This is a genomic window from Algoriphagus yeomjeoni (assembly GCF_049821175.1).
GTDB classification, from domain to species: Bacteria; Bacteroidota; Bacteroidia; order Cytophagales; family Cyclobacteriaceae; genus Algoriphagus; species Algoriphagus yeomjeoni_A.
Genome location: NZ_CP187512.1, coordinates 4,278,208 through 4,335,878 on the forward strand (window position 1 = coordinate 4,278,208; position 57,671 = coordinate 4,335,878).

Sequence of the window (57,671 nt, forward strand, 5' to 3'; positions counted from 1 at the left end):
ATGAGCCGGGATTGGTTGTTGTTTCTATAGATGGAGATGACGGGAAGCTTCCACTTGAAGCTGAGAAAAATACTTGCGCAGTGGCTATTCAAGCCATGTTGGATGAATTGGATTCCAAAGTCGGGATGAATATATACCTGACCAAAGGATTGCCTTTAGGCTCGGGAATGGGTTCAAGTGCCGCAAGTGCTGTTGCTGCTTTAGCTGCTGCAAACAGACTTTTGGGCGATCCATTTGAGAAAAAAGATTTATTGCCTTTTGCGATCGCTGCAGAAAAAGTTGCCTGTGGAGCTGGACATGCAGATAATGTTGCGCCTAGTTTATTGGGCGGTTTTGTGCTTGTCAGAGACTACCATCCATTGGATGTGATTAAACTACCGGTGCCTCAAGGTTTGTATTGCACCCTATTGCACCCTCATTATGTGTTGAATACGGCAGATTCCAGATCTGTACTTAGAGATCAGATTCCCATGAAGCATGCGACTATTCAATCTGGAAATGTGGCTGGGTTAATAGCGGGATTATATGAAAGTGATTTTGAGTTGATCTCCAGATCCCTTCGAGATGTGATTGCTGAGCCATATCGCGCGGTTTTGCTTCCAGGGTTTTACGAAGTGAGAGAAGCTTTGAAATCAGCTGGAGCATTGGGGATGGGAATTTCCGGTTCGGGACCTACGCTATTCGCACTTTCCAAAGGAAAGGAAACCGCACAGGCAGTAGGGAAAGCAGGCAAAGAAATATTTTCAAAAATTGGACTTGACGTTGATGTGTATTTCTCTGAAATCAACACCCGAGGCGCATACGTCATCGAAGAAAAATAAGTTTATGAAGTTCTACAGCACAAATAATTCAGCTCATCAAGTCAATCTCGCTGAGGCAGTGATTAAAGGATTGGCGCCGGATCAAGGGCTTTACATACCAACTGAGATTCCTGTTTTACCGAAAGAACTTTTGGATAAACTTCCTGAAATGACCTTTCAGGAAATAGGATATGAGGTGATTGGCGCCTTGTTTTCTTCAGCACTCAGCCAAGAGCAGATCAAGGAATTGGTGGATCATACGCTGGTATTCGATGCGCCGCTGGTCAAGGTGGAGGAAGATGTTTATAGCTTGGAGCTTTTCCATGGGCCTACATTGGCATTCAAAGATTTTGGGGCACGTTTTTGTTCCAAATTGATGAGTATGCTAATGGAGAAATCCGACCGAAAAGTACGTGTGCTGGTAGCAACTTCAGGGGATACTGGAAGTGCGGTAGCCAATGGCTTTTTAGGCGTTGATGGAGTGGAAGTGATCATTCTTTTTCCGAAGGGAAAAGTAAGTGAGCTTCAGGAAAAGCAGTTTACTACACTGGGTCAAAATATCACAGCGCTGGAAGTTGATGGTGTATTTGATGATTGTCAGCGAATGGTAAAAGAAGCATTTTTGGATGCGGAGCTGAATGAAAAACTGTTGCTGACTTCAGCCAACTCTATCAATGTAGCCCGCTGGATTCCACAATGCCTGTATTATTTCTATGCCTTTTCCAGACTTCCGAAGAATAGTAAAAAAGTAGCTTTCGCTGTTCCTTCAGGGAATTTCGGGAATATTGCTGCCGGCATTTTGGCTCAAAGAATGGGATTGCCGATTGATCAATTTGTGGCTGCTACAAATGTGAATAAGGTTGTACCGGATTATTTGAATGGGGCTGAATTTGCTGCGATGGCCTCAATAGCAACCATCAGTAATAGTATGGATGTAGGGAATCCTAGCAATTTCCCTCGTCTTCTGGCTCTTTACGGAGAAGATGAACAACTACTGAAGGATAACGTGAAAGGTTATTTTTACTCTGATGCTGAAACTGTGGAAGTGATGCAACAAGTAAAAAAGTCCGGCTATACGCTTGATCCCCATGGAGCAGTTGGTTACAAAGGACTAAAGGATTTTATTGCTGAAAATGATAATTTCCAGGGCGTGTTTTTGGAAACTGCTCATCCCGGGAAATTTAGGGAAACGGTGGAAAAAGCATTGAACTTGAAACTTGAGCTTCCGGAGCGATTAGCAGCTTTTATGGATGGAGAGAAAAAAGTAGAGACTATGAGGAATGATTTCGAGGAGTTTAAGGGGTATTTGGAGTTGCTCTAGATTTGTCTCGTAAGTGCCTGAGATGCTTTTGACAACATCTTAATGAGGAAATGGATCTAATGTAAAACACATACGGCATGACTGATAAGCTTGATTATGACGAAAATCTTTGGATTGAGTTAGAAAATTGTGAAGGAAAACATTTTTTAATAGGAAACCCTCACACTTTCAAAGGGAGAATAGATGCTTATTGTCCTATTAAAAATTCTACATTTTGCATATCGTTCAGCGAGATAAAAAGCATGTCTATTGAATCTACATATTGGTTACAAGGATACTTGAGTGGAAATGAACCTGCCCCGCCCGATGAATATTATGGAGAAAGTGCGGTAGAATATTTTCAAAGCATACGATATAAAGAATGGGAGTTGAAAATTCAAAAATTTAGAGAAACAGGAGAATTTGATTATTGATGTTAGTACGTTTCTTTTAACAGATCTGGGCAGTCTGTATTCTCCAATTAAAATAGATGAAGTTTGGCTGACTACAAATGGTATTAATCATAACAGAAATAATAGTTTGATAAGTCTTCTTAGTTTTTAATTTTACTTACAAAATACCTCATCTGATTCCCTTTCCCTTTAGCAGAAATTAAATGCAATTCCAGGGCTTTTTTCAAATCCCGACTTGCGGTGGCAGAAGAGATTGTTTTGAACACGTCCATGTACTCTTTACGAGTAAATTCATTTTTCCCTAAGGTAATAAAGTGCGTGATCCGCTGCTCTGCAGTTAAAGTTTGGCCATTAGTGTTAAGCAGGTTGGCTAGAGAATCATCAATAATTCTTAACATGTACTCTATAAAAATCGTGGATTTTCCAGATTTATCACTTGCTGACAAGGCCTGATAATATTCATCCTGAGTTTTGCTAATTAGCGTTTCAAATGGTAAAAATTCAAATACTGGATATCTGTCTTTTAGAATCAAAGTTTGCCAAAGTCTTCCCATCCTTCCATTTCCATCTATGAAAGGATGAATGAATTCCATTTCGTAGTGGAAGACACAGCTTTTGATCAAAGCAAGCTCGTCATCATTGTTCAGGTACTGGAAAAGGTCCTTCATTAGCCCAGGGACATTAGCCGCTGGCGGGGCTAAATGCGCAACTTGTGAGCCTTTTACTACGCCAACTCCACGCGATCGATATTTGCCAGGTTGATCAATCAATCCTTTCATCAGAGTTTCATGAGCAGATAAGAATGATTTGGCAGAGGTGGGTTTGTAAGAGTTTAGATTTTCGTAAACGGCGATTGCATTGATCACTTCAGTAATATCTTTCTGTGGTCCTATAATCCGTTTATTTTCAATTAATGCAGTTATATGTTCTTCCGATAGTGTGTTTCCCTCGATCTGAAGAGAGGAGTGGATGGTCTTAATCTTATTTTGCTTTCGAAGCTGAGGTGATTGCTTGTCTAAAAACAGTGCATTTACCTCACCGATTTTTTCTGAGATCGAGCTGACAAATTGCAGAATGGTTGGTGTGATATCATATGGAGGTTTCATTGATAGTATCATTTGATACTATCAAAGATATCTCTATTGATTTGAATTTAGGTAATTTGTGGGTGAATGATACCGATAAAATTTGGTAGAATAAAGTCATCATTGCTCCGATAAAAGATAAAATGATTGTTTAAGAATGTGACCTACTGATTTTACTTGACACTTTTAACTTATTACAGTTAGATCGCTTTACACCTATGTCGTTCGCGATGCCGGCTATGACTACTTCGGTCTTCCGTCTCCCGTTTTCAAGCTAAATCAAACCCTACTTCTTCCTCTCAATCGTATAGCTCACCAATCCTTCCAGAGAAGTTTTATATTCCGATTCAGGGAAGGTTTTCAGAATATCTAAGGCTTCTGCATAGAATCTATCCATGATGGTTTTTGCATACTCCAATCCACCGCTTTTCTTTACAAATTCGATGACTTGATTGACTGCTTTCTTGTCCTCGCTTCGGTTTCGGATCAAGTTGATGATTTTCTTTTTTTCCAACCAATCGGCCTTCGATAAGGCAAAAATCAGCGGAAGGGTCATCTTCTTTTCTTTGATGTCTATTCCAACTGGCTTACCTATTTCATCTTCTCCGTAGTCAAAAAGATCGTCTTTGATCTGGAATGCCATCCCGACTTTCTCTCCGAATTCCCGCATTTTAGCGATAGTTTCATCGCTGCTGTCAGTGCTGGAAGCTCCTACTGCGCAGCAGGAAGCCAACAAGCTGGCAGTTTTTTGCCGGATAATGTCATAATAAACTTCCTCTGTGATGTCGAGCTTACGTGCTTTAGCGATTTGCAGCAATTCTCCTTCAGACATTTCTTTAACTGCGTTGGAAACGATCTTCAGAAGTTTGAAGTCATTGTTTTCCACACTCAAAAGCAATCCTCTGGAAAGCAGGTAATCGCCGACAAGCACTGAGATTTTGTTTTTCCAAAGTGCATTTACAGAGAAAAAGCCACGTCTATAGTTTGCATCATCGACCACATCATCGTGAACCAGCGTTGCGGTGTGAAGTAATTCTATCAATGCCGCACCTCTATGGGTAGAGTCGTTTATTCCACCACAAACTCCCGCAGTTAAAAAAACGAACATTGGGCGCATCTGCTTGCCTTTGCGCTTGACAATGTAGTTGGTAATATGGTCGAGGAGCTTGACCTTAGATTTCATAGAGGCCCGAAATTTCAGCTCAAACTGGGCCATTTCATTCTCTATTGGTATTTGTATTTGCTTAAGGTCTGGTTTCATCCGGTCTTTGATGTTGTAAAAATAATACCCTTTCGCTCTTGGACAAGGGATTGAGAGCTTAGCTGAAGCAATCAATTAAAAATGGCTGTGATTTTAATAAAATATGTATTTTGTAAGTACGTTTTTGCACCCTAAACCCTGAAGACTATGAAGAATATTAAAATTGAGATCAAGTGGGCGTTGATATTTGTAGTAATGATGCTCGCTTGGATGGCTTTGGAAAAGTCCTTAGGCTACCATGATGAGAAAATAGCTGATCATCCATTCTTCACTAATTTTGTAGCCATTCCTTCTATCCTTATCTATGTTTTTGCCTTATTGGATAAAAAGAAGAATCATTATTATGGATTGATGAGCTATAAGCAAGGTTTTATTGCAGGTTTTATCATCACAATAATTGTAGCGATTTTTAGTCCGCTAGCACAATACATAACTATTGAATTCATTACACCTGAATATTTTCCTAACGTCATTAATTATGCCGTGAGTTCTGGAGAAATGACCCAGGAAGCAGCTGAAGCTTATTTCAATCTAAAGAGCTACATGATACAGTCTATCATAGGCGCGCTGATAATGGGTACTGTTACCTCGGCAATTGTTGCTATTTTTGTTAAATCAAAGTGATGAACTTGATCCTTTCTGCAGCGGGGTATTTCAGCTAGGAAGGGGCTTTTTCACTATCTTTAAGTTGATTTTTAATAAAAGCCAGTTACTTGGAGGAGAAATATATCAAACATAAGTACGAGCCAATTCACCCTAGCAAGGACGAATGGCCAGTAGTAAAGCTTGCTAGAGAGCGGAAAGAATTTGTGAAGAAAGTGGCGGATTTGTCTGAGGATAGAATTCTCAACCTCACAAGCAACAATTCTGATATTCTCAAGGAAGAGTTAGAGACGACTTTATACCGCGAAAAACTGAGGATAAAACAAAATCCTTGGGTAGTTGATCCGGATGACGATCCGTCTTTTTGGAGTGGAGTGAAATCATCTTTGGTTCAGATAAGTACTGAAACTGCTAACAATAAAGCCAAGAAATTTCAAGCATACAAAGGGGTTTTGAATAGTATTACGGCCCGCTATGCGGAAGAGATTGCCAGTAATTTCAAGACTACTCATTATAAATTCACCCGCTCGGTTGTTACTTATGGCTTTTCTCGACTGCTCAATGCTGCTCGCGTCAAAGGGTTCAAATCCATTTTCAGTAATCAGTATACGCTTCAGGATAAGATCCAGATTACGGGTCAAACAGATCAATTGCGTGATCTAGCTACCAAAGGGACTGTTGTAATGGTTCCTACCCATTTCAGTAATTTGGATAGTATTCTAATTGGATGGGTGATTTCTGTTTTGGGGTTGCCACCTTTTATATATGGAGCAGGGTTGAATCTTTTCAACATCTCCATTTTTGCCTACTTCATGAATTCTCTCGGAGCCTACAAAGTGGATCGGAGGAAAAAGAATCTGATGTACTTGGAGACATTGAAAACCTATTCAAAAGAGGCCATTCAGTTTGGGTGTCATTCCTTGTTTTTTCCGGGAGGAACGCGATCTCGAAGTGGTATGATTGAGTCTAAGTTGAAGCTTGGTCTTTTGAGTACGGCGATTGAAGCACAGCGGGCAAATTTTGAAAATGGCCTAAATGATATTTCAGGCAAGATTTTCATCGTGCCTGTCACGATCAATTACCACTTTGTGTTGGAAGCACCGAGTTTGATTCGTGATCATTTGAGTATCACTGGGCAAGAACGATACTATAAAGAGAATGATGAGTTTTCGAATTCTTACAAGATTTCAAAATTCCTCATCAAGTTTTTCACCAAAGGATCTGACATCTCAGTTTCGGTTGGAAAAGCTATGGATGTACTTGGGAATTATGTTGATGAGGAAGGGAGAAGCTTAGACAAGAATAATAGAGTGATCAATACACGGGATTACTTTATCTCCGATGGAAAAGTATCTGTGGATAGTCAGCGCGAAGAAGAGTATACCAATATGCTCGGGAAGCGAATAGTGGAGGAGTTTCATAAGATCAATCGTGTGTTTAATTCTCATTTAGTTGCTTTTGTGGCATTTGAAATGATCAAACAACAAAATAAAAAGCTGGATTTATTCGATCTATTGAGACTTCCCGAGGAAGATATAGCTATTCCATATGAAGAATTTAAGGAGAGTTGTCAGGTCGTTTTGGATAAAATAAATGAGTTGAAGGGCCAGGGTCTAATTAATACAGCGCCGCACCTTGCTCTAGAGCTGGATGAAATTATCAAGCGAGGAATGGATAATGTGGGGATGTACCACGCCAAACGACCAATAATTCAAGATAAAAATGGCAATATAGGAACGGATGATATGAGTCTACTTTATTTTTATCACAATAGATTAACAGGATATGGACTCGAAAAACTCTTCTAAACCAAAGTACATTGGTGTGATCGGGGTTGGCAGCTTTGGAACAGTAGTAGCCAATATCCTTGCAGCCAAAAATCCTGTGATGGTTTACGCCAGAAAACAGGAAGTGGTAGATGAGATCAATGCTACTCATACGGCGCAGGGAAGGGCTATGAATGAGAATATCGTAGCATCAAATGATCCAGAACAACTTTGCCAAAGCTGTGATGTGCTCTTTTTCATGGTTCCCTCATCTGGCTTTCAGAATGTAGTAAGAATTTTCTCTCCATTTCTTTTCCCATATCATTTGATTATTCATGGGACAAAAGGCCTTTGCCTTAATCTAAAGGAAGGAGAAACACTGGAAACGGTTAAGAAAATCAAGAGAAGTCAAATCCTGACCATGAGTGAGGTAATTCTTCAGGAGACGGTAGCTGTAAGAGTTGGATGTCTGGCTGGCCCAAATCTATCTAAAGAACTTTCTCAAGGCCAGCCTGCTGCTACTGTGATAGCTAGCAAATATAATGAGGTGATCCTGGAAGGACAGAGTTTGTTAAGATCTGAGAAATTTCAGGTATATGGGAATTCGGATATTATCGGCGTTGAGATCAGCGGAGTTTTGAAGAATATCATCGCAATTGCCTCTGGCGCCTTGGCTGGTTTGGGATTAGGAGAAAATGCAAAGGGTTTGCTGATCAGCCGAGGAATGGTGGAAATGATTCACTTAGGCAATGCCCTTGGCGGCAGCATCAAATCTGTGATGGGGCTAGCAGGGATTGGCGATCTGGTCACGACATGCAACTCGGTACATTCCAGAAACTTTACTGTAGGCTTTAGATTGGCAAAGGGAGAAACGCTAGAGGAAATTCTAGCTGATATGGAAGAGGTCGCCGAAGGAATCAATACGGTAAGAATTATCAAGGCATTTTTGGAAACAGCGGATCTTCGGGCACCTATAACGGAGAATCTTTATCGGGTTCTTTTTGAAGATTTGGAGATTGAAGAAGCGCTTCAGTTTTTGATGAAATATCCATTTAATGTGGATGTGGATTTCGTGTAGTTTTTTTAATCGTGGGGTACAGGCCTCTTTGTTGCCCTGCTTCTAGCGAAAATTAACTTGCTTCGTTTTTCTTTTTAAAACCATAAAGTATTTTTCAGAGGAATGTTACAAAGGGATAAAAACTTAAAAGCCACTATTGATCGCTCAAAAGTGGCTTTTAGCTTAATAATTTAAGTTGGGCACTTATCGAATCGGGATTAATTTCACCATCAATCCTGTGCCCTCAGTGATCGCATAGATGTAGCCGTCTGGGCTCTGAGACACCTGACGAACTCTACCGATATCCTGCAGCATTACTTCTTGATTTCCAGCAACTGCTCCATTCATATCCACACGGTTGATGTGCATTTTCCTCAAAGCACCGATAAGAATATCACCTTTCCAAGCTGGATATTTATCGGAAGTGACCATAGTCATACCTGCAGTAGCAATAGATGGCACATAGTATGTCAAAGGTTGCTCCATTCCTTCTTTCTCTTGAATATCAGAAACAGGCTTGTCATCATATCCAATTCCCCAGGTAATTACTGGCCAGCCATAGTTTTTACCTTTTTCAAGCAAGTTCAGCTCATCACCACCTTGAGGACCATGCTCAGTTTCATAAAGCCTATTATTTTCCTTGTCGAAATAAAGACCTTGAGGGTTTCTATTACCGTAAGTCCAGATCGAAGCTACAGCCCCTTCCGTATCTACAAATGGATTGTCAGCTGGTATTGTCCCGTCGTCATTTATGCGGTGAACTTTGCCATGTCCATTTGTCAAATCCTGGGCATTTGTAGGAGTGTTTTGACGCTCTCCGCTTGAATAGTAAAGGTATCCTTCATTGTCAAATACGATTCGGCTACCGTAATGACCATTGCTTTTCCAAGCTGGAAGAGATTGGATTAACTCTTCTTGACTGACAGCATTATTTCCTTCAAGTTTGAATCTCATGATTGTCGTAGCCGAAGTGCTGTCTGGCATTTGCTTTCCGTAGGAAATGTAGATCCAACCGTTCTCATCAAATTTCGGATGAGCTGTAATATCCAATAGTCCGGACTGACCTTTCGTCCAAACCTCTGGAAGGCCTTGTACTTTTTCTCCAGTAAACTTATCGTCTTGAAAGATAAGTATCTCACCTTTTTTCTCAGTGACAAGCATTTTGCCATCAGAAAGCCAGGTCATGCCCCATGGATTTTCGAATCCTGTGTAAAGCGTATCGACATTGATCAACATGGTTTCAGTTTGAACAGCATATGTCTCGTCAATTGGTTCTTCTACAACTCCTTCAGTTTTTGGCGAGCAAGATGCCCAAAATGAAACTCCTGCAACCAAGAGCGCAATTGGAAGGTGGTTTTTTATATTTTTCATAGTCAGTTAATTAATAGTGCAAGATAAAGGACATCTTTCGATTCCTGACATTTTTTATATAAAGCGCTTATTTAATACGACTTTAGGCTGGTTTGGACAAAAATGATTCAGCTTCTTTCACCATTTCCTGAGACCCAATTAAAAGTGGTGTTCTTTGGTGAAGAGTAGTCGGTTGAATCTCCAAAATCCGTTGAGTTCCATCCGTTGCCATCGCCCCTGCCTGCTCTGCGATATAAGCCAGCGCATTCGCTTCATATAACAGACGGAGTTTGCCAGAAGGGTTCTTTTTAGTAGCAGGATATAAGTAGATTCCACCTTTTAGGAGATTTCTATGGAAGTCCGCCACTAGTGAGCCTATATATCTTGCGGAATACCTTCTTTCTTTGCATTGATTAATATAAGATTTGAAACCTTCATCCCAATCATGCTGAGTTCCTTCATTTACTGAGTAGATCTCCCCGTTTTTTGGTGCTTGAATATCAGGGTGAGAAAGAAAAAATTCTCCTAGTGACTGCTCATAAGTAAAGCCATTGACACCCCGACCTGTAGTGTAAACTAGCATCGTGGAAGATCCATAAAGCACATAGCCAGCAGCTACCTGTTCTGTTCCTGCTTGCATGATGTCTTTTTCTTGAATTGGGCTTCCTGCAGGAGTTCTTCTTCTATAGATAGAGAATATCGTTCCTATACTAATATTGACATCGATATTCGAGCTTCCATCCAATGGATCTATTGCCACGACGTATTTGCCAGAACTATTTTTTAAATCAATGACTGAATCCTCCTCTTCAGAAACTATGGCACAGACTTCGCCCCCTTTACTCAAAGCACGCATAAACCTGATGTTTGCAATGACATCTAGCTTTTGCTGTTCTTCGCCTTGGATATTTACTTGACCAAAAGCTCCTCCAATGTTGGAAAGACCAGCTCTTGTAGTTTCTCTATTTACTATCTTGGCGGCTAGAGCAATATCTCGCAAAAGTTGGGAAAGCTCTCCGGAAGCAAATGGGAAATCGCTTTGTTTGAGTTTGATAAATCGATCTAGGGTGGTGCCGACCGAATAGGCTAGACCGCTTTGGTCTGGTGCATAGGGTAAAATTTTCATTTCTTGGAATAGTTCAATTAGTGATTTAATTCATTTTGAAATTAAGCAAATATATTAATGACAAAAACTCAGATTTATAAATTTGGTGGTGCTTCTGTAAAAGACGCGGCCGCAGTTAAAAACATAGCTATAATTCTCCGTAATCGATTGCGAAATAATTTTGTGATTGTGGTTTCAGCTATGGGAAAAACGACTAACCATCTTGAAACTATTCTTTCGATAAAATTAAAGGATCAGGATTTTTCAGAAAATAGTACAATTTTAAAAGGCTTTCATTTAGATATTTGTAAGGAACTTTTTCCAGCCGAGCATGTAATTTTCCCTAAAATCGAGAACTATTTCATCCTGCTCCATCATGAGCTTAACAAACCTATTTCTAAAGACAACTATGACGAGTACTATGACCGGGTTATAGGTTTTGGAGAGTTACTTTCTTCCCGAATCGTCATGGAGTATTTATGCTTCCAGGATTTGCTGGTTCTCTGGCAGGATGCTCGAGAGCTAATATGTACCGATAGTGATTTTCGTTTTGCAAAAGTGGATTGGGAGAAAACCCGCAGAAATTGTCAATCTCAACTCAAACCAAATTTGGAGCAGTTTCCAGTTTTGACCCAAGGCTTTATCGGCTCAGACCCTAAGGGAAGACCAACAACTCTGGGGAGAGAGGGTTCGGATTTTACCGCCGCAATCTTAGCTGCAAGTTTGGATGCGGCTTCGGTGACTATTTGGAAAGATGTTCCAGGGGTATTAAATGCTGATCCGAAGATTTTCAGTGATACGGTCCTTTTTTCTGAGCTGGATTATCAACAAGCTGCAGAAATGACATTTTATGGAGCTTCCGTCATTCACCCCAAAACAATTAAACCCCTAGCAAACGCTGGAATTCCGCTTTTTGTAAAGTCATTTATCAACCCTGAGGAGGCTGGAACAAAGATTCATAATCTTTCAAAAGCTGGAGCTGCACAGACAATAGTAGTGAAGAAGGACCAGATACTCGTGAGTTTTAAAGTCACTGATTTTGCCTTTATTGAAGAGAAACATATACATCTGATTTATGAGCAATTGCAGCGTCTGAAGTTGCGCGTGAATATGCTGCAGACCTCTGCAATTACAATTTCTATTGTTATCGATTCACAGTTGTTTAAATTGGAGCAATTGCTCGCTGAGCTAAAAAATGATTTCGAGATTAGATATAACGAGGGGTTGGAACTTCTTACAGTTCTTCATGCTGATCCTGCCGCCCTTGCAAAATTATTATTGGATTATGAGGTTCTTTTAGAGCAAAGCACCAGGAACACAACTCAAATAGTTCGGCGCTTGAAATAGGTCAATCTCGAATTCCTTGAAAGAGTAGCAATGCTATTTGGCAGAAAATCAATATTTTCAGGGAAGTCAAACTCTCTAACCTAAACCGAACCTATGGAAACAAGAAGAATATTTTTACAAAAAGCCAGTCTTTCCGCTATGGCATTGACTGTACCAACTTTAACCCCTTTCACAGCAATGGCAGATTCTATTTCTGAATTCACCCGAGATGAAAAAACGTTACGAGTAGCTATCATGGGCTTGGGAAGCTACGGAACACGCGTGGCTGAAGCGATTCAGACTTGCAAAAGAGTAAAGCTAGTTGGAGTAATTAGTGGTACTCCATCCAAAGTTTTGACATGGAGAGAAAAGTATGGGATACCTGAGAAGAATTGCTACAACTACGAGAATTTCGATGCGATAAAAGATAATCCAGACATTGATGCAGTTTATGTAATTACCCCAAATGCCTTGCACAAAGATCAAGTGATTCGGGTAGCAAAAGCTGGGAAGCATGCTATCAGTGAAAAACCAATGGCTGTCAATGCTGCTGACGGGCAAGCTATGGTGGATGCCTGCAATGCTGCTGGAGTTCATTTATTGATTGGGTACAGAATGCACTTCGAGCCGAACACATTGGAAGCAATAAGAATGCGTAAATCGGGTGAGTTAGGGGATATTAGGTTTTTTCAGGGACTTAGTGGCTTTACAATTGGCGATCCGACTCAATGGCGATTAAACCCTGAACTTTCTGGGGGAGGGGCCATGATGGATATCGGTATTTATTCAATCAATGGTGCGCGATATATGGTTGGCGAAGAACCAATTTGGGTGACAGCACAGGAGGTCAAAACAAATCCTGAGAAATTTAAGGAAGGAATTGATGAGACGATCACTTTTCAACTTGGTTTCCCAAGTGGTGTAATCGCTTCTTGTCTGTCCACGTACAACATGAATAATTTGGATAGGTTTTATCTGAATGGCAGCAAGGGTTGGGTAGAAATGCAGCCTTCCACTGGCTATGGTCCTATCAAAGGGATGACACATAAAGGGCCACTTGATGAGCCAATTGTCACTCACCAGACCGTTCAGATGGATGAAATGGCTGCTATTATTTTTGATGGGAAAAAACCTGAAGTTCCAGTGGATGGGGAAGAAGGAGTGAAGGATATGAAGATTATTGACGCAATATTCAAAGCTGTAAAAACCGGAGAGAAAGTGACCTTGAGTCTAACTTGAGATCAAGGAATTGGCTAGCTTACTTAACAAATCGATTGATGATTCGCTCGATTCCTGGTAGGTAGGCTACGCCAAAAAGATTCAAATGAACCAATAGCGGATATAGATTAAACAATCCCATTCTGTCTTCAAAACCTGGTTCTAAGGGCAAAACAGATTCATAGGACTCGTAAAATTTCGAATCAAATCCTCCAAATAGGCGACTGAAGGCAATATCCATTTCTCTGTGTCCAAAATACACCGCAGGATCTATAAAGCATGGGTTCCCGTCAGGAGTAGCAATCACATTTCCAGACCATAAATCTCCATGAACTAATGAAGGTTTTTCTTTAGGGAAATTACTTTCCAATTTCGGATAGATTTCCTGGAATTTCTTTAAGAATTCCAACGGGATCAAGCGATCAAAATAGGCTTTTCCGATCAGGGGTTCCAATCGTTGCTCAATGTAGAAATCTACCCAATTAGCTGTCTGTAGATTTTTTTGATGTATCGAAGCAATGTAATTGTCGTTTTCTAAGCCAAATTCATTTTGGGAAGTCAGGTGAAGATGTGCTAAACCAAGGCCTAGGTTTTCCCAATAATCATGTTTAGTTTTTCCCTCTGGGATAAATTCAGACAGTAAAAAATTATATTCCTCAACTCTTCCGCAGCCATAAGTTTCAGGAACCTTCAGAAAAGTGGCTTTTCGAATGAGACTTAATCCTTCTTCTTCTTTGTAAAGAATATCTCGTTCATGGTCGAAGTTTAATTTTAGGAAAAATACTCCGGAATTGCTTTCTATTCGGATGCCTTGATTATGATTTCCAGCAGCTACGAGAGAGGCTGATTTTAATTCAGCCATAGTGCCTAGGCTTTCAAAAAGTATTTGTTCGTAGATCTCGTGCTGATCAAGCATAGAGATGATGGGTCGTTTTTACCTCTACAAGGAAACAATCAAGGGCCTCGTCCAATATCTGATATATTTCCTCAAATCCCTCCTCTCCGCCATAGTATGGATCTGGAACTGACAAGCCTTGTGTTTCAGGTACAAAGTCACGCATGAGGTGAATTTCTTTATCCTTAAAACCATACCTCGCTTTTAAGTTATTTAGATTTCGCAGGTTGTTTTCATCCATGGCAAGAATGTAGTCGAAATCTCTGAAATCTGTACGGTTTACTTGCCTGCCCCGATGATTAACGGGTAGATTATATTTCTTGGCGCACTTTATCGTTCGCTCATCAGGCAGTTCTCCTATATGAAAATCAGAGGTCCCAGCACTATCGGACTTAAATTGTGATTTCATACCTGCTTGCTCTACTTTATAATTAAAAATAGCTTCTGCAAGTGGAGATCTACATATATTACCTAAACAAACAAATAAAACTCTAATCATATTATTAGCTGAACTTAATTAGCTACTTGAAAAACAAAGGTTTTGAAAGTACCTAATTTTAGGGGGAAATGCACGGCGAGGGTAGTCTTTTTTTGAATGAATATTCAAAACCAACCTTCAAATAAACCTTTTTATCAGAATAAATCATGAATAAAACTATTTCAGGTCAAATAACTACTTTTGAGAAATGAAATGGATTTATCGAATCGGGATATTTTTTGCCAGAATACTTTTATTGCTAAGCGGACTCTTTATACCCAAAATTAGACATTTCTCTTCTAGTAGAAAAAATCTGTTTCAAAGACTGATAGCATTTAGGTCTAAAAACCAAGGAGAATTAGCTTGGTTTCATGTAGCATCTTTAGGAGAATATGAACAGGCTAGACCGGTCATCGCAGAGTTAAAGCGCGCGAAACCAGCCCACTTGGTCGTTGTTAGTTTTTTCAGCCCTTCGGGATATGACCACGTGATTAAAAAATCTCAGCCGAATGTGGATTTTATTACCTATCTGCCAGTGGATAGTAAGAGGCAGGCGGAAAGTTTTGTGAATACCCTTAATGCTAGTCTTGCTTTTTTTGTCAAATACGACCTTTGGTATCATCACATAAATGCCGTCAAAGTTAGACTGACTCCGTTATTTCTGTTTTCAGCATCTTTTCGCGCTGATCAGATTTATTTCAAAAGAGATGGTTTCTTCAGAAATATCCTGTTCCAGTTCGATTACATTTTCACTCAGAATAAAACCACTTTTGATTTACTCAAGTCAATAAATTATCAACAAACTAGCATAACAGGCGACACTAGATTTGATAGAGTTGCGGAAACAGTAAGGAATCATAAAAACTATCCGGCAATGGCTAAATGGGTTGGTGATAAACCCACTTTTGTAGCGGGTTCAGTCTGGCAGGAGGATATGGATTTGCTTATTCCGCTGATGAATTCAAATCCAGATTACAGATGGATAATCGCTCCACATGATTTGAGTCCTGAACCAATGAATCGATGGGCCGATCAGTTATCTTTGACTGCCGTAAGGTATTCACTTTGGGATTCGGACAATTCTCCGGAGGTGATTTTTATTGACAATATTGGAATGCTTAGTTCCTTGTATCAATTTGCCAGAATAGCATATGTCGGTGGAGCATTCGGTAAAGGGCTGCACAATATCTTGGAGCCGATAGGGTTCAAAGTTCCGGTGATTTTCGGCAAGCTGGTAAAGACTGAAAAATTTCCTGAGGCAGCAGAGAGTCAGGCTAAAGGATGCGGATTTGAGGTGAGTGATCCTGAAAGTTTAATCGTGATTTTTAAGAAACTGGAGCAGCCGGAATTTTACCAACAAAGTGTGAATTCAGCTCAGAAATGGCTTGAAATGAATATTGGAGCTGCAAAAAGAATTGTAAATAAAGTGGAGGAACTAGTTTCATAAAGCCATTTTAAGAAAGTAAAAGGATATGAAAGGAAGGGTAATAAAATCCACTGGAAGCTGGTATCTAGTTCAAACTGATGGAGAGGTTGTTTCTTCTAGATTAAAGGGGAAATTCAAACAGGACGATCTAAAATTGACTAATCCTATTGCTGTGGGAGATTGGGTGGAGTTGGAAAAGGAAGAAAATCAGGAGACAGCCGTGATTTCAGATATTTTACCTAGAGATAATTACGTGATTAGGAAGTCTACACGTAAACAACATTTTTCTCATATAATAGCCAGTAATCTCGATCAGGCAATTCTCGTCATCACGATGAAAAGCCCAAGAACATCTTTGGGTTTTATAGATAGATTTCTTGTCAGTACGGAGAGTTTTAGGATTCCAGCCATTTTGGTAGTGAATAAAATGGATCAAATGTCTGGAGAAAAAGCAGAGGATTGGCTCTTGGATATACATGAAATATATGGGCCGTTAGGGTATAAAGTTTTGGAGGTTTCCGCGCTTAAAGAAGAAAATCTCAAAGAAAAATTCGATACCGTACTCGCTGGGAAATCAACTTTGATTTCTGGACATTCAGGCGTAGGAAAATCGACTTTACTTAATGCTTTGGTCCCAGCTGCCGCTCAGCATACAAAAGAAGTCTCTGGATTTACATCCAAAGGAGTACATACGACTACCTTCGCCGAGCTTTTTGCATTGGAAAATGGTGGTGATTTGATTGATACTCCGGGTATTAAAGAGTTTGGAATTCTTGACATTGAGGACAATGAGCTTTCCCATTATTTTCCAGAAATGAGAAAATACTTGGGGCAATGCAAGTACAATAATTGTCAGCATGTGAATGAGCCTGGTTGCGTTGTGCTCGAAAAAGTGGAAGCTGGATATATCCATCCATACCGCTACGAAAGTTATTTGAATATCCTCAATGAAGAGGATGACTATAGATAAGCAGCCTGCGTGATTTTGAATCCAAGTAGAATTGGCCTAATTTTCATTTTTATAAAATAACATGAGCGAAGTACTCAATCACCAGCAGATAAAGAAGAAAATTACCAGAATGGCTTATGAGATTTACGAGCGAAATCTCAATTCAAAAGCTGTCGTCCTTGCAGGGATTTCTGGAATGGGGGAAACTTTAGCAGATCTCCTAGCTACCGAACTAAGGGCGATTTCTCCTCTGACCATCGAGCAAACGGATATTATTTTAGACAAAGCGCACATCGCTTCAGAAGAAGTGAAGCTTTCTCATGAAATAGATCTGCAGGGTAAAACCTTGATTTTGGTAGATGATGTTCTCAATACTGGAAAGACTTTGGTCTATGCGATGAAGCCATTTTTGGATGAGGAACTCTATAAAATGGAGATCGCTGTACTTGTGAATAGGAGTCATGGGCTTTTTCCTATCCGACCTGATTATACCGGGTTTGAATTATCTACTACTCTAAACGAACATATCAAAGTGGATTTCTCAGGAGATAATTACTTTGTTCATCTGCACTAATACTATGTCAGTACACTCTTCGGCAAACATAAAACGTATTACTACGCATATTCTTCAGGAGATGAAAGATCGTGGTGAGAAGATCTCAATGCTTACATCTTATGACTATTCCATGGCCAAAATAGTAGATGCGGCCGGGATCGACATCATCTTGGTAGGAGATTCTGCTTCTAATGTGATGGCAGGGCATGAGACTACTTTACCGATTACTTTGGATCAGATGATCTATCATGCCTCTTCCGTGGTAAGAGCAGTGAGCAGATCTTTTATTGTAGTTGATATTCCGTTTGGAAGCTATCAAGGGAATAGTTCTGAAGCATTACGTTCGGCTATTCGGATCATGAAAGAGTCCGGTGCTCATGCTGTGAAAGTAGAAGGTGGATCTGAAATCAAGGAATCTGTTGCTAGAATATTAAGTGCTGGAGTTCCTGTAATGGGGCATTTGGGCTTGACTCCGCAGTCTATTTATAAATTTGGAACATACACAGTAAGAGCAAAAGAAGAGGCTGAAGCGACTAAGCTTTTGGATGATGCAAAGCTTTTGGAAGAGCTAGGTTGCTTCGCAATTGTAGTGGAGAAAATCCCTGCTCATCTAGCTAAGAGAGTGGCTGAATCTGTTTCTATCCCTATTATTGGAATTGGAGCTGGAGGTGGAGTTGATGGACAAGTACTCGTGGTTCACGATATGCTCGGAATCACTCAGGAGTTTAAACCTCGTTTTTTAAGACAATATGCAGATCTTCAGGGAATAATGATGGAAGCTTTTGGTCAATACATCAAAGATGTGAAGAGCAAAGACTTTCCGAATGAGGGAGAAAGTTATTAAAGCGTTAAAGCAAAAAAAGGTATATCAAGCGATATACCTTTTTTCTTGACCAAAACCTCTGCTTTAATCCTTTACGAGCTCCTTAAAATTACTAATACCGCTCCCGATCAGTTCTGAAATCGACCCTTTAGCAGATTTTACATAATTATCTTTGTCACAGGCAACATAGTGAGATGCTAAGTTTAGTTCTCCACCTGATACCATTACCAATTGAGGGTAGGCAGTTTTACTGAAGGTAGCAACTTCAGCTGAGGTCACCTCAACGAGTTTCGTTTCGGCAAAAATATCTTCGAAATAAACATCTCTTTTCAATCCCGTAGAAGAGTCAAATGCTGGAGAGCTAATCAAATGACCGGCCACAAAGCGTACTTGGGATGCTAATCGAGCCGAAGTGGATGATTGGGTAAAACCCTTTGCAAACTTTCCAAGACTCATTTGCTCGTTATCCGTTGCACCTATAGCAGCAGCCATTCTTAAGTTAATATCAGCTTTCACCTTTGACGAGGCATAGTTGGCAAAACTGGTTGAACTCGCGTCCAAAGCCACAAATGGAAAAATAAATGTAGCCTCAGCGACATAAGCATCCCCTAGGTCTTGTGAAAGCTTGGAGCTGGTATCTGTAAAAGTCCCCTTCTCCCTTCCATCATTCGCAATTCCTTTGACCCAATAATCATATCCTTGGGGAGTAACCATCACGAACCCTGTCGCTTGATCAGTAGAAGATGCTCCACCTTTTACTAATTCATATCCGCTATAGTAATCAGTTTTACCTGCCTCTTCCGCTGATATGATTTCGTAGCCATCGGCTTCGAGTTGAGCCACAAAATCTGCATATGCTTCATCTACTATTTTTTGAAAATCCGGTATATCTACTCCGCTCAGCTGTACACCCATGCTAGTCTTGGTGCCGGACACTGTGGTTGCTCTATTTGCACGATTATTTGTAGTCCCCTTAGTACTTGCAGAGGCCTCTTCAAAAACTTCAAAGAGTACTCTGAATTTTTGGATATAAACTCGCTTAGGAGATTTTGAGGATTGCTTACCTCGATGAAAGGAGTTTACATCATAATCTTTCGAGGAAATGTAAGGATCGGCGGGCTGAAGTATTCCTGCCAAAAAGAGAAGAATTGTTAGAAGTGTAATTTTCATGATTAGAGTTATTAGTAAAGACGTTTGTTTTTATCTGACTCCTCTAAATTAGTTGATAGACATGGGATTATTAAAAATGAACTAATCGCTCTCTACACACAAGAATTGCTAAAAAACCATGTAAGTATTTGAAAATCAAATTACTATAAATTTTGATATCTTTGAGGAGTCTGTTTGTTTGGCTCCTAAATAGGGCATTTGTCGTATGAAAAAAATTGCTTGGCGAAACCTTTTTTCTGTCAAAATACCTGAAAACCATCTAACTAATTTTTACCTGCGACTGGTATTAGCCAAGTTTTGAAAGTTGAAAAGCTACAATCTGAGCGCTTTTGGAGTTGAAGCCCGGAGTAATAATATGGGCTAGAATTGATCCTAATGACATAAAAAAAGACCGATGAAAACCGGTCTTTCTATTATTATTTATCTTATTATATCAAGCGCTAACTTCCTTTTCAGATATTTTTTCTTTTACTCTTATCATAAAGTCGCTTAGCACATTCATGTAATTGATGAATGCTTCATATGGCGAATCATAAGGGCTGAAATAGGCATGTATATCTCCATCAGAAAAGAACTTTGTACACATGTAGTAGAAATGATCACTGGTTTGCAAGTAAGTCCAGTCGCGCTGAATATCATCGTCATCTATACCTTTGACCAATTTTTCCATTTCGAAAAGCCTATCAAATGCTTCGTCTTGCAGGTCATTTCCCAGCCATGCAGTCAAATCACGCTCTTCATCTGCCCAAGAAATCGGTATAGGGACATGTATCTTTCCGACTGGAGAGATCTTCGCAGCTACCTCAGAAGGGGTAGAAAAAGTAAAGTTAGTCTGGCTGAATACTGCGTCTGGAAGAGACTTCATGAATTCAAAAATTCCAGTTTCGGCCCATTGGTGTTCTCCGAAGGTCTCATAGTCCATAAATAGATTAATTGTCTCTTCTTCCTCTGGGACATTCTTTATCCATTTCACAAATTTCTCAGTAGTGAGCGGGTAGTCATCCCAGCCTTTGTTCCCAAATCTAAACGCAATGTCGTCAGATAGCTGGAAGTTCTTCAGCAATACTTTCAGTTTTGGATCAATGCTATTTACATATACATAATTTGGGCTTTTCCATCCAAGTACGTGCTTTGCTCCTTCCGTTAAAATGGCATCAAAACCCATTTCTGCGACCATAGCACCGATTTGATCCGAATAAATAAGCTCTGTATTTCTGAATACTTTAGGCTTATATCCATTAAACAGATCTTTAATCTTTTGCTGATGCTTTTTCACCATACTTTGAAATTCATCCTTGCTTTTCAAAGCTGCTAAGGTGTGCGCATAGGTTTCGTTGAGAAGCTCACAATGCCCAGTTGCTACAAGTTTTTGAAAGCTTTCGAGTACATCAGGCGCATACGCTTCCAATTGATCCAGAAATACGCCTGACATGGAGAAACTCACTTTAAATGCACCATTGTATTTATTGATCATCTCCAAAAGCAAAGCATTCATAGGTAAGTAGCACTTTTGTGCCACTTTTCTCATCACGCTTCGATTGAGAAAATCATCATAGTAGTGGTGATCTTCCCCGATGTCAAAAAAACGATAAGGTTTCAGACGATATGGCTGATGAACCTGGAAGTAAAAGCATATGGTTCTCATGGTTTCTGCGATAATGTTTTTTGGTATACAGTGACAAGTTTCTCAGCCACATGTTCCCATTTTAATTTTTTCAATTCTTCAGTTCCAAGCTCTTTAAACATCTTAGAAATACCATCATAATGTAGCAGTGCGAAAATGGCATCTGCCATAGAATCAATATCCCAAAAGTCAATTTTGATAGCATTATTTAGAACCTCGGCAACACCTGATTGCTTGGAGATAATTACAGGAGTATTGTGTCTTACCGCTTCCAGAGGTGATATTCCAAAGGGTTCGGAGACAGAAGGCATCACATATACATCAGAGATAGCATACATGTGATCTACATCGTCACCTTTTAGAAATCCAGTAAAATGGAATTTTGTACCCATTCGTAGTTCAGCTACCCGGTCGATCATTCTATTCAAAAGATCTCCATTTCCTGCCATTACAAAGCGTACGTTAGGATCGCGTTCTATAACTTTTTTTGCTGCCTCTACGAAGTACTCAGGTCCTTTTTGGAAGGTAATTCTACCTAGGAAGGTTACGATTTTCTCAGGGACTTTCTTTTTGTAGCTGGATTTGATAATACTGGCATCCAAAACAGCATTATGTAGTACCGTTACCTTATGGGCAGGAATGCCGTATTTTTTGATAATAATGTTTTTGGTCAATTGACTTACTGCAACAATATGGTCAGCTGCCTCCATTCCGGCTCTTTCTATGTCGTAAACAACTTGGTTTACAGATTCACCTGAGCGGTCAAATTCAGTAGCATGGACGTGTGCTACCATAGGCTTTCCACTTATTTCCTTTGCAGCAATGCCTGCGGGAAAAGAAAGCCAGTCGTGGGCGTGAATAATGTCGTGTTCTTTATTTTTGGAAATATGAGCTGCTACTAAAGCATAGCGTGACACTTCCATCATCAAGTCCTTTCCGTATTTACCACTAAACTCGAATTTGTTTGAAAATACACTTTCATCTACATCTGTCCGGTCATGGATAGTATAGTCTGTATATTTCTTGAATTCATCCGGGCCGAGATATGGTACCAAATAACTACTCACTTCTAAGTAGGTCAGGTTCTTCCAGAATTTCTTGAATCTTTTTTCACGGTAATCTATGGTAACATCACTTGCATTGACAAAATCTGCCAATGGCTCTTCGTCTCCCCAAAGTTTAGGTACTACAAATATGATGTCTTGGTTATGGTGGGCCATCCCTTTGACCAAGCCATAACACGCTGTTCCAAGACCTCCAGAAATATGTGGTGGAAATTCCCACCCAAACATTAGCACCTTCATAAAAAGTCTTTTATATCTTTTTGACCAAATCCATCATTCTAAGCAATTCTGATACGCTCCATGCCTGGGAGATCGCTCCTTTCGGGCGATGCGGCGGATCTCCATCGTATATTTCTGCTACTGCACCCACTCCATATTGTGTCATTACTCCATCAAAACCTTTTACGATTTTTTGGATAAAATTCGCTCCTGATTTACCATGGAGTCGAATATACCCTTCCACAAAATGACCTAAAGGCCAAACCCAAACAGTACCATTGTGATAAGCCTCATCTCTGCTGATCTGATCACCAAAGTAATAACCTTTGTAGGCTGGGTCGTCAGGCGAAAGTGACCGCATCCCTCTTGTGGTTAGTAGCTTTGCTTTTGCTGTTTCCAGTACTTGGTCACATTTTTCATCGCTAAGCATCACATAAGGTAAGGAAGTAGCGAAAATCATGTTTGGACGAATCGACCAGTCCTTCTCTTCTCCATCAATATAATCTGCCAGATACCCATGTTCCTCAGACCAAAACTCCTTTTCAAAAGTATTACTGATTTTCGCAGCATGACTTGCTATGTCCTCATCACCAGTTAATTCATGGTAGAAACATAGTGCATTATACCAAAGTGCTTGAATTTCTACTGGACATCCCATTCTAGGTGTCACAGGCCCATCTGGGGTAACTGCATCCATCCAGGTAAGTGCCTTTCCTTCCTCGCCACCATATACTAAACCATTTTCCAAAACGTGGATATTGAATTCTGTACCATTAAGGTATCCCTCAATAATCCCTTTCATTTTACCTAAGTAGCGATCCTTAATTGTCTTACTATCTCCAGTATACTTGATGTATTGCTGTAATGCCCAGAAGTACCAAAGTGGTGCATCTATAGAATTCATATTTGTGGTGACACCACTTCCTACATTAGGGAAAATCGCTCCTTTAAGATCTCGGGACATGGTGTCCATGATATCTAGAAAAGTTTTTGAATCGCCAATTGTAAGTGTAAGGCCTGGAGCTGCTACGAAAGTATCTCTACCCCACCAGCCAAACCATGGGTACCCGGCAATGACTCTTGTATCTCCGTCACGTTGTCTCAAAAATTGACCAGCTGAATTCTTTAGGCAGTTCACAAAATTGCTTCTTGGAATTCTTCTTGCGATTTCTTTCTCAAAGGCATTTTGACGGGTTTTTGGATCCGCCTCTGTCAATCCTGCTGAGAATATAACAGATTCTCCTTTTTCTATTTCAAATTCAAAATACCCTGGTACATATAGGTCTTCTTGATAATCATATCCTCGCTCACGCTCTAAGATGTATTCAACATTGTAATACCAATCTGGAGCTGGTACAAATTCTACCTTCTTAGATACCTGTAAATAAAGTGGGTCGTACTTATCGTAAAGATGGAAAATTGCTCCATTAGCAGCTTTTTTATACTTTTTGTTTATAAAGGTGTTTGCCTTACAAAGATCATGATATCCTCTAAAAGCCAAGAATGGCTGAATGCGTATTTTAGTAGGAGAATGCGCATCTAACAAAGTGTACCTAATCATAAGGCGATCACGGTTGGTATCCAAGATCAATTCCTTTTGCAAAAGTACACCCCCTACACGGTAGGTTAATTTAGGGATAGGTTCTGAGTCAAAATCTTCTAGGTATTTATGTCCTCTAGGAGAATAATTCCCTGGAAATTTGCTGATGCCTAAGTTGAAACTGGCACCATGCTGAATTACCGTTTCATGAAGGGTGGACAGCATTACATGGCTTTGTGTATCAATTTTTGGTTGAGGTACTACAAGTAGTCCGTGGTATTTACGGGTGTTACAGCAAATAATTGATGTACTGGTATATGCACCGGAACGGTTGGATCTGATGATCTCTCTTTCGAGAGAATAGTTCAGATTGATTAGTTGTGTTTTATCGAAATGGATATAACTCATGTGGGAAAAATTCTATGTTGTTAAAAATAGAGTTTTGATCCGACAAGAAAAATGAAATGCAAAAAAATAAAGGCTATGTTTCCATAACCTTCTGTTTTTGTTGAAATAATCAGGAATGAATCGCTTCTTTTTGAATTTCTTCGAAATTTCTAAGCGATTCTTCAAATTTCATCAAGTAGCTTTTTGCCATTCTGATATTGATGGGTTTTACCTGAGGAAATTTTGGCGAAGTTTTGAACAAAGTGAACATCTGAAGTTGGTTTAGTTCTGGCAGGATTTATCAAATGCTATGCCAACGGAAATTCTATTACTAAAAAAAAGCCCCTCAAAATGAGGGGCTTTTGGGTGAAAGACCGGGTTCGAACCGGCGACCTCTGGATCCACAAACCAGCGCTCTAACCAGCTGAGCTACAATCACCATTTAAACATTTGGACTGGTTTCTTCCAAACGGTCTGCAAAAGTAATAATTCGCCATTCTCTTTGCAAGAGTCAGGTTAAAATTTTCCCATAAATCTAAGACGCTCGCCTTTCTTGTCTTCATGGAATGTACCGTTTTCGTACGCTAAATGTCCAGAAACGACTGTATGCGTGACTTTTGACTGAAAGGTATGGCCCTCAAATGGCGACCAGCCACACTTGGATAAAATATTTTCTTTTTCAACTTTCCAGGGATTATTTAAGTCTACCAGTACTAAATCAGCATAGTATCCTTCCCTGATAAATCCTCTTTCTTTAATATGGAATAGGGTAGCGACATTATGACACATTTTCAAAGCGATATTTTCAAGACTGATTTTACCTTGATGATAGAAATCCAGCATGGCTACCAAGCTATGTTGGTTCAGTGGTCCACCTGATGGTGCCTTTGTGTACACCTGAGCTTTTTCTTCAATGGTATGAGGAGCGTGATCCGTAGCCACCACATCAATGGTTCCATCTAGCATTGCATTAAAAATAGCCTCCCTGTCTTTAGCTTTTTTTATTGCTGGGTTCCATTTGATGAGATTTCCTTTAGTCTCATAATCCTCCTCAGCAAACCACATGTGGTGGATACAGGCTTCAGCGGTCACTTTTTTCTGTTCCAAAGGAATGGTATTTGTAAAAAGCTCCAATTCCTTTGCGGTACTGACATGTAAAATATGAAGGCGCGTTCCGTGTTTTTTTGCCATCGCTACTGCCCGGCTGGAAGCATCATAGCAAGCTTCCTCAGATCTGATTTTTGGGTGGAATTTGACAGGGATGTCATCGCCGTAGATGGATTTAAACTCATCGAAATTCGCTTTGATGATGTCGTCGTTTTCGCTGTGGATTGCGATAATGGCTTTACATTCTTTAAATATTCCTTCTAGGGATTCAATATTGTCCACCACCATATTTCCTGTGGAGGAGCCTTGGAAAATTTTTAATCCACACACTTTTTCGAAGTCAACTTTCATAATCTCATCCAGATTATTATTTGTCGCTCCCATGAAAAAGGAATAGTTCGCCAAAGAAACTTCGGCAGCTCTGGAGTATTTCTGCTCCAGCAATTCTACCGTAGTGGCTTGTGGGATAGTGTTTGGCATCTCCATGTAGGAAGTGGTACCTCCAGCAACTCCGGCTTTTGCTTCGGTATAGATCTCCGCTTTGTGCGTTAGTCCAGGCTCTCTGAAGTGAACCTGATCGTCGATTAGACCTGGGAAAAGATGCTTTCCGGTGGCATCAATATGTATATCAGCTTGCTCGGCACTGAGGTCATCTCCCAGTTTTGAGATTCTTCCATTTTCTATAAACACATCTCCCGGACTTATCCGGCCTTCATTGACTATATTTGCACCGGTGATCAGAATACTTTTCATCTTTACTCCTTTTTGGATTTTACTATTTCAACCAAAATTAACGAATCATGAGCAATGAGGCCTCAACATTTGAAGCATTTAAGCTAAATCGACAGCTATTAAATGCAGTGGCGGATGCCGGCTATGTTCATCCTACACCTATTCAGGAAAAAGCTATTCCCCTTGCTCTTGCAGGACATGATGTTTTGGGAATTGCTCAGACAGGCACTGGCAAGACCGCAGCCTACGTGTTGCCGGTTCTCATGAAGGTGAAATATGCACAAGGCGATCATGCTAGAGCAGTTATTTTGGCTCCAACGCGTGAGTTGGTAATGCAGATCGAAGAAGTGGTAGTTCAAATGTCAGCCAACACGGACTTGAGAATGGTTTCGCTTTATGGAGGTTTGGGACCAAAAACTCAGATAGAAACAATTGAGAAAGGTGTAGATATCATCGTTTCTACTCCAGGGAGATTTCTGGATATCTATAGAAAAGGAAAAATCCTGACCAAGGAAATCAAAACTTTGGTGCTGGATGAGGCTGACAAAATGATGGATATGGGCTTTATGCCTCAAATAAGATCGATTTTGGAAATCATCCCAAGGAAAAGACAGAACTTGCTTTTCTCTGCAACTTTCGGTGAGCGTATTGACAGATTCGCTGCTGAGTTTTTAGAATTTCCAGAAAGAGTAGAAGTCACTCCTCAGGCAACCACGGCTGAGACTATCGGCCAGGTGAAATATTTGGTACCTAATATTAAAACCAAGTTGAGCCTTCTGGCTCATTTGTTTAAGAATGAAGAAATCAACAGAGCGATCATTTTTACTCGGTCCAGACGAAATGCAGAAGAGGTTTTTGCCTTTTTAAGTCATAGAAGTTATGGAGAAGTGCGCGTGATCCATGCAAATAAGGGCCAGAATACCAGAATCAATTCTATTGAAGATTTCAAAGGAGGAGATGTTCGGATCCTGGTGGCAACGGATGTTGCTTCTCGAGGGTTGGATGTGACGATGGTTTCTCACGTAGTGAATTTTGATGTGCCGTTGATCTATGAGGATTATGTGCACAGAATCGGTAGAACTGGCCGTGCTACCAATGAAGGTAAAGCAATCAGTTTCGTGAACCCTGCTGAGCAATACCACTTTGAGAAGATCGAGGAAATCATACGAATGAAGGTGGAGGAAGCGGAAATTCCTACTGAAGTGGACATCACGGCAACTCCTTATGAGGAGAAACAAGCGTATGCGCGTGAACTGGATCGTTTACTTCAGCGGGATAATCCTGACTACAAGGGAGCATTTCATGAGAAAAAGGAGCTTAAAAAGCCAAATCCGCATCTAGAAGCTCAAGAGAAGGAAAAAAAGCGCGGTAATAAAAACTCGAAAGCCAAGACCAATAGAAATCAGCTGAAGACTAAGCATCAGAAGAATAAAGGGAAATAGGTTATACCTGCTTAAGGTTAATTTTAGCTAAAACTAATCTCCATCTGCTTGAAGTTTTATTTACTATGATAAAATTTGAGATGTGAGATTAGTTTTATTTTTTGTTTTTGTCAGTGCTTCCCTTCAGGCACAGTCGTTTTTGGTTCCCTACAACCACCTATTGCCCGATTCAAGGAAAATCGAAATTCAAGTTACATGCTTAAATGAGTTTGATGCAGCACGGGAAACTGTGTTTCTTTTGGAAGATGCTTTCGATGACCTTTATTTGCCTTTTTATGAATTGCTGGATTTTCCTGAGTCTAGCAATTTTGTTTTGATAAAAGGGAGAAAGGATAGCGAGGAGCTAAAAAGAGGATTGTTGCTTTCTGGCAGGCCGGATTATGAATTAGCATATAAGCTTTACAATCAGGATCAGGTGGCTCGTGATATCGAAGTTATCAGGCAGGAATTACTTGGGGATGAGCAGGTGGTTTTGTTGGGGTATTCCTCGGCTGCCATGGTTTTACAGCATTATCTATCCTTATATCCTCAGCATGTAAGTAGAATGATCAGCGTCAATCCTTTGGTTTTTGATATTCAGAAAAACTTGAGTTTTCCCTCCTCAGGATTGTCGTTCTCAGATTTGAAACTCAGTGGTGAGCAGCAGGTTGATTTCAGTTATTATGCAAATTTCAATAGAGAGAAAAAAGGCAGGAAATCCTTATCCAAAGATAACCTGAACGATTTTTTGACTTTTCAGGATGTATTGACTGGGCTAGCTACAAATCAGGATACCGCAAGCAACTTCCCTTTAATGGTGAGATTATTTGAACATGCAATAGCTCTCTCAGGATTTCAGGATTCTCTGAATAAGAGCAACCTGAGTCTAGAAGTAATGAAAAAAATGAGTAGCCCGCTTTGGAATGCTTATCAAAGTAGCAACTTTGATTTCTATGGGACCAACTACGATCGGTTACTGGAATTTGAGGGGAAAATGACCTTGATCGGAGGAGCCTTTGATCAATTGATTTACTCCAAATCTTATGATGTACTTGCAGAGTATTATTCTAATAGCACTTTGCTGCTGCTCAAAGACGGTCATGGACTGCAGCAAGCGCTGAGTTTACCTTCTTTCAAGGAATTGTTAAATGCTTTCATTACTAATGACACTGCTGGGAAGATTTCTGCCTATAAAAAAATGTCTGATGAGAACTTCATCTTCGAAAAATACGATGATGGAGCATTTAAAGTGCCTCCGCTATTTTGACCTATACTACGATTTCCTATAAAAGAAAAACCAGCTCAAATAGAACTGGTTTTTCTTGAAATTTGCAGGCTTTTATACAGTAATATTAATCCTACTATCGCGATAATTAAACACAAAGGAGAAAAGAATAAGGTGTCTGTTTTCGCAAATTCTGTTGATTTAATTTGCTTGAAAAAGCCAATGTATTTGAAATCACCCAAAGCTCTCAACCCAAAAATTAGTGGGACAGCCCAAAGCCCAAATATTCTAACCCAAAACGGTAATTTGCGATTTGCCGAAATGAAGGTTATCCAGTAAAATGCTGCGAATAGAGTTAGTCCAGACCCCACAATTATGCTGTCAAATGTCTGCGGACTCAGCATTTGCTGCCCTTGTTCATTTGTAGGTAAGACACTTTCAAATCCCCAAACCCCTCCACTTGCCCAGTAAAAATGAATTAAGGCAAGAATAGAAAATATTACAATTAAAAGTATGGCTAGAGTTGATTTCATAGTCATGAGCTATTATTCTACTCATTTATTCTTTTCCATGTAATCCACAACGAAATAACTCAAGGTTCGCATTCCTAGCACAAATCCACCTTCGTCGATATAGAATCCAGGCGTATGATGAGAAGGTGTTGTCAATGGATCACCACCTTTTTTCATTCCTCCTAAAAAGATAAAAACACCTGGTTTTTCTCTCTGGAAAAAGCTAAAGTCTTCTGCACCTGTCACCGGGTTCAAATAAATTAAATTCTCTGCTCCTGCAGCCGCTTCCAATGATGGAAGCATTTCCTTTGTCAAATCAGGATTGTTAACTGTAGAAGGATATAGTTTTTCAAGCTTCAGGTCAACGGTAGCCCCAGCGCTTTCAGCAATATTTATGACAATCTCATTGATGCGCTTATGTACCAGCTTTTGCTGCTCGTCTCCAAATGTTCTTACGGTACCTATCAATTTGACTTCCTCTGGGATAATATTATGACGAATACCGCCGTGGATCGCTCCGATTGTGACTACTGCTGGATTCTGGGTTACATTTACACTTCTGGAAAGAATGGTCTGAAGTCCCATAATAATTTGTGAGCTGGTTACGATTGGATCCACACTTGACCAAGGATAGGCACCATGAGCCTGTACTCCTTTTACGGTAATTTCTAGATTATCCACCGCCGCCATGATCGGTCCGGATCTGTAGCCTATCTTTCCAACTTCTGTTTGCGAATTGATATGCAAACCGAAAACCGCGTCCACATCGTCCATCACGCCTTCTTTAACCATCAGTTCTGCTCCGGCAATATCTACATCATAGACACCTTCTTCTGCTGGCTGGAATAGGAATTTCACATTCCCTTCCAGCTCATCTTTCATGCTGGCCAACACTTCTGCCACACCCATCAGAATGGCGACGTGAGAATCATGACCACAGGCATGCATTACTCCGGTTTCCTGACCATTGTAAGTTGCTGTATTTACAGATTTAAAAAGCAAATCATTGCGTTCGGTAACTGGGAGCCCATCCATATCTGCCCGAAGCGCGACTGTAGGTCCAGGCTTTCCTCCTTTCAACACACCAACTACTCCAGTTACAGCAACATTTTCAGTCACCTCAATTCCAAGAGAGCGAAGATGGTCTGCTATTTTCTTTGCGGTACGAAACTCCTGATTTCCCAGCTCAGGATGCATGTGAATATCCCTGCGCCACTCGATCACTTTGGCTTCAATTGCGTTTGCTTTTGTGTCGATAGTTGAGCGGAGTGCTGTTTGTGCCAAAAGCGTTTCTGTTCCTACGAACATTGACACAAAAAACAGTGAGTGTAAAAGGTATTTCATGGTTGGTGCTATGTATTGGTATTTATCAAATTTAGAAAAATGTCTTAATGCTCAAGCTTTTTCCCAGCCAAATGCTGAAAAGTCATCTTAGAAAGAACTATTTCATCTGAATTGACTTTGTATAGAACAATCATTTAATAAGAATCTATGCAACTCAATAATCAAATCGCGGTAGTAACTGGCGTGAGTAAAGGAATAGGGCTGGAGTTAGTGAAATTACTGCTTGTAAAAGGAACCATCGTTGCTGGCTGGGGAAGAAATTCGCCTGATTTTCAGCATGAAAATTTCCACTTTTTCTCCTGTGATGTATCTAAAGAAGAATCGGTTGAAAGTGCTTTTCAGGCCACCGTTGGGAAGCTAGGGAAGGATATCCGGATTTTGGTTAATAATGCTGGATTTGGCGTAGCAGGAGATACCGAGACTTTTTCCTCTGAAGACTGGAAGGCAATGTTTGATACCAACGTTCATGGGATTTTCTACACCACTAAGCGTTTGATCCCGGGTATGAAGGCTGCCGATGAAGGACATATATTGAATGTTGCATCTATAGCAGGATTGAATGGTGTGAATAAATTTGCCGGATATGTAGGTACTAAGCATGCCGTTCGAGGGATTTCTCATTCTTTATATATGGAGCTAAGAGATTTCGGGATTAAAGTTTCTACTATTTATCCAGGCTCTATTCAGACCAATTTCTTTGATGAAATACAGGGAGTGGATGCCCATGAAAATATGATGAGACCGATCGATGTCGCTACCACAATGGTACAAACACTGGAAACTCATCCGAACTACTTTGTGGCGGATGTGGAATGCAGACCGCTTAGACCAAAGGGTAAGAAATAAAAGAGGTCACTGAGATACAATCAGCAGGCTAATGATCTGCCTTCAATAGTGTTTCAACTTATATTATTTACAAACACAGAAAACATAATTTGACCTTTTGGGTAATTCCAACCTTGTTTTAAGAGAGTTATGTGTTTATTTTGAAAGTAATCTTTTAACTGATGAAAAAAACAAATCTGATTATTCTTCTCGTAGTCCTTTTAGGAGGTGCTACTTACATGGGATATTTATCTCAAATAGGGACTCCTGCCACAGCGGCTCCGGTTTCAGCACCTAGTGAATTACCTGATTTTACTTTGAATGATATAAATGGTAAAGCAACCTCGATACACGAGGTAGCTGGCGATAAGCCAACACTTTTTATATACTTCAATTCTACTTGTCACCTATGCCAGGAAGAACTTGGGGAGCTTTCAAAAAGAATTGAGGAGTTCAAAGATTATAGTATTATTCTAACGACGGTTCAGCCTTTGGATGAAATGATTGATTTTGCAACAGGGTTGGGAATCAAAGAAAAAAGCAATGTTCATTTCCTTCTAGACTCGAATATGGAGGTTGCAAGTTTCTTGCAAATTAGGAGTGTTCCTTCCATCTATTGCTACGATGCAGACAAGCAGCTTGTAGCAGAATATGTGGGGATTACGAAGATTGATCTATTACTGGAGAAATTGGGAGGGTAGAATTAAATCTTAAAGTAGGATTTTGAGTATTTTGTTTCATTAAGTCTCTGCGAATAAATCACTTGTAAAAGCTTGTATTTCAAATACACGAGATCATGTATTTGAAATTCATGCTTTTTTGTTTTAAGATTAGTCACAAGGAGTAAGCTTCCTTCTAAACGCTGACTTCCTAATTCATCTCAACTAAGGGAAACTACATTTTTTCATTACTTTTGACTGACTAAAAAAGCTACATGTCACTAGAAGTATCCCAGCTGACCAAACTTTACGGAACTCAGAAAGCACTTGATGAAGTGTCATTTTCGGCAACACCGGGAAGGATCCTTGGGTTTTTAGGTCCAAACGGTGCCGGTAAATCAACTACCATGAAGGTGATTACCGGTTACATTTCTGCTAATTCCGGTGGAGTAACCGTGATGGGCAAGGATGCAATCAATTCCCCAAAGGAAGTTAGCAAGCTCATTGGCTACCTGCCTGAGCATAATCCGCTTTACCTGGATATGTACGTACGGGAATTTCTAGAATTCTCAGGAGGCTTATATGGGATGTCTGGGCAAGCATTGAAGTCCAGAGCCAAGGAAATGCTAAATCGAACTGGCCTAGAGCCAGAGCAACACAAGAAAATCGGACAACTTTCTAAAGGTTATAGACAGCGCGTAGGACTTGCGCGAGCTTTAATCCATGATCCGCAGGTGATTATTTTGGACGAACCGACTACTGGGCTCGATCCAAATCAACTGGTGGAAATAAGGAGTTTGATTCAAGAAGTGGCTAAGGAAAAGACACTCATACTTTCTACGCATATTATGCAGGAAGTGGAAGCTATTTGCCATGATGTAGTTATTATAAATAAAGGTAAAATACTCGCATCAGATTCACTTAGCAATTTGAAATCTGGAGTAAATGAGGTTCAACTCATTCTAGAGACTGAAGAAGTACTGCAGTTGGAATGGTTTGAGAATATTGGCCCTGTGACTTTTGGTTCTAAAGGGACTTCGGAGGTGATGATTTCATGTCAAGATGCTACTTTAGGTAGAAAAGCTGTAATGAATATTGTGCAGGCACGCTCCTTGAATCTGATCAGTTTGAATCAAAGCAAAAAAAATCTGGAACAAATTTTTCGCGAGATCACTAGATGAAAAGCCTTCTCCTAAAAGAATTCAATTCCTTCTTTGGTAGCCTGTTAGGCTATTTGGTTCTATCGTTGTTCCTGATTGCGTTAGGGTTGATTGTCTGGGTTTTTCCAGAGACAAGCGTGCTGGATTATGGTTTTGCAGATCTGGAAGCACTATTCAGCTATACGCCTTATGTGTTTACTTTTCTGGTTCCTGCTTTATCTATGCGGGCTATTGCGGAGGAACGCAAGACTGGCACTTGGGAGCTTTTGAGGACTTCTCCACTTTCTTTGGTGCAGGTTATTTTAGCCAAATACTTCGCTCTGCTGTGCCTGGTGCTAGTGGCGCTATTACCAACTTTACTTTACTTCTATAGCATTATCCAGTTGGGTGATCCAATGGGAAATTTAGATCAGGCTGGCTTTTTCGGTTCTTGGATAGGATTAATTTTGATCGGGGCTGTATTCGCGGCAGTCGGTCTCTTTGCAAGTTCGCTCACTTCCCAGCAAGTTGTGGCTTTCGTTCTCGGGGTCTTTTTGTGTTTTGTTTTATACTTCGGATTCTCGGCATTGGCAGATATGCAACTCGGAGACTTTTCCTATTGGGCATCTGATTTTAGCTTGAGTTTTCATTATATCAATTTGAGTAGGGGAGTCATTGATTCCACTGATTTATTCTTTCTCTTTGGTATGATTTGGTTGTTTTTGGGCGGGGCAGTTTTGGTTTTGAGAAATAAATGAAAAATTCTGCTGTACATACCGCAAAGCCGTGGTTACTCTTTTTTGGAGGGATTTTTCTCTTTGCTTTGCTTGCGCAATTCCTGAATTTCAGGATTGATTTGACTGAGGAAAAACGCTATTCCTTGCATCCGGCTACTGAAGAAGTGCTTTCACAAGTCTCTGAGCCACTTCATGTAGATATTCTTTTGGTTGGAGAAAATCTCCCTGGAGGTATGAGGAGATTGCAGAAATCCATTGAAGAAACTGTAAGGACTTTCAATGCCTACAGTCCTGAAAAAATCACGTATTCTTATTTTGATCCCCTGAGTATAGAAGCTGATAAGCAAGAGGAGTTTGTGCTTTCCCTCACCGAATATGCGATAAATCCGGTGAATCTTTCTGTCAATCAGGCCACTGGCTTGCAGACTCAGCTCATTTTTCCAGGGATACTAGTTAGCAATCAAGAATATGAAACTGGCGCACTAATTCTCAAAGGAGAAAGAGGAATGAGTCCCGATCAAATCCTAAATCAATCCATCGAAAATCTGGAGTTTGAGCTAAGTAATGCGATTCGCAAGTTAACTTCACCCGAATCCTCCTCTATAGCGATGATAATGGGCCATGGAGAAATGAGTTCGGATGAAGGATATGGTATGGTCGAAGCCTTAGATGGAGATTTTGAATTATTCAAAGTGCCACTTGAGCAGGCCAATACCCCAGCTGATTTGGCTGGCTTTAAGATGATTTTTATCCAAGGACCAAAAGAAGCATACACCGAACGAGAGATTTACTTGTTGGATCAATATGTAATGAGTGGAGGCAATCTAGTGGTCTTGCTTGATGGCGTGGCTGTAGATATTGAAAATGCTGGTGGAGATGGTACTCTTGCGATGCCGGTTGATCTGGGGTTGGATCAGCTTCTTTTCCGCTATGGAATTCGGGTAAATAAGGATTTGATTCAGGATTTGAGTTTTGGTTACATCCCCGTGATGGGAGGTGATTTTGGTGGTCAACCTCAGATGGTTTCTTTGCCTTGGCCTTTTCATATTTTGGCTGGCAGAATGCAGGAGCATGCAATTACTAAAGGTTTGGACGTTGTTGAATTTCGATTTGCTAGCAGTCTCGATACTGTAAAAGCGGATGGGGTACATAAAACTCCCTTGATTTTCAGCTCTGATTTTTCTAGAATTTTGCCTGCGCCAACTCGCGTTGCCTTTTCAGATATGGAGCAAGAGCCTGATGTGAAGCAGTTTGGACTAAAGAATCTACCCCTTGCTTATCTATTAGAAGGAGAATTCAGCTCTTTGTATAAAAACCGATTTTTGCCGGAAGGCTTTGCAAAAGAAGCTTTTAAAGAAAGTGGTGAAGGAAAGGTGGTCGTGATAGGAGATGGAGATGTTTTCCAAGCTCTGACTAATCTCGAAGATGGTACTCCGTTGGCGTTGGGAGAAGATCCATTTAGCCAGACGACTTTTGCTAATAAGCTTTTTCTGAAAAACTTAGCTCAATATCTCTCGGATCCAGAAGGGATTATTGCTTCTCGCACCCGCACGTTTCAGATTCGCCCATTGAATAAGGCTAAGATCGCTCAGGAAAAGGCGTTTTGGCAAGGTTTGAATGTGCTGGCTCCTGTGATTGTATTGTTGATTTTTGGAGGGATTGTCTGGTGGATTCGAAAGAATAAATACAGCCGGAGAGTAAACTAGGTAAGAAAATCAGGATCTAAACCATTAATTTTTCAGAGAATCATTTATACGACGGTTCGAATTAGAATTTATTTATAAATTTACTCCCATTCAAAAGTAAAAATCAAATAAGCCCTACGATATGAAATCGAGCATTATTAAGCTTCTCACATTGGGATGATTATGATGCATGCGAGATTCTCCGTCCGACTGACGTAAGCCGGGCGGACATATGGCCTTCAAAAGACAAATTATAATCATATGAAATTTATTGTTTCCTCATCTGCCTTATTAAAGCAGCTTTCGGCTATCAATGGTGTGGTCACTACCAATCCTGTAGTGCCAATTTTGGAGAATTTTCTTTTTGAGATCAAAGAGAGTCTATTGACCATAACTGCATCTGATTTGCAGACATCGATGATCACAGAGATCAACGTGGAGGCAAAAGAAGATGGGAATATCGCGGTGCCAGCCAAGATTTTGATTGAGACGTTGAAGAACCTTCCTGAGCAGCCAGTGACATTTAGTATTGATCATGATACTTACGCAGTTGAAATCAGTTCTGATAATGGTCGATATAGATTGGCAGGTGAGAATGCAACTGACTTTCCAAAGATTCCAACTGTAAGCAACGCTACTTCTGTGGACATGTCCACTGAGGTGCTTTCTTCAGCTGTTTCCAATACCATCTTTGCCACTAGCTCAGATGAACTTCGTCCTGCGATGACTGGTGTTTACATCAATCTAAGCCCAACTAATACAACTTTCGTAGCAACTGACGGACATAGATTAGTTAGATATAGAAGAGTTGATATCGCTTCCCAGGAAGCAGCTACATTGATTATTCCACGTAAGGCGCTGAACTTGTTAAAGTCAACTTTGCCTTCAGAGAATCTTCCTGTAACTGTAGAGTTCAATCAGTCGAATGCTTATTTCAACTTCAATAACATCAAGATGATTTGTCGTCTGATCGATGAGCGTTTCCCTGATTACGAAAATGTAATACCTGCGGAAAACCCGAACGTGATGACTATTGACCGTTCAGAATTGTTAAGCTCATTGAGAAGAATTGCAATCTATGCGAATAAAACTACGCATCAGGTGAGATTGAAATTGACTGGTAGCGAATTGATGATCTCAGCTGAAGATCTGGATTTCTCAAACGAAGCGAACGAGAGACTTTCTTGTGAGCATGATGGAGAAGATATCGAAATCGGATTCAACGCGAAGTTTTTGGTGGAAATGTTGAATAACCTTTCTTGCAAAGAAGTTAGCTTGAAGTTCTCTGCTCCTAACCGTGCAGGGTTGATTCTTCCAGCTGAGCAGGACGAAAACGAAGACATCCTAATGCTGGTAATGCCGGTGATGTTGAATAACTACGTATAACAACCACAGACCATAAAACGAAAAGCCCGGAGATTTCTTCGGGCTTTTTTTAACCTTTGAGGTTTAGAAAACCTCGAAGGTCTTGATTATCTGAACCGCTAAGAACACGGAGTCCCGAAGGCTATCGGGATCGCAGAGAGTACAAATGCAATTCAACGATCAATTTTGACAGATCTTGAGAAATTCATCAGACGAGTACATTCATGACAAACTTTATTTTCGCTGCGTCGCCGCGCCGCTGCGAGAATAAAACTCACTTTTTCTTCGCATCTCGCAAAGACTTCAGATACAACCCTTCCACCCGTTCTCTAGCCCAGGGTGTTTTCCGGAGAAATTTCAAACTGGAATTGACTGAAGGATCATGCGTGAAGCAGCGAATGTTTATTCGCTCTCCGAGTTCTTCCCAGCCATAGAATTCAACTAGATGCTCGACGATTTCTGCAAGCTTGATGCCGTGAAGTGGGTTGTTGGGTTGATTTTCCAAATTGGGAATGTAAAATAGATGAGTTTAAAATTAAGAATTGTTTAATATATCTCGGTGATGATTTGAAAGTAAGATAACAGCCGTCAGGTTTTGGCCAACTTCTTAGGGTTACCTATTTCGGTCATCCGTCATCCAGCTTTTTCATTTCCTCTCAATAAAATCCCAAAGATTACCATACAAATCTTTGAAAACCGAAACAGTGCCAAATGCCTCTTCAGAAGGCTCTCGGATGAATTCTACCCCTTTTGATGTATAGTTATGATAGTCTCTGTAGAAATTGTCGGTATATAAAAATAGGAAAACTCTGCCTCCAGATTGAAACCCGACTTGATTTCTCTGCAATTCATCAGCGGCTTTGGCTAGCAGTAAATGACAAGAAGAGCCCGGAGGCGCTACACGAACCCAGCGCTTCACATCGCTGAGATGTGTGTCTTCAAGCAGCTCAAATCCTAAAACGTTTGTGTAATATTCAATTGCCTCATCATAATCTCTGACCAAAATCGCGATCTGTCCCAGTTGTTGTTTCATCCATCAAAATAGGTTAAATCCTATCTTAATAGGAAGCAGATCCGTGTATTTAAGAGGTTTTTTCTGCTGAGGATACAATGTCTTCGACGATGAAAATCGCATTGTTATTCAAATCATAGAGACCAAATTCATGTGTGCCCCAAGGGGTGTTTTTGCGAAGTTTATCGCATGTTACTACTCCTTTGATTACTAGGGATTCAAAATAGGGCTCGATATTTTTGACAAATATGCGAACTACCGAACCTCCCAAAAGTGGGTCATCAGGAGTGTCAGCATGCCATTGTAAATGTAGCTCAATTCCTTCCAGTCGCATGCCAGCATACATATGATCCCCGAAGGTCTTAACAAAACCAAAATTCTGATAATACCAATCCAAGTCTCTATTTATGTTTTGAGATGGTAGCACTGGGATAGTACATATAAAATCAGTTTTCATGGATAAGATATGAGCGATTGCAAAACTGGTTGATTTTTCAATAAGGTACCAAAGCTGAAACTGATTCCAAAGAACTTTACTATCAACGGCAGAAATGTAAAATGTTCTAAAGCTTTGTTTTCAAGGCATGATCATAAAGTTTTAATTTCTAGGGTAAATGGAATATCTTGAATTGCTTAAACCCACTGACCTATGAAGCATATACTTGCCATTTGTCTTCTTGCATTTTTCTTTTATTCCTGTCAAAAGGAGATACAAGAACCTGCGGAAATCACATATCCAACACGTCCTAATATCCTTTGGATTGTAAATGAAGACATGTCTCCAGAACACTTGGGAGTATATGGAGGCACAGGAGGTAAAACACCCGTTTTGGATTCTTTAGCCAAGTCTGGAGTGATTTTCACCAATGCCTTTTCTACTGCTGGAGTCTGCGCTCCAAGTCGTGCAGCGCTGATCACAGGTGCGTATCAGACTTCTATAGGAGCGATGCATATGCGCACGCTATCGTTTTCTTCAGCTCCCGGGGCAAATTATCCGCCGGATCATAAGCCTTATTCTGCAGTAATTCCGGAGGGGATGCGTGGCTATCCAGAATTCCTGCGCATGGCTGGATATTACACAAGTAATAATGTAAAAGAGGATTTTCAATTCGAGGCGCCGGGCACCATGTGGGATGAAAGTAGTAATAAAGCGCATTGGAGAAACCGTAAGGATCCTGACCAACCCTTCTTCTCAATATTTAATTTTACCACTACCCATGAATCCCAAGTGTGGGCAAGGGAAAATGAGAATCTGCTTGTTGATCCAGCAGACGTGACCGTGCCTCCGGTTTATCCTGACGATTCGATTACCCGTAGGACTTTGGCTCGATTTATCACAAATATTATGCGCTTCGATACTCAAGTGGGTGAACTCCTCCAGCAGCTAAAGGACGATGGACTGTATGAGAATACGATCATTTTTTACTATTCAGATCATGGGGACGGTATGCCATATTATAAGCGAGAATTATATGATCGAGGTTTGAGAGTTCCACTATTTATAAAAGCACCTTTCATCAAGCCTGGAACAGTGGACGATCAACTGGTGAGTTTTGTGGATTTTGGCCCTACGGTTCTTTCTTTGGCAGGAGTGAAAATACCTGATAATATGCAAGGCCAAGCGTTCTTGGGAGAGCAAAAATCAGAGCCAAGAAAGTATATCTATGCTGCTCGTGATAGAATGGATTCTGAAGTAGATCGAGTGCGTGCAGTAAGTGATGGCCGATTTAAGTACATCAAGAACTACATGCCTGAAAAGCCAAACTATCAGAAAATAGCCTATAGATTAAGCAATCCGCTGATGGTTCATTTGCTGGAATTGCATGAAGATGGCAAGTTGGATGAAAATCAGGAGAGATGGTTTGATGAGTCCAAACCTGAAGAAGAGTTGTATGACACCCAGTCAGATCCTTATGAATTCAACAACCTAGTTGGTAATCCTGACTATGCGGATAAGCTCACTGAGCTTCGTGATGCTCATTTGAAATGGATAGAAAACTATGGAGATATGGCTGCAGTTCCAGAAATGGAAATGGTAAGCCAATGGTGGGGAGGAGCAGATCAGCCACCATCCACAGAGCCTGTTGAGGTGAAATTTGAAGATGGTAAAGTGTCACTTTCATCGGCAACAGAAGGTGCTTCGATTGGCTTCAAAAATACTGCAACTGATGTGTGGTCAGTTTATCAAGTTCCTTTTGAAATGAATGCTGGGGATTCACTCTATGTGCTAGCTCATCGAATCGGCTATGAGCCAAGCGAGGGGGCGATGGTGTTGAAGTAGTGGAAGTTATGCCGCTGTCGCTGCTCGGGGTTGCAAATTCCGAGCAGAGACCCTAGGCTTTTTTATCCGCCAATAGAATTATCGAGCCTACTTCACCAAAATTCCGCCATCAATGGTGTAAGCCGAACCTGTTATCCATGAGGCTTCATCGGAAACCAGAAACAAGGCCAGCGAAGCAATATCTTCTGGTTCTCCAAGTCGCTTCATCAACGTGTTATTGGCGGTTTGCTGCACGATGGTGTCAGGCTCAGCAAATGCTTTGGCTGAATCCCAGATCATGGGCGTATTAACTGGGCCGGGACAAATTGTATTTACACGGATGGTTGGACCATAATCTAAAGCCATCTCTTTTACCAAAGCCACTAGAGCAGCTTTGCTCGCACAATAAGCTGCATGGTTGGGAAAACTTTTGAAAGCCGCAATCGAACTATTCGCAAGGATGACTCCCTTTCCATTTTTCTGCATCTCAGGAATCGCAAATCGGCTCAGGTAAAACACGGAATTCAGGTTGGTACATATCGTTTCATTCCACTTTTCAACCGAAATGTTCGTTACTGATCCTAATCCTAATTTTCCTGCATTGGTTACTACAATATCCAGTTTTCCGAAATTATGAATAGCCGCTTTAACGAGTGCTTCATTTACTGATATATGAGAAATGTCCCCCGCTACAAAAAATGCCTTTCCGCCTTTTTGAGTGAGGTTTCTTTCTAAATCCTTGCCTCGATTCTCATCTCGTCCGCTCAAAATCACGGAGGCTCCTTCACTGACGAATCGTTCGGCCATGGCTTTTCCCATGCCACTTGTAGCACCGGTTATGATGGCCGTTTTTTGGTTTAATCTCATTTTTTGGGTGACTTTTTATTCTGGTTTGAATAGGTGAAATCCATGAAAATTCGCTCCGATGAATTGATTTACTTTATAAACACGGAATTCCTTCTTTGGCAAACTTGCCAAATGGTGGCTTAATCTGATAATTTTCTATGCCTTGCTTGTAATCAAAATCTTTCAACTGGTAAGTAGGCGTGTACCGTACTTCATCCCAATACAAAGAGCGGGGTTCGCTTGCTCTCAGGTCTCCCGTTTCTTCCATCCAACTTTGAAGCTTTTTTCTCATTTCCTCTTTGACAGTTGCATAGGTTTTATCCCCGGCTAAGTTGTTTAGCTGATAAGGATCTACCACTACGTCATAAAGTTCTTCGGAAGGTCTTTTGTCAAAAGCTAAACTGAAATAGTCAGGCTTTCCTGCCTGAGTTTTTCCCTCCATGCTCATGATCAGATACTTGGTGATGGAATTGTCCACGTCCCCATATTGTCCCACGGATTGATGAACGGTGGGATCTCCGGCAGGATTTCGCTCGGGCATCATGTTTCGGATGTAAAGGTATTGGTGATCTCTGACAGCCCGCATAGGGTAGGAGAGGTCGCCCTTACGCACATTTGCATGACGCTCCCGTTCCAAATACACCTGATCTCTGTTTTGCTTTTTTCCAGCTATTAACTGCCAAAGGGATTGTCCTGACATGGAGTTTTGAGTTAATCCAGCAGCTTCTACAAAGCTCGGTGCAAAGTCTACAAAATTCACAAAATCATCGATTACGGTTCCTGGGTTGATTTTTTCGGGCCAGCGGATTGCAAGCGGCATACGTGTACCGTAGTCATAGAGATTGGCTTTGGCTCTAGGGAAAGGCATGCCATTGTCGCTGGTCATCACGATGATGGTATTGTCGAGTTCTCCCATTTCCTCCAGCATTTGGATCAGTTGTCCAGACTCTCGATCAAAGCGCTCGATCTCAAAGTAGTAATCAAGGATGTCATTTCGCACGCAGTCATTGTCTGGGAAAAAACCAGGAACGACAACATCTTCCAATTTCATCCCGGTTTGGATTCCCGTGTTTGTGTCATATTCCCGATGCGGATCTGTGCTCCCAAACCAAAATGTAAAAGGTGAGCCTTTTGGTCTTTCGTCTAGAAAAGCTTTGAAATCTTCATAGGGTTTTCCGGCAGGATTATTCGTGAAGCCAGTTGCTTGAAAATCTCCAGGACCCCAGCCTTTTCTAGTGGAGCCTGTGAAATATCCAGCTTGTTCCAGTAGCTGGACATACGTAGGATGGGTATTGGGGAATTCCGACCAGAGATTTCCTCCATCGCCATTTTGGTGCGGATACCTTCCCAGCAGTACGGCTGCCCGGGACGGGGAGCAAGAAGGGGATGCAGTATAGGCATTGGTAAATACTGCTCCTTCAGCAGCCAATCTGTCAAAAGTCGGTGTTCTGACCACAGGATCACCATAGATGCCAGCATGCGGATATGACCAGTCATCTGCTATCAGAAACAGGATATTTGGCTGAGAAGCTTTTGGGGCTTCTTTTTCTTTTGGACCTGAAAAAAAAGTGAGCAATAAAAGGAGAATAGTAAAAGCTGTCATGGCTACAGGGTTTAGCCAAATAAGTTAAGCTACTTCGTGCCTTGTTACAAATTTCGTCCTTTTAAGTAGAGGTGCTTTTTCGTCAGAAAATCCCCTAAGCTCTTCCTAACTGTCTCAACATATCGATATGATCACTAATAGCATCCATAAACGTGTCTCTTACCAAGTATGGTACATTGAATTCCTGAGCTGTTTCAGCAACTATAACTGAAAGCTCACGATAGTGAACGTGCGATATATTAGGAAATAAATGGTGCTCAACCTGAAAATTCAACCCACCTATAAGCCATGAAAAGAATCTACTTTTCGGTGCATAGTTGCTGGTAGTAGCCAGCTGGTGGACTGTCCAATCTCCCTCCATTTGACCCTCAGCGTCGGGCTGTGGGAAGGATGCATCTGAGACTATATGAGCCGTCTGAAACACTGCACTGATGCATATTCCCGTGACGAAATGCATACTCAAAAATGCTAGAATGATTATATAAGTTGGGAGAGGCACCATAAGTAGAGGAATCACTAGCGCATAAGAATAATAGAATATTTTCCACCCAAGAATTTTTAAGATCTCCTTTTTGAATTCTATTCCTTTTTTGAAAAAGCCCATTTCTTTGTATCGGTTGACGCGGACAAAATCCTTAGTTGTAATCCAAGAAATCGTAGAGAGCCCATAAAAAAACCAAATGTACAAGTATTGAAACCGGTGGATCCAATACAGTTTAGCGTTAGGGGAAAATCTTAAGAAAAACGGGGCGTTGATATCATCATCAGCATGATCAATATTGGTATAAGTATGATGTAGTACATTGTGCTGCACCTTCCAAACATTGGCGTTGGCCCCTATGAGATTCATAGTATATCCCAAATACTTGTTCACAGTCTGATTTTTGGAATAGGAACCGTGAATGGCATCATGCATAACCCCCATGCCCACTCCAGCCATCCCAAGTCCGCTTGTAATGTATAGTGTAAAAAGTAAGTATGCATTAGCTACTACACCTGTGCAGATAATGATGATTGGGACAATAAAAACGGACAGCATAATAACAGTCTTGAAGACCATATTTGCATTTCCATAGATATTCTTGTTGTTATTTTTGAAGTGATCATTAACCCTCATCCGTAAGGTTTTGGAGAATTCAGCATTTCCAGTTTTATCGAATTTTAATTTTTTCATTTGTATATGTTGCTGTGGAATCTCTTTTTCTGTTGAAAGAGTTTGGGTTTTGCTATAACTACATCTGTCGAGGTGAATTTGTTTTGAACAAATTACATACTCTTCCATTAGTTATTTAAATAAGTACATTTCATCAAGTAAAGGATTTTTAATTCAATTCTTGTTATTGTTAGTGCCCTGAATCTTATTCATTTTCACACACGATTAGGAGTAGTGGATTAAAGTGAAATTCTTAAGTTGTAAAGAATCAAATGCTTAATATTTGGGGTGAATGGGGCTTGAAGTATGTATTTGATCTATTTTTCAAATCCGTATTGGCAGAAATTTACATTTCAAGCTGGTGATGTACTTTATTTTCAGTTTGATGGGGTGATATTAAATTCAATAAGGGTAACTAAGGCCTGATCTGTCTTAATTTTGGACTTGTCAATTCGCTTCACTTTAGTGAAAATGCTGGACTACATAAGCTTAATTTGAAATAATCAATTTTGATTGGCTTTAACAACTTTTTTAGCCTTTCTCTTTTTTATTTCCCCATAAATGGAGCCTCCTATGGCACCTAATGCAATACCAGCTGGACCGGTAATAAGAATGCCAAGTAAGGGTCCTTGGTTGGCTTCTGGGGTCAAAATCAATGGGCCAAAAAAACCTAGTATGAAGCCTACTACGCCTACCCCGAGAGCTCCAGCGAGTATGTAAGATCCTTGACTAGGCTTCTTATTTCCCTGTTTTTTCCAAACACGATTTGCTAGATACCCTGCGGTAATAAAACTTGCAATACTCGAAATTACCATTGCCCATTTCGGAGGATCTGAATCGAAAAATATTGATACAATAGCTCCGAAAATCCAAAATGTAAAATAAAATACAGCTACAAAAGTGACAAAGGCAGATAAGATTCGGGTGGTTTTTTTCATTTGTATTTGAAAACGGCTGGATTGAAAGTATGTAAAGTACTAAAATTTAATGGGATGCCAGTTTGTGGCCTAGGCCATTCATTTTTATAGGATATGCATTTCGGTTTTGAGGTATCTGTTTGGATCTTCAGTGTTGGTTTTTCACCGTGTAATTATGAGGTTTCGTTTAGCATATTCCTTTAAATTTAATTCCACTGAAATGCCAGATACCTAGTCTGTTTATTTCCCATATTTCGAATCGCATGTGGAACGGATGAGGCTAAGAAATAAACATCTCCAGCTTTACCAAGATATTTCTGGTTACCAATTTCCATCTCCGTTTCACCTTCTATCATGATTACTATTTCTGTGGCCACGTGGGTATGCGGTTCATGGCTTTTTATGCCTGGGTTCAGATTTGTCATGTGCATTTCATAGTACGGGCACATGGCAGTTTCTCGGTGGAAATAATTTCGAATTCCACCACGGTCGTGCGTTTTATATTCGAGTTCGCTGTAAGCCAAGATTTCTGATCCTGCCTTTTTTCCCCGCTTCATATTAAAATCCTTCGAAGTATAAGCCATCTGGTAATATGCTGCGCCTTCAGATTTAGCTATAAATTCCGCTTTGTCACCAGGCATGATCACTACCACGCTGTTAGCTCCGAGAGTTTTGGACTTACCGTTCAAGGTTGCTTTTACCTCACCTTCCTTGATGATCAAGATTTGTTCTTTTTTGGCGTTTAAAAAGGTCTTTTTAGCCGCAGGTTTGATAAAGTTCACTGTAAATTCCATGTCATCGAGATGCATAGTTTCTCCTTTCATAAGGACGGTGTCAGCTTTACCAGATGGAAAAGAATATACTTGTGATGCGACTCTTTCGGGCACTACATCACTCCAGAGCCAAGCTAGAGATTCTGGTAAAATCGAACCTGCATGATTGCCATTATGCCCTCCCGTACCTCCAACAAACTCATATTCATAATCCTTGAATTTCAGCGCAGACTCCATTTGCAGATTGGCTAGCCACCAATTCCCAAATTGATTATTCAGATCTGATGAGCCGTCTTGCATAAACACTTTGATGTCCTTTTTATCTGTCTTACGAATCATCGGTGGATAATTGTGTCCACCAAGGATGTCTGTGAAACTTCCAATGTGACTGAGTACTTTATGAAAAGATTCTGGATGAAACCAAGCCGCGCTGAACGCGCAAATGGCTCCGGAAGAAAGTCCGGCAATGGCTCTCATTTTAGGATCGTCAGAGATATTAAAACTCTTCTTCAATTCTGGAATCATTTCATTCAGCAAGAAATCACCATATGTAGAGGACATGTCATCATACTCCAAGCTTCTGTTGCTGACTCTATAAGGACTTTCTGGTTCTGGCAGATTCTTATCTTGGCCAGGATTGATAAAAAGCCCAATGGTCACTGGCATCTTCCCCTGCGCGATTAGATTGTCAAAAACGGTAGGAACTTTGAAATCTCCTTTTGTATTGACATAGGCATGCCCGTCCTGAAAAACCATCAACGCAGCTGGCTCCGAGGCATCATATTGCGCTGGCACGTAGACATAGTAATCTCGGATGGTGTTTGGAAATATGGTGCTTTCCCAGGAATGTTTTGTTACAATTCCCTTTGGAATGGTCTCATAGACATCTGAGTTAGGGCCGTCTTCATAGCTGTCTTGAGCCTTTACGCTAAATGCACTTAGCAGAAGAAGAAATAAAAGGAAATAGTAAGTCTTCACGGTCTTTTTTGGGTTAGGTTAAAAGCACTGCTTTCGCAAATTATAATTCTTTTTCACTTATCCCATTGGAAAAGAGTTTTGCCTTGATCCTTAATATCAAGTATTTTGAAGGTCTTAATCTAAATCAGGGTACCAGCTCAATCGATCAGAAGTGACTCCAACGTTTTGGGTCCTCCTCTCAACACGTTTAGGTCAATGGGTTCTTTAATTCCTTTTACCCTTCCCTTTTCTGTGAATTGCCAAATGATCCAGAAGTCACTTTTTGGCTCTCGGATAGGATTATAATTTGCTACCCACAAAGGATAATCTTCAAAGCCTTGACCATTCAAAACCTCAAGATTGTAAGTGTCGCCTGTGTAAATAATAGGTTTTACCCCGAAGTGAGCTTCGACTAAATTGAGCCAGTTTTGAATTCCCTCTCGGAGTCTGTCTTTGGATTGAATCGTGGAATGCCTCTCAATATCGAGTATTGGGCGAAAATCACCGGGTTTCAAACTTACATTTTTGATAAAGTTCTCTGCTTGTAGGGTACTGTTCTGGTTGGGACGATAATAGTGATAAGCACCTCTCCTGATGTTCATTGTGTCCAGGGCTTTCCAATATTCCTCAAAAAGCTCATCTTGATCATCACCCATTGTTGCTCGAAAAATAAAAAATTCAATAGGTCTATCCTTTATTGTTAGCTCGATTTCATCCCAATTGATTTTACCTTGATAATGAGAGATATCTATACCCAAAATGCCATCAGTTTGGGTTTTGAAGACGTAATCAAATTTCAACTCCTCTTGCTCAGAAATTGGCTTGTTGACATAAGAAGGTTTGCCATGTAGCTGGATCCAAGTAGTATAAATAAAGAATATCGCTGCGCTGATCAGGAGCACTCCAAGAAATACTAAACCTAGCGGTGCAGACCTTGACTTCTTTTTAGGCATTTATCTTTAATATCATTTCGAAGAGGCGCGAATTTACTGGTTTACCTCGTCAATCGATAAAGGAATAAGGTGCTTCTTTTTATTAATTCTGGGTATTCTTTCATGTTAATTGTTTCTCCAGGAGCATGGGCTCCATTTCCTGAAGCACCGAGACCGTCTAAGCAATCGACGAAGTCAGCCACAAAGGAGATGTCTCCAGCACCGCGACTACCTGGATCACCAGGTTTCACTTCGCCCAAACCCATGTCTTGACTCAGTACGTTAAGTTTCTCTGCCAAAGCCATGTTTCCTTCGGTAGGGATCATGGAAGGCAACCCATCTTCAAAAGTGATTTCGGCATCGGTTTGATTTAGATGCCGATCTACAATCGCCTTCATTTTTAAACGAGCTTCAGCTTTTTGCTCTTCTCCCAAAAACCTTAAATCACCAGTTACAAATGCCTCTCTGGCAACAATATTTGTTTTGCCAAGTGCCTCTCCCTTTCCGGTTTCGGTATTATAACTGATATCTGAACCTCCGATAATCTGTCCTGGATTGAAGGTCAAATACTGCTCGCCTGCCAATTCTTCCTGGAATTCTGTTAAGATTCTCGCCGCTTCATAGATAGCTCCGTAGCCTACAGATTCCCTGAAAATACCACTGGAATGGGACTGTTTTCCGCTGGTTTTTAATCTCCAACTACTACTGCCTCGTCTGGCTACCGTGGCGATTCCGAAACTCTGAGTAGTCTCATAAGCCAATGCAATGTCATGTTCTTTTGCTCTGGCAATAAAATCCCTTCTGGAAAGCTCTTCATCTGCTGAGCTTTCTTCATCGCCAGTGAAATAAACGGTGATAGTTTTATCTTCCAGCATTCCCAAATCATACAGCGCTTTCAGACTTGCCAAAATCATCACATCTCCACCTTTCATGTCATTTACTCCTTGTCCCGTTGCAGTAGAATCATTCAAATAGGTGAAGGGGGTAAAAGGCATGTCCTTTTCAAAAACTGTATCGAGATGACCGATGATAAAAATCTTTTTACCGGAATTTCCTTTGCGCGTAGCAATAAAATGTCCAGCTCTCTTGGCTTCCGGAGGAAGTTTATACCACTCTGTTTCAAATCCAATCTTTTGAAATTCCCTTTCGAAAACATCGGAAACAGCTTTTACTCCTTCCAGATTGAGTGAACCTGAATTTATATTAGTTACCTCTTCAAGAAGCGCTACGGTTGCTTGGTAGTTTTTCTCTACTTCGGCGATCAGTTTTTCTTCATCATGGGCGAGCTGTTGGGCAGAAATACAGTAATGTAAGCCTAGAAGGAAAAATACTAAGATGATTTTTTTCATGGGATGTGAATAAGTAGAAAGAGTATAAAGCTATTAAAACATCTTCAAAGAGTTGCCACTTGCAAAATGTGTAACCGGAATGCCTAAATAATCTGGTCTTTAATCCCTGATTTTAATGTGTTCACGGTTGAAGTAAAAGGAACATTCGGAATTTGGGTAATAAACAAATCCATAATTTCTCCTACGGTGTAGTCTTTCTTGGATTTTGAAAAGGCTGTAAATGGATAGGAGACTAATCTCGATCCAAGCAATAGACTAGATGTTTTGATAAAATTTCTACTGTTGGAGTTCATTTTTTGGAGTTTGCTAATCATAGAATTCCGGAGCATTTAAGATAAGTAAAAGCAACAAAAAAAGCCGCCTGCTACATGCAAACGGCTCTATTTGACTTTTGGTATTTGGTTAATTCACCGAAATATTGGAGAACCAGATAAACCGATTTCCATCTGCTCCCATATGGTCTTTTACCAAGGTGATTGGACCAAATTTTTCTTCATTTTCCCAAGTCCAGGTTCTGCCTTCGGCACCATTTCCTCTTCTAAATGTCCATTCTAAAATTTTATGATTTTCATCCAAATACAAATCATAAGCGTCACCTGGTGTGTATCCCATGCCTGGTGCTTTAGCTTCTCCTGAGCTATATACTATGGTCAGTTTAGTGGAGTTGGTGCCCTTGATCGGAGTTGGTACATTTTCCTCAGTTTCGTAAGTGTACCCAGTGTCCCAAGCCAGTTGGAATGGCATCATGAACCAATATTTGTCATTGACAAATCCAGCGTCTTTATCAGGCATAGACTCTGCAGTAAGGCTGTATGTAAATGTGGTGTCAGTTCCTGAGTAATAAACCGTACTATCTTTAATATTCCATTTCCAATCACGTGAAAGTACATTCACTGAGTCGCGCTGCACATTCCATGTGTATGCTATAGAGTTTACCTCGTCAAACTTATCAAAACCATAGGCCATCGCTACTTTCATAGGCAAGGTATCCGGCATAGTTTCTTTTGGTTGGCAAGCCTGGAGAGCCCAGACTAGCAATAATATGAGCGTAAGATTCTTCATGAATAAGTTTTTTTATAAAGTTAACAGACTTAAGATTCAGATTGATTTTTTAGCCACTTTTTATACTTCTGGTACTCAAATAGTTGAAATAGGCTTTGAATGAATTTAAAAATCCTATTTATAATCAACATACAAAGAAATGAAGGGGAAAGAAATATTCACTTTTTCCTGTTGAAGTTACTTGGTGAATAGCTTTGGCTATCCAGAAGGGATTTAGCTGCTATCCAAATTCTTTTCTAGTATTTGAATGCTCTCGTGATAATGATATTCGTTACGAAAATGGTATTAAAAAGCATACTTCGCTTTAGGGAATTCGATATTTAAAGGGTTAATTTTTACTACGAACAATGGTTTTTTAGAGGAGAGATCAGGGAAATAAGTAGGATCGATAGTTAAGTGTTTGACTTTAGCGAGTTTTCCCCAACCGTTCCCTGAGGGTTTTGTGAAGAAATCAACCTTATCCCACTGTTGGTGTAGTTCTATAGGTAAAAAACTTGTTGAGATAGGAAATGGAATTCCACCAGACTTTACTTTGCAGGAAAAAGCAATCTTGTCACCGTCTTTAACTTCAATATGCTCCATACCCTTAATTTTCTCCCAGGAAATCCCTAAGGTCTGTTTTGGAATTCCCCAATTGGAACGGCCATTTTGAGTACTTACTTCAGTACTCACGTAGATTTTGGTGATTGACTGCTTGTCGTAGAGAGAAAATTTCCCCGGTAAGAAAAGTAATTCTTTGTATGGGCCAACTGGTGAGGAATTATAGTTTACTAACATTAGATAGCCTAAGCCACCTTTAAATTTTCCTTTCAAATGATCTGGTAAATCCCCATTGCTCTCCAGCCATTTTTTTGAAAATTTATAGACCAAAATTATCCCCTCTCCCTGCAATTTCCATGGTGCGGGAGCCTGCTTGAATAATTTCAAGTTCTTGAGAATGATTTGATGATTTTCAGGCATAAGGTGAAGGGCTAACACTTGTCCATCCACCATCTATCACTAAAGTTTGTCCGGTGATATGCCTTGCTTCATCAGAAACCAGAAATGCAGCAGCATTCGCGATATCCTGCACTGCAGCCGGTCTGCCTATTGGAGTGATTTTCGACCAGGTATTTTCATATTCAGGATCAAGGATAGTTCTGTTTGTTACCGTTGCTCCTGGTGCAATAGTGTTTACTCTGATTTTAAATGGAGCAAGTTCGAGAACCAAGTTCTTCGCGAGCATTTCCAGAGCAGCTTTACTCATGGCATATGCAGCGAGATTTTCATGGCTTTGATGCGCTGTGACGGAAGAAGTGAAAAGCAATGCACCACCATTCACTTGATCTTTCATCACATTTGCAGCAGCCTGAGCCAAGAAGAAAGTGCCTAGTTGATTTACTTTGGTCACTTCCATAAAATCTGCTCTAGAATACTCCAAGAAGGGTCCAAATAATGTGATTCCTGAATTGGCTACTACAATATCCAGTGTTCCAAAATTGGTCAGAGCTGTCTGTATCAACTCTTCTATCACTTCCTCAGCGCTAGAATCCCCGGAAACAGCAATGGCTTGTACCCCATGAGCAATACTAATTTTCTTGCAGGCATCAGTAATGAGCCCTTCCTCAAGGTCATTAATAATGATATTCACGCTTTGGGCAGCAAGTTTTTCGGCAATTGCTAATCCAATTCCCTGCCCTGCTCCGGTGATTATAGCGGTTTTTTTGGGTTTCATTTTAATGCGAATCCCGTTTCACTTCGGATCCTGAACTGCCTTGGAGGAAATCAAAGTCTACCCCTTCGTGAGCTTGGTTGACTTTGTCTAGAAATAAATTGACGTAGCCACGCTCATAAGGCAAGTTTAGAGGCTTAAATTCTGCTTTTCTTTTTTCGAATTCTTCGTCAGAGATCAACAGGTTTAAGGTTCTTGCAGGAACATTTAACTCAATCATATCACCAGTCTGAACGAGTGCCAATGGTCCACCAATTGCGGATTCTGGCGATACGTGGAGGACCACTGTACCATATCCTGTTCCACTCATTCTTCCATCAGAAATACGCACCATGTCTTTGACACCTTTTGCGAGAAGCTTTTGGGGTAAACCCATATTGCCGACTTCAGGCATTCCAGGATAGCCTTTGGGTCCCACGTTTTTCATTACCATGATGCAGGTTTCATCGATATCCAACTCAGGCGTATCGATCCTAGCTTTGTAATCATCAATATCGTTAAAAACAACAGCCCGCCCGGTGTGGGTCAGTAGGCTAGGAGTGGCCGCGGATGGCTTGATTACAGCTCCATTTGGACAAAGGTTGCCTTTCAGTACTGCTATTCCTGAGTCCGGCTTAATAGGTTTTTCGAAAGTACCAATCAGGTTTCTATCGTAGCATTGAGCTTTAGAAAAGTTTTCTCCTATAGGTTTACCATTTGCGGTGATTTCACCGAGATGCAAATGTTTTTCTATTTCCTTCATTACCGCTGGAAGGCCTCCAGCATAAAATAGGTCTTCCACCCAATGCTCTCCCGATGGCTGCACATTAGCAATCAGTGGAATCATGGAAGAAAATTTATCAAAATCAGTCAAGTCAACATCTACTCCGATTCTCTTCGCGATAGCAGTAAGGTGCAGGATAAAATTGGTTGACCCTCCCAAAGCTGCATTCACCATAATAGAATTTTCAAATGCTTTTCGAGTGAGGATTTTGCTCATTTTCAAGTCTTCATTCACCATCTCTACGATCCGCATACCCGTCATGTGTGCAAGCACTTTACGTCTTGAATCAGCTGCAGGGATGGTGGCGTTATCAGGTAAGGAGAGACCAAGTGACTCAACCATGGCAGCCATAGTGGATGCGGTGCCCATAGGTGCGCAGTGCCCCACTGAGCGAGACATGGCTGCCTCGGCTTCTATCATGTCGTCTTGGGTCATTTTACCGAGCTTGAATTCCTCTGCAAATCTCCAGATGTCAGAAGTGCCTATTTTTTTTCCTTTGTAGCGGCCGACTAGCATTGGGCCACCTGAAAGGACTATTGAAGGAATATCCACAGATGCCGCTCCCATGACTAAAGAAGGGGTAGTTTTATCACATCCGCACATGAGGACTACACCATCCATTGGATTTGCTCGAATACTTTCTTCCACATCCATGCTAGCAAGATTTCGAAAAAGCATGGCGGTGGGTTTGACAGAACACTCACCTAATGACATAACGGGGAATTCAAGTGGAAACCCACCGGCTTCCCAGATGCCGCGCTTCAGCGCTTCTGCTAGATCTCTAAAATGTGCGTTGCAGGGAGTAAGCTCGGACCATGTATTGCAGATTCCGATAACAGGCTTATCTCCTTCAAAAAGATGGTGAGGAAAACCTTGGTTTTTCATCCAGGACCGATAAATAATCCCGTCTTTTCCTGTGCGTCCGTACCAATCTTGGCTCCGGAGTTTTTTCTTTGACATATAGGTTGTTTTGGCTATTAAAGCCAGAATTTACCAAAATTTTTGCAAAGGAAAGAAATGAAAGAATATTGCTCTGGTATTTATTTTATGTCCAAATAGATTCTTGAATAAGGTCAAGTTGTTAGTGGAATCTCTGGTGGAAGCCTATCTTTCTGGTAAAGTGTTGGTAATGAGTTAGAGAGAATAAAAAATCCTTGTCAATAGACTCGCAGAAAAAAGAAAGGGCTTTGAAAATCATTCAAAGCCCTTCACAGGTAAGTATTTATATACTGTTAAGAGATTCTCTCAATTTCTGCTCCCAGAGCTCTTAGTCTATCGTCTATATTTTGATAGCCTCTATCGATCTGCTCGATATTATCAATGATGGAAGTTCCATTTGCTGAAAGTGCTGCGATAAGCAAGGCAACACCTGCACGAATATCTGGAGATGTCATGCGGATTCCTCTTAGTTCTGTTTTTCGGTCCAAGCCGATCACGGTAGCTCTGTGTGGATCACAAAGAATAATCTGAGCGCCCATGTCGATCAACTTATCCACAAAGAATAAGCGGGATTCAAACATTTTCTGGTGAACAAGCACAGTCCCTTTTGCTTGGGTGGCTGTCACCAAAACGATACTCAACAAATCAGGCGTGAAACCAGGCCAGATCGCATCGGCAACAGTCAGGATAGAACCATCAATGAAAGTTTCAATCTCGTAATGCTTCTGAGCAGGAACGAAGATGTCATCTCCTCTGAATTCTAGTTTGATACCCATCCTACGGAACATATCAGGGATGATTCCTAAGCGAGGGATTTGACAGTCTTTGATCGTAATCTCAGATTGGGTCATGGCTGCAAGACCGATGAAAGATCCGATCTCGATCATATCAGGAAGCATTTTATGTGTGGTGCCTCCCAGTTTTTTCACACCTTCGATAGTGAGCAGGTTTGATCCAACTCCTGAGATCTTCGCTCCCATGCGGTTCAGCATGTCGCAAAGCTGCTGCAGGTAGGGCTCACAAGCTGCGTTATAAATAGTCGTAGTTCCTTCAGCCATTGCGGCCGCCATGACAATATTTGCTGTACCAGTTACAGAAGCTTCATCAAGAAGCATGTAGCAACCTTTTAGATCCTTTCCATCGATGTGGAAAATCTCATTTTTTGAATCGTAATTGAATTTTGCTCCGAGTTTCTGGAAACCTGTAAAGTGGGTGTCCATTCTTCTGCGGCCGATTTTATCTCCTCCTGGCTTAGATAGCTTTCCAGTACCAAATCGAGCCAGCAAAGGACCCAAAAGCATTACTGATCCTCGTAAAGCTGATGCTTTTTTGAGGTATTCCTCTGTTTCCATGAAGTCAAGGTTGACTTCGTCAGCTTGAAAAGTATATGTCTCAGGACCTTTTTTAGTGACTTTTACACCCATATCGCTCAACAAATCAATAAGCTTATTGACGTCTACGATGTTTGGGATTTTATCTATGGTTACTTTCTCCGGTGTGAGAAGAACAGCGCATAGAATCTGAAGTGCTTCGTTTTTTGCTCCCTGAGGAATTATTTCACCTTTGAGTTTAATTCCACCATTGACCCGAAATGACCCCATTAATTTCTACGTTTTTTGTTGTGTCCGTTATTTGAGCGACGCTTATTATTGTGATTAGATCGCTTGTTTTTACTGTTAGTGCGCTCTTCTTGGCGAGGTGGTTTGAAGTCTCGGTGCGTATTGGATTCAAATAGTCCATTTTCTTTGACCTTCTCCAAATCGATGTGCAATTTCCCTTTGGATAACGTCTTGATGTCATCCAAGATTATTGCGTCATCGAAATTTTCTCTGTTCCAGGTGGAGTGAAAGCTTCTCATGAGCTGACCGATAAAAATAATTGCAGCTTCCTGCTCCTCGTCATCATCAAGCTTTATTGCTCCTTCTATCAATTTCTCGATGTTTCGGCCGTAATGCTTGAATTTGATTTCACTTGTTGGATAACCAATAGGCAGTGGTTTTTTACCAAGCAATTCCTTTTCAGGCATCGGGAAAGGAGCGTCTACATCAAGTTTGAAATCTGACATGATGTACAAGTCGTCCCAAAGCTTTTGATCGTTCTCCTGCTTTACGCTGGGATTGAGCTGTTTGATGATTTCAATTACAGTATAGGCGCTTTGTGTACGCTTATCACGATCTTCAATCGCCGTGATGTGATCAACGAGGCGTTGAATGTTTTTGCCGTATTCTTTCAAAATGAGTTTTTGTTTATCTAGTTCTAGTGGCTCCATAGTGCATCCCGTTTAGCGCTATTTAAGGTAATGAAAAAATTACCAAAAGGCAGGGGTGCAGGTGATTAGTCTATAATTCTGAGCTTCGCAAAGCTAAGTAATAATGTTTTCTCGCCAAAATGCTCGAATTGAATCGAAGCTTTTCGGTTAATTCCTTCGGTTTCAATCTTTTGAACTTTCCCAAAGCCAAACTTTGGATGTTCTACCAATTGCTCTGCTTGTAGATTGTTCGTATTGGAAGGCTTGAAGTCCGGGCTGGGAGTATGCAGTTTCATCGCAGTAGGCATCCTTGTTTCCGGTTTCTTTTTGATTCCAATATAGCCTGATGCCGATTCTGAGCTTCCAGGTAATCCCTCTCTTCGAAAAGCTCCAGGCATTTCTTTCGAAGATACTTTTTTACTCACTTTGATGCAATCTGGAGATACCTCTTCCAGGAATCTGCTCGGTTCACAATTCAGTAATCTGCCGTAGCGATACCTCGTGAGCGCATAGGTGAAATACAACTTATCCATCGCTCTGGTGGTGGCTACGTAAAACAATCTACGTTCCTCCTCCAAATCTTCCCGACTTTGCATCATCATCTGTGAAGGAAACAAATCCTCCTCCATTCCCACCACAAAAACCTGCTTAAATTCCAGTCCTTTTGAAGAGTGAATGGTCATCAGTGTGATCGCATCTGTGGTGTCTTTGTCCCGGTCATTGTCTGTAAGCAAGGCGATTTCTTGTAGAAAAGCTCCTAAGCTTTTGTCCTCATTCTCTTCATTATCTACGTATTCCTTGATCGCATTGAGCAATTCCTGAACGTTTTCGTAGCGGTTCAGTCCTTCTATAGTTTTGTCTTCATAGAGCTCGCGCAAAAGACCACTTTGCTTCGCTATGCTACTTGCTGCCTCGAAAGCATCTTTGCGTTCAACCTCGATCTTAAACGCTTTGATCATCGTAGCAAAGTCATCCAGTTGACTTGCAGCTCTACCACCGATGAAGCTATGCGCATTTTGCACCACTTCCCAAAGCTGCATGTCATGATCAAATGCTGCAACCAAAATTTTATCGACAGACGTATCTCCAATGCCACGCTTTGGATAGTTCACAATCCGTTTGAAAGCTTCCTCATCCACGGGATTCACTGTAAATCTCATGTAAGCCATCAGATCCTTGATTTCCTTGCGTTGGTAGAAAGAAAGACCACCCACGATCTTGTAAGTCAGGTTCAATTTGCGAAGCGCTTCCTCTATCGCTCTGGATTGGGAGTTTGTACGGTAAAGGATAGCGAAATCGCTGTTATTTAGCTTTTTGGTATTTCGCTCTTCGAAAATTGTGGAGGCAACAATTCGGCCTTCTTCGCTGTCAGTGCTTGCTTTGACCAGTTCGATAAGATCTCCATCTCCGTTTGATGTCCAGACGTTTTTTTTGAGTTGGGCTTTATTCTTGTCGATAATGGAATTTGCTGCATCCACAATCGTCTTGGTTGAGCGGTAGTTTTGCTCCAGTTTCACCACGAAAAGATCGGGATAATCCTTCTCGAAATTCAGGATGTTTTGGATGTCCGCGCCACGGAAAGCATAGATACTTTGCGCATCGTCACCTACTACACAGATGTTCTGATGGACAGCTGCTAGCTTCTTGGTGATGAGGTATTGGGAGAGGTTAGTATCCTGAAACTCATCCACCATCACGTATCGAAAGCGCTGTTGGTATTTATTCAGCACGTCGAGATGATCTCGAAAAAGGATGTTCGTATTGAAAAGCAAATCGTCAAAGTCCATTGCGCCAGCTTTAAAAAGTCTATCCTGATAGCGCTGGTAGATTTCTCCCATTTTTGGTTTCATCGCAGCTTCGTCATCTGCTTTCACAAATGGATCATCCTGATACACCTTCCAGGTAATCAGGCGGTTTTTGGCACCAGAGATTCTCGATAGAACTGCATTTGCTTTATAAACTTTGTCATCCAAACGCATT

At 40.7% G+C, this 57,671-nt stretch carries 52 protein-coding genes and 1 tRNA gene (2 of these 53 only partly in view); 21 read left to right on the top strand and 32 right to left on the bottom strand.

Annotated features, from left to right (window positions below; translation table 11 throughout):
• The 3 genes from ACPUEN_RS17545 to ACPUEN_RS17555 all read left to right on the top strand — a co-directional run.
• Positions 1-821, top strand: partial view of a homoserine kinase gene (locus ACPUEN_RS17545; protein ID WP_425637244.1) — the 3' portion only. Its footprint begins 115 nt before the window's first position; the window shows 821 of its 936 coding nt (coding positions 116-936); its start codon lies off the left edge, out of view; its stop codon occupies positions 819-821.
• A 4-nt stretch (positions 822-825) separates the two neighbouring features.
• On the top strand, positions 826-2,121 hold the full coding sequence (gene thrC, locus ACPUEN_RS17550; protein ID WP_425637245.1) for a threonine synthase: 1,296 nt from the start codon (positions 826-828) through the stop codon (positions 2,119-2,121).
• A 77-nt stretch (positions 2,122-2,198) separates the two neighbouring features.
• Complete coding sequence (locus tag ACPUEN_RS17555) at positions 2,199-2,534, top strand: hypothetical protein (RefSeq protein WP_425637246.1); 336 nt, start codon at positions 2,199-2,201, stop codon at positions 2,532-2,534.
• A gap of 119 nt (positions 2,535-2,653) precedes the next feature.
• On the opposite strand, the gene ACPUEN_RS17560 is transcribed toward ACPUEN_RS17555, so the two are convergent.
• Together ACPUEN_RS17560 and ACPUEN_RS17565 are read right to left on the bottom strand one after the other, a co-directional pair.
• Positions 2,654-3,619: a Fic family protein gene (locus ACPUEN_RS17560; protein WP_425637247.1), complete on the bottom strand. Its 966-nt coding sequence runs from the start codon at positions 3,617-3,619 to the stop codon at positions 2,654-2,656.
• Between the two features lie 265 nt (positions 3,620-3,884).
• Complete coding sequence (locus tag ACPUEN_RS17565) at positions 3,885-4,859, bottom strand: polyprenyl synthetase family protein (RefSeq protein ID WP_425637248.1); 975 nt, start codon at positions 4,857-4,859, stop codon at positions 3,885-3,887.
• A gap of 147 nt (positions 4,860-5,006) precedes the next feature.
• Between ACPUEN_RS17565 and ACPUEN_RS17570 the strand changes: the two genes are divergently transcribed.
• From ACPUEN_RS17570 to ACPUEN_RS17580, 3 genes are all read left to right on the top strand, one after another.
• Positions 5,007-5,483 carry a DUF4199 domain-containing protein gene (locus ACPUEN_RS17570; RefSeq protein WP_425637249.1) on the top strand — a complete coding sequence of 159 codons (477 nt, stop codon included), beginning with the start codon at positions 5,007-5,009 and terminating at the stop codon, positions 5,481-5,483.
• A gap of 89 nt (positions 5,484-5,572) precedes the next feature.
• Positions 5,573-7,270, top strand: coding sequence for a 1-acyl-sn-glycerol-3-phosphate acyltransferase (locus ACPUEN_RS17575; RefSeq protein ID WP_425637250.1), 1,698 nt, complete (start codon positions 5,573-5,575; stop codon positions 7,268-7,270).
• Positions 7,248-8,306 carry an NAD(P)H-dependent glycerol-3-phosphate dehydrogenase gene (locus tag ACPUEN_RS17580; RefSeq protein WP_425637251.1) on the top strand — a complete coding sequence of 353 codons (1,059 nt, stop codon included), beginning with the start codon at positions 7,248-7,250 and terminating at the stop codon, positions 8,304-8,306. The genes ACPUEN_RS17575 and ACPUEN_RS17580 overlap by 23 nt, the downstream gene beginning before the upstream one ends.
• Before the next feature lie 183 nt (positions 8,307-8,489).
• On the opposite strand, the gene ACPUEN_RS17585 is transcribed toward ACPUEN_RS17580, so the two are convergent.
• Both ACPUEN_RS17585 and fbp read right to left on the bottom strand, forming a co-directional pair.
• Positions 8,490-9,656 carry a PQQ-dependent sugar dehydrogenase gene (locus ACPUEN_RS17585; RefSeq protein WP_425637252.1) on the bottom strand — a complete coding sequence of 389 codons (1,167 nt, stop codon included), beginning with the start codon at positions 9,654-9,656 and terminating at the stop codon, positions 8,490-8,492.
• An 82-nt stretch (positions 9,657-9,738) separates the two neighbouring features.
• Positions 9,739-10,761 (bottom strand): class 1 fructose-bisphosphatase, encoded by a 1,023-nt coding sequence (gene fbp / locus ACPUEN_RS17590; RefSeq protein WP_425637254.1) that lies wholly within the window; start codon positions 10,759-10,761, stop codon positions 9,739-9,741.
• Positions 10,762-10,818: 57 nt separating this feature from the next.
• Here fbp and ACPUEN_RS17595 point away from each other — a divergent pair, with 57 nt between their 5' ends.
• Positions 10,819-12,087: an aspartate kinase gene (locus ACPUEN_RS17595; RefSeq protein ID WP_425637255.1), complete on the top strand. Its 1,269-nt coding sequence runs from the start codon at positions 10,819-10,821 to the stop codon at positions 12,085-12,087.
• 93 nt (positions 12,088-12,180) lie between these two features.
• Complete coding sequence (locus ACPUEN_RS17600) at positions 12,181-13,305, top strand: Gfo/Idh/MocA family protein (RefSeq protein WP_425637256.1); 1,125 nt, start codon at positions 12,181-12,183, stop codon at positions 13,303-13,305.
• A gap of 19 nt (positions 13,306-13,324) precedes the next feature.
• Here ACPUEN_RS17600 and ACPUEN_RS17605 read toward each other — a convergent pair whose 3' ends face one another.
• Together ACPUEN_RS17605 and ACPUEN_RS17610 are read right to left on the bottom strand one after the other, a co-directional pair.
• Positions 13,325-14,200 carry a fructosamine kinase family protein gene (locus tag ACPUEN_RS17605; RefSeq protein ID WP_425637257.1) on the bottom strand — a complete coding sequence of 292 codons (876 nt, stop codon included), beginning with the start codon at positions 14,198-14,200 and terminating at the stop codon, positions 13,325-13,327.
• A complete protein-coding gene (locus ACPUEN_RS17610; RefSeq protein ID WP_425637258.1) occupies positions 14,193-14,678 on the bottom strand; it encodes a low molecular weight protein-tyrosine-phosphatase in 486 nt (161 codons plus the stop codon). Before ACPUEN_RS17610 ends, ACPUEN_RS17605 begins: the two co-directional genes overlap by 8 nt.
• Before the next feature lie 187 nt (positions 14,679-14,865).
• Here ACPUEN_RS17610 and ACPUEN_RS17615 point away from each other — a divergent pair, with 187 nt between their 5' ends.
• The 4 genes from ACPUEN_RS17615 to panB all read left to right on the top strand — a co-directional run bounded on the left by ACPUEN_RS17615 (position 14,866) and on the right by panB (position 18,432).
• Positions 14,866-16,104: a 3-deoxy-D-manno-octulosonic acid transferase gene (locus ACPUEN_RS17615; RefSeq protein WP_425637260.1), complete on the top strand. Its 1,239-nt coding sequence runs from the start codon at positions 14,866-14,868 to the stop codon at positions 16,102-16,104.
• A 25-nt stretch (positions 16,105-16,129) separates the two neighbouring features.
• Complete coding sequence (gene rsgA, locus ACPUEN_RS17620) at positions 16,130-17,053, top strand: ribosome small subunit-dependent GTPase A (RefSeq protein ID WP_425637261.1); 924 nt, start codon at positions 16,130-16,132, stop codon at positions 17,051-17,053.
• A gap of 61 nt (positions 17,054-17,114) precedes the next feature.
• On the top strand, positions 17,115-17,606 hold the full coding sequence (locus ACPUEN_RS17625; RefSeq protein WP_425637263.1) for a phosphoribosyltransferase family protein: 492 nt from the start codon (positions 17,115-17,117) through the stop codon (positions 17,604-17,606).
• Between the two features lie 4 nt (positions 17,607-17,610).
• Positions 17,611-18,432, top strand: a complete 822-nt coding sequence (panB, locus tag ACPUEN_RS17630) for a 3-methyl-2-oxobutanoate hydroxymethyltransferase (protein ID WP_425637265.1) — start codon at positions 17,611-17,613, stop codon at positions 18,430-18,432.
• A gap of 63 nt (positions 18,433-18,495) precedes the next feature.
• Here the strand turns inward: panB and ACPUEN_RS17635 are convergent, their stop codons facing one another.
• From ACPUEN_RS17635 to ACPUEN_RS17660, 6 genes are all read right to left on the bottom strand, one after another.
• A complete protein-coding gene (locus ACPUEN_RS17635) occupies positions 18,496-19,581 on the bottom strand; it encodes a hypothetical protein (RefSeq protein WP_425637267.1) in 1,086 nt (361 codons plus the stop codon).
• 433 nt (positions 19,582-20,014) lie between these two features.
• Positions 20,015-21,226 carry a glycoside hydrolase family 57 protein gene (locus tag ACPUEN_RS17640; protein WP_425637268.1) on the bottom strand — a complete coding sequence of 404 codons (1,212 nt, stop codon included), beginning with the start codon at positions 21,224-21,226 and terminating at the stop codon, positions 20,015-20,017.
• Complete coding sequence (locus ACPUEN_RS17645; protein ID WP_425637269.1) at positions 21,223-22,509, bottom strand: glycosyltransferase family 4 protein; 1,287 nt, start codon at positions 22,507-22,509, stop codon at positions 21,223-21,225. Before ACPUEN_RS17645 ends, ACPUEN_RS17640 begins: the two co-directional genes overlap by 4 nt.
• A 10-nt stretch (positions 22,510-22,519) precedes the next feature.
• Positions 22,520-24,436: an amylo-alpha-1,6-glucosidase gene (locus ACPUEN_RS17650; protein ID WP_425637270.1), complete on the bottom strand. Its 1,917-nt coding sequence runs from the start codon at positions 24,434-24,436 to the stop codon at positions 22,520-22,522.
• Positions 24,437-24,779: 343 nt separating this feature from the next.
• Positions 24,780-24,855, bottom strand: a tRNA-His gene (locus ACPUEN_RS17655).
• 76 nt (positions 24,856-24,931) lie between these two features.
• Complete coding sequence (locus ACPUEN_RS17660; RefSeq protein WP_425637271.1) at positions 24,932-26,275, bottom strand: dihydroorotase; 1,344 nt, start codon at positions 26,273-26,275, stop codon at positions 24,932-24,934.
• Between the two features lie 47 nt (positions 26,276-26,322).
• Here ACPUEN_RS17660 and ACPUEN_RS17665 point away from each other — a divergent pair, with 47 nt between their 5' ends.
• Together ACPUEN_RS17665 and ACPUEN_RS17670 are read left to right on the top strand one after the other, a co-directional pair.
• Positions 26,323-27,696, top strand: a complete 1,374-nt coding sequence (locus ACPUEN_RS17665) for a DEAD/DEAH box helicase (protein ID WP_425637272.1) — start codon at positions 26,323-26,325, stop codon at positions 27,694-27,696.
• Positions 27,697-27,778: 82 nt separating this feature from the next.
• The gene (locus ACPUEN_RS17670) at positions 27,779-28,942 is read left to right on the top strand and encodes an alpha/beta fold hydrolase (RefSeq protein ID WP_425637273.1); all 1,164 of its coding nucleotides are present in this window, start codon (positions 27,779-27,781) and stop codon (positions 28,940-28,942) included.
• Positions 28,943-28,977: 35 nt separating this feature from the next.
• On the opposite strand, the gene ACPUEN_RS17675 is transcribed toward ACPUEN_RS17670, so the two are convergent.
• Positions 28,978-29,433, bottom strand: a complete 456-nt coding sequence (locus tag ACPUEN_RS17675; protein ID WP_425637274.1) for a DUF3995 domain-containing protein — start codon at positions 29,431-29,433, stop codon at positions 28,978-28,980.
• Positions 29,434-29,454: 21 nt separating this feature from the next.
• Positions 29,455-30,756 carry an amidohydrolase gene (locus ACPUEN_RS17680; RefSeq protein ID WP_425637275.1) on the bottom strand — a complete coding sequence of 434 codons (1,302 nt, stop codon included), beginning with the start codon at positions 30,754-30,756 and terminating at the stop codon, positions 29,455-29,457.
• 147 nt (positions 30,757-30,903) lie between these two features.
• Here ACPUEN_RS17680 and ACPUEN_RS17685 point away from each other — a divergent pair, with 147 nt between their 5' ends.
• From ACPUEN_RS17685 to dnaN, 6 genes are all read left to right on the top strand, one after another.
• Complete coding sequence (locus ACPUEN_RS17685; protein WP_425637277.1) at positions 30,904-31,602, top strand: SDR family oxidoreductase; 699 nt, start codon at positions 30,904-30,906, stop codon at positions 31,600-31,602.
• A 161-nt stretch (positions 31,603-31,763) separates the two neighbouring features.
• Positions 31,764-32,282: a peroxiredoxin family protein gene (locus ACPUEN_RS17690; protein ID WP_425637279.1), complete on the top strand. Its 519-nt coding sequence runs from the start codon at positions 31,764-31,766 to the stop codon at positions 32,280-32,282.
• A 233-nt stretch (positions 32,283-32,515) separates the two neighbouring features.
• Positions 32,516-33,421 carry a gliding motility-associated ABC transporter ATP-binding subunit GldA gene (gene gldA / locus ACPUEN_RS17695; protein WP_425637281.1) on the top strand — a complete coding sequence of 302 codons (906 nt, stop codon included), beginning with the start codon at positions 32,516-32,518 and terminating at the stop codon, positions 33,419-33,421.
• Entirely contained in the window at positions 33,418-34,137 is a 720-nt protein-coding gene (gldF, locus tag ACPUEN_RS17700; protein ID WP_425637282.1) for a gliding motility-associated ABC transporter permease subunit GldF, read from the top strand. Before gldA ends, gldF begins: the two co-directional genes overlap by 4 nt.
• Positions 34,134-35,822: a gliding motility-associated ABC transporter substrate-binding protein GldG gene (gene gldG, locus ACPUEN_RS17705; protein ID WP_425637284.1), complete on the top strand. Its 1,689-nt coding sequence runs from the start codon at positions 34,134-34,136 to the stop codon at positions 35,820-35,822. The genes gldF and gldG overlap by 4 nt, the downstream gene beginning before the upstream one ends.
• A 240-nt stretch (positions 35,823-36,062) precedes the next feature.
• On the top strand, positions 36,063-37,187 hold the full coding sequence (gene dnaN / locus ACPUEN_RS17710) for a DNA polymerase III subunit beta (protein WP_111611400.1): 1,125 nt from the start codon (positions 36,063-36,065) through the stop codon (positions 37,185-37,187).
• 253 nt (positions 37,188-37,440) lie between these two features.
• Here dnaN and ACPUEN_RS17715 read toward each other — a convergent pair whose 3' ends face one another.
• The 3 genes from ACPUEN_RS17715 to ACPUEN_RS17725 all read right to left on the bottom strand — a co-directional run bounded on the left by ACPUEN_RS17715 (position 37,441) and on the right by ACPUEN_RS17725 (position 38,635).
• Positions 37,441-37,671: a VF530 family DNA-binding protein gene (locus tag ACPUEN_RS17715; protein WP_425637285.1), complete on the bottom strand. Its 231-nt coding sequence runs from the start codon at positions 37,669-37,671 to the stop codon at positions 37,441-37,443.
• Between the two features lie 141 nt (positions 37,672-37,812).
• On the bottom strand, positions 37,813-38,199 hold the full coding sequence (locus tag ACPUEN_RS17720) for a VOC family protein (protein WP_425637287.1): 387 nt from the start codon (positions 38,197-38,199) through the stop codon (positions 37,813-37,815).
• A 49-nt stretch (positions 38,200-38,248) separates the two neighbouring features.
• Positions 38,249-38,635 (bottom strand): glyoxalase/bleomycin resistance/extradiol dioxygenase family protein, encoded by a 387-nt coding sequence (locus ACPUEN_RS17725; protein ID WP_425637288.1) that lies wholly within the window; start codon positions 38,633-38,635, stop codon positions 38,249-38,251.
• A 192-nt stretch (positions 38,636-38,827) separates the two neighbouring features.
• Between ACPUEN_RS17725 and ACPUEN_RS17730 the strand changes: the two genes are divergently transcribed.
• Complete coding sequence (locus ACPUEN_RS17730) at positions 38,828-40,459, top strand: sulfatase family protein (protein WP_425637289.1); 1,632 nt, start codon at positions 38,828-38,830, stop codon at positions 40,457-40,459.
• Between the two features lie 87 nt (positions 40,460-40,546).
• Here ACPUEN_RS17730 and ACPUEN_RS17735 read toward each other — a convergent pair whose 3' ends face one another.
• From ACPUEN_RS17735 to ACPUEN_RS17805, 15 genes are all read right to left on the bottom strand, one after another.
• The gene (locus ACPUEN_RS17735) at positions 40,547-41,305 is read right to left on the bottom strand and encodes an SDR family NAD(P)-dependent oxidoreductase (RefSeq protein WP_425637291.1); all 759 of its coding nucleotides are present in this window, start codon (positions 41,303-41,305) and stop codon (positions 40,547-40,549) included.
• 73 nt (positions 41,306-41,378) lie between these two features.
• Positions 41,379-42,887 carry a sulfatase family protein gene (locus ACPUEN_RS17740; RefSeq protein WP_425637293.1) on the bottom strand — a complete coding sequence of 503 codons (1,509 nt, stop codon included), beginning with the start codon at positions 42,885-42,887 and terminating at the stop codon, positions 41,379-41,381.
• A 94-nt stretch (positions 42,888-42,981) separates the two neighbouring features.
• A complete protein-coding gene (locus ACPUEN_RS17745; protein ID WP_425637295.1) occupies positions 42,982-44,061 on the bottom strand; it encodes a fatty acid desaturase family protein in 1,080 nt (359 codons plus the stop codon).
• Positions 44,062-44,543: 482 nt separating this feature from the next.
• Positions 44,544-44,978, bottom strand: a complete 435-nt coding sequence (locus ACPUEN_RS17750; RefSeq protein WP_425637296.1) for a hypothetical protein — start codon at positions 44,976-44,978, stop codon at positions 44,544-44,546.
• A 185-nt stretch (positions 44,979-45,163) separates the two neighbouring features.
• On the bottom strand, positions 45,164-46,708 hold the full coding sequence (locus tag ACPUEN_RS17755; protein WP_425637298.1) for a cupin domain-containing protein: 1,545 nt from the start codon (positions 46,706-46,708) through the stop codon (positions 45,164-45,166).
• A 137-nt stretch (positions 46,709-46,845) separates the two neighbouring features.
• Positions 46,846-47,640: a glycoside hydrolase family 25 protein gene (locus ACPUEN_RS17760; protein WP_425637300.1), complete on the bottom strand. Its 795-nt coding sequence runs from the start codon at positions 47,638-47,640 to the stop codon at positions 46,846-46,848.
• 41 nt (positions 47,641-47,681) lie between these two features.
• Positions 47,682-48,968, bottom strand: coding sequence for a M20/M25/M40 family metallo-hydrolase (locus ACPUEN_RS17765; protein WP_425637301.1), 1,287 nt, complete (start codon positions 48,966-48,968; stop codon positions 47,682-47,684).
• Positions 48,969-49,051: 83 nt separating this feature from the next.
• The gene (locus ACPUEN_RS17770) at positions 49,052-49,261 is read right to left on the bottom strand and encodes a hypothetical protein (protein ID WP_425637302.1); all 210 of its coding nucleotides are present in this window, start codon (positions 49,259-49,261) and stop codon (positions 49,052-49,054) included.
• Between the two features lie 109 nt (positions 49,262-49,370).
• On the bottom strand, positions 49,371-50,030 hold the full coding sequence (locus ACPUEN_RS17775; RefSeq protein WP_425637304.1) for a hypothetical protein: 660 nt from the start codon (positions 50,028-50,030) through the stop codon (positions 49,371-49,373).
• A gap of 285 nt (positions 50,031-50,315) precedes the next feature.
• Positions 50,316-50,990 (bottom strand): hypothetical protein, encoded by a 675-nt coding sequence (locus ACPUEN_RS17780; RefSeq protein ID WP_425637306.1) that lies wholly within the window; start codon positions 50,988-50,990, stop codon positions 50,316-50,318.
• Positions 50,983-51,744 (bottom strand): SDR family NAD(P)-dependent oxidoreductase, encoded by a 762-nt coding sequence (locus ACPUEN_RS17785; protein WP_425637307.1) that lies wholly within the window; start codon positions 51,742-51,744, stop codon positions 50,983-50,985. Before ACPUEN_RS17785 ends, ACPUEN_RS17780 begins: the two co-directional genes overlap by 8 nt.
• 1 nt (position 51,745) lies before the next feature.
• A complete protein-coding gene (locus ACPUEN_RS17790) occupies positions 51,746-53,464 on the bottom strand; it encodes an IlvD/Edd family dehydratase (protein WP_425637309.1) in 1,719 nt (572 codons plus the stop codon).
• Between the two features lie 272 nt (positions 53,465-53,736).
• Positions 53,737-55,044, bottom strand: coding sequence for a UDP-N-acetylglucosamine 1-carboxyvinyltransferase (murA, locus tag ACPUEN_RS17795; protein ID WP_425637311.1), 1,308 nt, complete (start codon positions 55,042-55,044; stop codon positions 53,737-53,739).
• Positions 55,044-55,712 (bottom strand): DUF4290 domain-containing protein, encoded by a 669-nt coding sequence (locus ACPUEN_RS17800; RefSeq protein ID WP_425637312.1) that lies wholly within the window; start codon positions 55,710-55,712, stop codon positions 55,044-55,046. Before ACPUEN_RS17800 ends, murA begins: the two co-directional genes overlap by 1 nt.
• A 65-nt stretch (positions 55,713-55,777) precedes the next feature.
• A protein-coding gene (locus tag ACPUEN_RS17805) for an ATP-dependent helicase (RefSeq protein ID WP_425637313.1) crosses the window boundary here: on the bottom strand, positions 55,778-57,671 show its 3' portion. The gene runs 377 nt beyond the window's last position; only the last 1,894 of its 2,271 coding nucleotides appear in the window; its start codon lies beyond the right edge, outside the window — the gene reads right to left on this strand; it ends in the stop codon at positions 55,778-55,780.

Coding starts and splice junctions, on each gene's coding strand:
- ACPUEN_RS17800 (WP_425637312.1), bottom strand. CDS start 55,712: ATGGAGCCACTAGAACTAGATAAACAAAAACTCATTTTGAAAGAATAC.
- ACPUEN_RS17770 (WP_425637302.1), bottom strand. CDS start 49,261: ATGAACTCCAACAGTAGAAATTTTATCAAAACATCTAGTCTATTGCTT.
- ACPUEN_RS17665 (WP_425637272.1), top strand. CDS start 26,323: ATGAGCAATGAGGCCTCAACATTTGAAGCATTTAAGCTAAATCGACAG.
- gldF (WP_425637282.1), top strand. CDS start 33,418: ATGAAAAGCCTTCTCCTAAAAGAATTCAATTCCTTCTTTGGTAGCCTG.
- ACPUEN_RS17775 (WP_425637304.1), bottom strand. CDS start 50,030: ATGAAGAATCTTACGCTCATATTATTGCTAGTCTGGGCTCTCCAGGCT.
- ACPUEN_RS17685 (WP_425637277.1), top strand. CDS start 30,904: ATGCAACTCAATAATCAAATCGCGGTAGTAACTGGCGTGAGTAAAGGA.
- ACPUEN_RS17785 (WP_425637307.1), bottom strand. CDS start 51,744: ATGAAACCCAAAAAAACCGCTATAATCACCGGAGCAGGGCAGGGAATT.
- ACPUEN_RS17650 (WP_425637270.1), bottom strand. CDS start 24,436: ATGAGTTATATCCATTTCGATAAAACACAACTAATCAATCTGAACTAT.
- ACPUEN_RS17625 (WP_425637263.1), top strand. CDS start 17,115: ATGAGCGAAGTACTCAATCACCAGCAGATAAAGAAGAAAATTACCAGA.
- ACPUEN_RS17730 (WP_425637289.1), top strand. CDS start 38,828: ATGAAGCATATACTTGCCATTTGTCTTCTTGCATTTTTCTTTTATTCC.
- ACPUEN_RS17720 (WP_425637287.1), bottom strand. CDS start 38,199: ATGAAACAACAACTGGGACAGATCGCGATTTTGGTCAGAGATTATGAT.
- ACPUEN_RS17660 (WP_425637271.1), bottom strand. CDS start 26,275: ATGAAAAGTATTCTGATCACCGGTGCAAATATAGTCAATGAAGGCCGG.
- ACPUEN_RS17570 (WP_425637249.1), top strand. CDS start 5,007: ATGAAGAATATTAAAATTGAGATCAAGTGGGCGTTGATATTTGTAGTA.
- murA (WP_425637311.1), bottom strand. CDS start 55,044: ATGGGGTCATTTCGGGTCAATGGTGGAATTAAACTCAAAGGTGAAATA.
- ACPUEN_RS17580 (WP_425637251.1), top strand. CDS start 7,248: ATGGACTCGAAAAACTCTTCTAAACCAAAGTACATTGGTGTGATCGGG.
- ACPUEN_RS17740 (WP_425637293.1), bottom strand. CDS start 42,887: ATGACAGCTTTTACTATTCTCCTTTTATTGCTCACTTTTTTTTCAGGT.
- ACPUEN_RS17605 (WP_425637257.1), bottom strand. CDS start 14,200: ATGCTTGATCAGCACGAGATCTACGAACAAATACTTTTTGAAAGCCTA.
- ACPUEN_RS17555 (WP_425637246.1), top strand. CDS start 2,199: ATGACTGATAAGCTTGATTATGACGAAAATCTTTGGATTGAGTTAGAA.
- ACPUEN_RS17585 (WP_425637252.1), bottom strand. CDS start 9,656: ATGAAAAATATAAAAAACCACCTTCCAATTGCGCTCTTGGTTGCAGGA.
- gldG (WP_425637284.1), top strand. CDS start 34,134: ATGAAAAATTCTGCTGTACATACCGCAAAGCCGTGGTTACTCTTTTTT.
- ACPUEN_RS17675 (WP_425637274.1), bottom strand. CDS start 29,433: ATGAAATCAACTCTAGCCATACTTTTAATTGTAATATTTTCTATTCTT.
- ACPUEN_RS17780 (WP_425637306.1), bottom strand. CDS start 50,990: ATGCCTGAAAATCATCAAATCATTCTCAAGAACTTGAAATTATTCAAG.
- ACPUEN_RS17790 (WP_425637309.1), bottom strand. CDS start 53,464: ATGTCAAAGAAAAAACTCCGGAGCCAAGATTGGTACGGACGCACAGGA.
- rsgA (WP_425637261.1), top strand. CDS start 16,130: ATGAAAGGAAGGGTAATAAAATCCACTGGAAGCTGGTATCTAGTTCAA.
- ACPUEN_RS17745 (WP_425637295.1), bottom strand. CDS start 44,061: ATGAAAAAATTAAAATTCGATAAAACTGGAAATGCTGAATTCTCCAAA.
- fbp (WP_425637254.1), bottom strand. CDS start 10,761: ATGAAAATTTTACCCTATGCACCAGACCAAAGCGGTCTAGCCTATTCG.
- ACPUEN_RS17645 (WP_425637269.1), bottom strand. CDS start 22,509: ATGAAGGTGCTAATGTTTGGGTGGGAATTTCCACCACATATTTCTGGA.
- ACPUEN_RS17565 (WP_425637248.1), bottom strand. CDS start 4,859: ATGAAACCAGACCTTAAGCAAATACAAATACCAATAGAGAATGAAATG.
- ACPUEN_RS17595 (WP_425637255.1), top strand. CDS start 10,819: ATGACAAAAACTCAGATTTATAAATTTGGTGGTGCTTCTGTAAAAGAC.
- ACPUEN_RS17760 (WP_425637300.1), bottom strand. CDS start 47,640: ATGCCTAAAAAGAAGTCAAGGTCTGCACCGCTAGGTTTAGTATTTCTT.
- dnaN (WP_111611400.1), top strand. CDS start 36,063: ATGAAATTTATTGTTTCCTCATCTGCCTTATTAAAGCAGCTTTCGGCT.
- ACPUEN_RS17725 (WP_425637288.1), bottom strand. CDS start 38,635: ATGAAAACTGATTTTATATGTACTATCCCAGTGCTACCATCTCAAAAC.
- ACPUEN_RS17600 (WP_425637256.1), top strand. CDS start 12,181: ATGGAAACAAGAAGAATATTTTTACAAAAAGCCAGTCTTTCCGCTATG.
- ACPUEN_RS17690 (WP_425637279.1), top strand. CDS start 31,764: ATGAAAAAAACAAATCTGATTATTCTTCTCGTAGTCCTTTTAGGAGGT.
- ACPUEN_RS17610 (WP_425637258.1), bottom strand. CDS start 14,678: ATGATTAGAGTTTTATTTGTTTGTTTAGGTAATATATGTAGATCTCCA.
- ACPUEN_RS17635 (WP_425637267.1), bottom strand. CDS start 19,581: ATGAAAATTACACTTCTAACAATTCTTCTCTTTTTGGCAGGAATACTT.
- ACPUEN_RS17765 (WP_425637301.1), bottom strand. CDS start 48,968: ATGAAAAAAATCATCTTAGTATTTTTCCTTCTAGGCTTACATTACTGT.
- panB (WP_425637265.1), top strand. CDS start 17,611: ATGTCAGTACACTCTTCGGCAAACATAAAACGTATTACTACGCATATT.
- ACPUEN_RS17615 (WP_425637260.1), top strand. CDS start 14,866: ATGAAATGGATTTATCGAATCGGGATATTTTTTGCCAGAATACTTTTA.
- thrC (WP_425637245.1), top strand. CDS start 826: ATGAAGTTCTACAGCACAAATAATTCAGCTCATCAAGTCAATCTCGCT.
- ACPUEN_RS17560 (WP_425637247.1), bottom strand. CDS start 3,619: ATGAAACCTCCATATGATATCACACCAACCATTCTGCAATTTGTCAGC.
- gldA (WP_425637281.1), top strand. CDS start 32,516: ATGTCACTAGAAGTATCCCAGCTGACCAAACTTTACGGAACTCAGAAA.
- ACPUEN_RS17750 (WP_425637296.1), bottom strand. CDS start 44,978: ATGAAAAAAACCACCCGAATCTTATCTGCCTTTGTCACTTTTGTAGCT.
- ACPUEN_RS17640 (WP_425637268.1), bottom strand. CDS start 21,226: ATGAGAACCATATGCTTTTACTTCCAGGTTCATCAGCCATATCGTCTG.
- ACPUEN_RS17735 (WP_425637291.1), bottom strand. CDS start 41,305: ATGAGATTAAACCAAAAAACGGCCATCATAACCGGTGCTACAAGTGGC.
- ACPUEN_RS17680 (WP_425637275.1), bottom strand. CDS start 30,756: ATGAAATACCTTTTACACTCACTGTTTTTTGTGTCAATGTTCGTAGGA.